Origin of the sequence: Dongia sp. (genome assembly GCF_041909655.1) — a bacterium.
In the GTDB taxonomy this organism is placed as follows: domain Bacteria; phylum Pseudomonadota; class Alphaproteobacteria; order Dongiales; family Dongiaceae; genus Dongia.
Genome location: NZ_JAYRDA010000015.1, coordinates 1 through 57671, shown reverse-complemented (window position 1 = coordinate 57671; position 57671 = coordinate 1). Strand labels below are relative to the sequence as shown.

Below are 57671 nucleotides of genomic sequence, written 5' to 3'. Positions count from 1 at the left end.
GGCCTCACCAGCGAAGAGCTGAACAGCGCCAATTTCGACATGTTGGCCGCCCTCGGCTTCTCGAAGGCCGAATACGATGCCGCCAACACCTTCGTCTGCGGTGCGATGACCCTCGAAGGCGCGCCGTTCCTCAAGGACGAGCATCTCTCGGTCTTCGATTGCGCCAATCCCTGCGGCCGCATCGGCAAGCGTTACCTGTCGGTCGAGAGCCATATCCGCATGATGGCCGCCGCCCAGTCCTTCATCTCGGGCGCCATCTCCAAGACCATCAACATGCCGAACCAGAGCTCGGTCGAGGATTGCAAGGCGGCCTATATGCTGTCCTGGCAATTGGGCGTCAAAGCCAACGCGCTCTATCGCGACGGCTCGAAGCTCTCGCAGCCGCTCTCGGCCTCGCTGCTCTCGGACGAGGACATGGTCGACGAGGTGATCGAAGCCCCGGCCGCGGCGCGGGCACCGATCGTGGCCGAGCGCATCGTCGAACGCATCATCGAGCGTGTCGCCGAACAGGGCCGCAGCCGCCTGCCCGAGCGCCGCAAGGGCTATACTCAGAAGGCGATCGTCGGCGGTCACAAGGTTTACTTGCGGACCGGCGAATACGAGGACGGCAAGCTGGGCGAGATCTTCATCGACATGCACAAGGAAGGTGCCGCCTTCCGCTCGCTGATGAACAACTTCGCCATCGCCATCTCGATCGGCCTGCAATACGGGGTGCCGCTGGAAGAGTTCGTGGAGGCCTTCACCTTCACCCGCTTCGAGCCCAACGGCATGGTCGAGGGCAACGACGCCATCAAGATGGCGACCTCGATCCTCGATTACACCTTCCGGGAACTCGCGGTCTCCTATCTCGGCCGCAACGACCTCGCCCACGTCCAACCCTCGGATCTCTACCCGGATGCGATGGGCGGCGGCGCCGACGAGCAGGCCATCCCGGAGAAGTTCCAGCGCAATGTCGAGGCCGTGAAGAAGATCGCCTCGTCGGGCTTCGTGCGCTCGAACCTCATCGTGCTCAAGAACGCCTCGATGATCTCCGGCAACAACGCGCTTGCCCTCGATCCCACCGAGCTCACCCAGACGGCGGCCCGCATGGGCGGCGGTGACGGCACCACCATCTCGGCGGTGACCGCCAGCGTCACCAGCACCATGTCGGTGGGTGCCGCCGTGGTGAAGGCCGTCGACGGCCGCCTCGACAAGATCCGCGAAGCCAAGATGAAGGGCTATGAAGGCGATGCCTGCGGCGAATGCGGCAACTTCACCTTGGTGCGCAACGGCACCTGCATGAAGTGCACGACGTGCGGGTCGACGAGCGGGTGCTCGTAAGCGATCGAAGAGGTCATCAAGGGCGGCCCACCAGACCGCCCGCTCCCCTGGGAATACTTGGCGACCTCCGCAACTGGCCGCTAGAGACCACCGGGTCCGTGTTCGTCACGGGCCCGGTTTTCTTTTGGTGAACCCTCAGGAATAATCGCCGCCATAAGTTGCACACCTGGAGAGCGGCGCATACAAGGCAGAGAGGTGTTGCAGGCGGGCGAGAAGCTGTTGTGGAAAGGGGCGCCGATGACAGCAACTTTAGGACTGGTCGTCATGTCAATTCCCCGAAACTGAAGCGCAGTTGATTCCTAATCGTTACTCGCACCACCTGCGCCGATGCTTCGGCGCAACCGGAGCAGATATTCAGCACGGTTGAATGGGTCAGGTCCCGAGCGTGCGCGCATTGGCGTGGCACCATTGATCGGTGCATAGTGATCAAAGGCACTTTCCATCGACCCGGCCCCGCTTGTCAGACCCGGGATTTGCTGCTGCACATTCTGAATCTTTGCAGAGGCCAGAGATCCTGCGAGCCGCGCAATTCCGTCGACGATCATTGTCTCCGTCATCACAGCGCCTGATTTAGCCAGCATGGCAAGCAAGCTGTTCAAGCATGCCGCCGGAGCTTCCAGAGAGAAGCTCTCGATTGGCTCACAAACGACCGTTCCAGCCTCGGACAATGCAGCAGCCAAGACCAAAGGAGTCAGGTGCCGGAAGTCTGCTGCCGTGCTGTCCGCGGAGCTATGTCGGGCAGAGGTCAACTTCACGTGACAGTCAATGATCTGCCAGCCGTAAACACCTTCTTTCAGCGCTATCGAGGCGCTTTCCTCGATGGCCCGGTAAAAACTCGTTGGCATCTGCCCGACGTCCATCTCTACGGAAAATAGATTTCCTTCACTGCGCGGTCTGGGCTCGACGCTCAGCCCGATTGTTGCCATGAAAGGGTTTGGCTCCTTCAGCATGACTTCGAGGCCATTCCCACACCCGATCAGTGTCTCGACGCATATGATTGTGGTTTCCTCGAAGACGGCATCAAGACCAAAGTCGGCCAGCAGCGTCGAATGGATGACCTCCTTCTGTACCTCACCATAGAGAGAGACAAAAAGCTGGCCCGTCTCTTCATTCTTTCGGAGGTTGATCAGCGGGTCCTGTTCGGCCATTTGACCAAGAGCGAGCCACAGCGCTGCATTCTCTGACGGACGCCGGGACAAGATCCGCGTTTCTAGAGTCGGTGGGGAAAACAAACTTTCTCTGCTTGCCTGCGAGCCGCTGCCCAGGACATCACCGATGCGGGCTTCATGCAGCCCGCTGACACGGGCGATTTGCCCTGCCCGAAAGCTGGTAGCCGGGCGAGTTTGGCCGGACTCGAAGACATGGATGCCAGTAACGCGGGACAGCCCTTTGGGCAGTTGAACATATTGCCTCGCTTCAACCGTTCCCGATGTCAGGGAGATATAGCATTGCTTCTCCCCGCCCCAGCCGCGTTCGATCTTGAAGACGTCTCCTACCACAGGTCCATTCGGATCAGGTTGGCGCGACGGCATGATTGTGGCGATGGCATCCATGAGGGCCGGAACCCCAACACCTGTAATTGCCGCCCCGCCAAACACGGGCTGAACCATTCCCTTGGCCACCTGGGTTCTCAGCACAAGACGAAGGCGTTCGGCCGTCAGTGTATCGGCGGCGTGTATGTAATCCGCGAGGAGTTCGTCATCAGCCTCACAGAGGACGTTGCATATGGCGATCCGACCACCCTCGGAACGCAAGTCGAGTGCTTCAACCTGCGCTGCTTTGCTGCCAGGGTGAAGCACCGATGACATAGCGATTGGTCGCAAGGACATTTCGGTTTCGATAGCTTCGAACACGCGGTCATACTGCGCGCCCACACGATCGACCTTGTTGACGAAGAATACGAAGGGAACGGCAAGACGCCGCAAAGCTCGAATCAGCACCCGCGTCTGCGCTTGAATACCTTCGACGGCGGAAACGACGACTACGGCCGCATCCAGCAATCCAAGCACCCGCTCGACTTCGGCAATGAAGTCCGGATGGCCTGGCGTATCGATGAGGTTGACGATTGTGCCGCGAATATTGAACGACACAACGGCGGCCTTGATGGTGATGCCGCGCTGCCGTTCGAGTTCTAGACTGTCAGTTTGAGTGTTGCCAGAATCGACACTGCCAAGCTTGTCGATGACGCCCGCGTCAAAGAGTAGGCGCTCAGTAAGGCTGGTTTTGCCCGCATCCACATGGGCCAAAATGCCCAAATTCAAAGTGCGCATGAATTGTCATCTTCTTACCGTTCTGAACGAGGTTTTTGTAAGAAGTGACTCGGGGCATGCGATCCTCTATGCGGGTCAGTGAATGCTCCGTCCATGACGGACGTGCAGCCGAGACGCTACTCGCATTGGCTAAAATTTGTCAAGACCATCCGCGGTGCGTGGATCCATCCAGGGCACGTGTATGTTGTCGGCGGTCCAGGCCGAGAAGTCGACGGCTGTTAGCAATCGGTGAACTGTCCCGCTGCGATGCATTCGAGTAGCCCGAAGCATCAAGATGGCGATCCCTGTCTGGGGATTTCGGCTTGCGCGCCAAAGCGCCTGCGGATGCACATAATCACTACTTGGTGGCAAAGCGCCGCCATTCGCGGATTGCGTCGACCACATCCATCAAATCACCAAGTTCGTCATGCAGGGCAGAACGACAGGCGTATCAACGATTGAGTTCGTTGGCCGTGGCGATGACTTCCGAGACGATCGCATGCACGTCTTCGCGCGTCGTTCGATGATTTACGAAACAGGCACGCAAGGCGAATTGTTCGTGGATCGTGGCGTTGGATAGATAGACTTGGCCGCGGGCGATCAAGCGTCGCAGGATGGCCGCGTTGTCTTTCGTGCGGTGCCGGAAACAAACCGCGCTGAGCGTTACCGGCGCGAGCAGCTCCAGCTCAGGATGCGATCGAATCGACTGCGCCAAGAGCTGAGCGTGGCTCAAGTCACTGGCGATTGCATCACGGAAAGCCGCTCGCCCGTGGTATTGCAACGACATCCAGAGCTTCAGCGCTCGAAAACGCCGCGACAATTCCATTGATTCATCGAAGAACGCGAACGCTTCCACAGGGTCCTCGGCGGTAATTTTCACGTAGTCGCCGCTATGCGAGAAGGTTTTGTGCGCGATCTGCCTGTCGCGATAGAGCAGACAGCCGCATTCGAGCGGCTGATAAAGCCATTTGTGCGCATCAAGCGACAGGGAATCTGCTTGATCCAATCCACGGAACTTCTCGGGAGCGGCAAGGGCCGCCAGCCCACCGTAAGCCCCGTCAACATGGAGCCAGAGAGCCTCACGCCTTGCTATCTCGGCTATCTGCGGAAGCGGATCTATTGCGCCGACATTGACGGTGCCGGCCGTTGCAACGATTGCCAGAGGCGTTCTCCCCGCTTCCCGGTCGAGGGTGATGGCCGCTTCCAGCGCATCCGTCCGCATGCGCAAATCGTCGTCGACGGGAATCAGGCGAAGATTGTCGCGGCCGATACCCAGCAGGGCGATCGCCTTCGGGATCGACATATGGACCTGTTCCGACGCGTAGACCACGCACGGACGCGCGCCCACCTCGTTTGCCGGGAGCTTTGCTTCGCGCGCCATGGCGAGGGCCATCAGGTTTGCAGCCGATCCCCCGCCGCACAGACTCCCCTTCAAACCGGGACATCCGACCGCATCCGCCAGCCAGCCCACAACCGCCTGCTCGATGGTCGCCCCCGCAGGCGCCGAGCGCCAGGAGGTGACGTTCTGATTGAGCACCGCGGCAAGCAAATCCCCAAGCGCCCCAACCGGCTCGCCCGAGCCAAGGACATAGCCGAAGAAACGCCCGCCCGAGGGACGTACATGTGCCGCGATCTTCGTGAAGTCATCCAGGACCATTCTTCCCAGCCCTTTTTCCGACCAGGACCGGGAAAAGAGTTGGGCGGTGATTTCGCCGCTGGTGACGGGATAGCTCGGGAGAGCATCAACCGACGCCCAATATTTCAGGGCCAGCGACATGGCTTCCTGGGTCAGGCGGGAAAGCTCTTCATCGGAGATTTTCAAGCTGTGCATGAGCCTGCCTGTCTCGCTGCGGGCAGTTCACGCTAACATATCTTTTCCACCCATCCCATCGGGTCTGTGCCCATCACAGGCCCGGTTTTCTTTTGGTGAAACTTCAGCAATAATCGCCGCCATAAGTTGCAGAGCTGGAGAGTGGCGCATGCAGGGTCGAGAGGTGTTGCTGCCGGGCGAGAAGCTGTTGTGGAAGGGGGCGCCCGAGCCCGGGTTGAAATTCCGGTCGCGGGACATCTTCCTGACGGCATTCGGACTGGTCTTCTTCAGCTTCTCGGTTTTCTGGATGTACACGGCCCATTACACGATGACGGCGCCGCCCTATTTCACGCTGTTCGGCATTCCTTTCGTTCTGGTGGGCGCCTATCTCTTGATCGGGCGGTATTTCTGGGAAGCCTATAAGCGCGGCCGGACCGCCTATACCTTGACCGACAAGCGCGCCATCATTCGCGTGAACGCCTTCGGGCAGACGCAGAAGACCGTGACGCTGAATGACCTGGCGGAAGTCGAGCTGGAGGAGCGCGCAGACGGCTCCGGGACAATCGCCTTCGGCCGCGACATCACCACCGGCAGCGGCAAGAGCCGCAGCACCAGCTACGCGCCGCGCTTCGAGTTCGTCAAGGATGCGGCACGCGTCTATCAGCTTGTCGAGAAGGCGCGCAACGCGGCCGACGACGCGTAGACAGATGGCAAAAATCGAGGTCAAGATCTGCGGGGTGAAGACAACGGAGGCGCTTCTTGCCGCCGCCAAGGGTGGGGCTGCCTATGTGGGGTTCAACTTCTATCCACCCTCCCCGCGCTATGTTCCGCCCGAGCAGGCGGCAGCACTCGCGAAGCGCATGCCACGCGGCATGAAGAGCGTCGCGGTGACGGTGGATGCCGGTGACGTGCTGTTCGACCAAATCTTTCAGAACTTCACGCCCGATTTCATCCAGCTCCACGGCAAGGAATCCCCGCAGCGCGCGGCGGATCTGAAAGCGAGATGGAAGACGGCCATCATCCGCGCCCTGCCCATCGACACGGCTGAATCCTTTGACGCCGTGAAGGCGCATGAAGATGTCGCCGATTATTATCTCTTCGATGCGGCCCCGCCGCCCGGCGCCGTGCTGCCGGGCGGGAATGCCGCCAGCTTCGACTGGAATCTTTTGCGGGGACGAAGCTTTGCGAAGCCCTGGTTCCTGTCGGGCGGGCTGAATGCGCGGAATGTGAGAGAAGCGATCACGCGGTCCGGGGCTACGCGCGTGGATCTCTCGTCGGGTGTGGAACGTGCGCCGGGAGAGAAGGATCCAGAGATGATCGAAGACATGCTGCGTCTGGTCGCGAGCTTGAGCTCATGACGCATTCCATTCTTCTGGACCTCGACGGCACCATCGTCGATTCCTGTCCCGGTATCCTGGCAAGCTGCCTGGCGGCCCTGCGCGCCCTTGGGCATGAACCGGATGAAACCCTCGACGTCAGGCGATTCATCGGGCCACCGCTGGAAGAAATCATGCAGCACCTGCTGCGATCATATGGCGACGACAGAGTGGGTGAAGCCGTCACGGCCTATCGCCGGCATTACGGCGACAGCGGCTATCTCGGCAGCCTGCCTTACCCGGGGATCGGCAAAGCCCTCGACGAGATGAAGCAAAGCGGGTTGCGGATCTATCTGGCGACATCGAAAAGGGAAACTTTCGCCAGCCGCATCCTGGAGCATCTGAACTTCGCCACCTATTTCGACGGCATCCACGGTTCCGTGCCGAGCGGCGAACTGGATCACAAGCCGGAACTGCTCGCCCATATCGTGGCGAAACACGATCTTTCGCCATCCAGCAGCCTGATGGTCGGAGATCGCCGGCACGATATTGCCGGCGCCCATGCTGTCGGCATGCGCGGTCTCGGCGCACTCTGGGGTTATGGCAGCCGAGACGAGCTTGAAACCGCCGGCGCGGATCGACTGGTGGATACACCTGCCGATCTCGCCCGTATTGCCCGCTCGATGCTCAACGGGAACCCATGAGAGTGCGACGACACTTTCCAACCAGTTCCGGCGGGCAACGCGCGAGATCGATCGTGACTTCCTGTCCGTCTTGGACCGGGCGGCGCAGGGCCTTGGCCGAATTGGGCCGCAGAGTGAGTGACCCGCTTTCGACGAGCGTTTGAACCTCGGCGCGCTGCAAGGAGAGGCCCAGCGCCAGGGCACGATCAAGCCGTATGCCGGCGGCAGGCACCGCGATCGAGACGCGGATTTCCTGGGTGGCTTCCGTGGCCGGCTGAAGGATGCGGCGTTCCAGGAATACCTCCCCCGCCACGCCGCGCCCGAGATCATGGGCATAGCGCGTAGCGAGCGCCGCGTCGTTCTGCATCAGCGCATTGAGCTCGCCGGGTGAGAGCGATTTGACCTTCTGGCGTTCGTGAATGGGATGGTTCCAGGTCTGGTCGCAATTGCTGCAGCGATAGATCAGCCAGACGTCGATCAGCTTCTTCTGCGCGTTGACGCGGAACTTGCCGCTGCTGGCGAAGGGACGCTCGGCCTTGCAGCCTGCACAATGACGTTGGACTTGGGGCGTGGTGGTGGACGCGATGACGAGGTGGAGATGGGCGCTATGCCCGCAAGAAATCCGAGACACGATCCGACAGCCTTCCGATCTGGAAGTGCTGCGGGCGGCAGAAAAAGATTATCGGAATGCGGTCAGGCGGGGTGCGAAACGGGCCGAAGCGGGATCTGGTACGAATGCGTCAGCCAGGCAATCAATTTGCCACAACCGATCCCAGCACACCGCCAACAGCACCAATCTCCCACACCCGGTAAAATCCGGGCGCGGATGAACGCAGCGTTCACTGAGATCGGTCAGATCTTCGGCAAAGTCGGCCTCAAGGCGGTGTTGGCGTAAGCGAAATAACTAAGGCAGGTGGGGCGTGGAGTCAATCCGACCTTGCTCTACTCCTTTGTCATGCCCGCGCTCGTCGGCGAAGGCCGACATGCGTCGGCGGGGCGGACATCCATGCATCGAATTACCGGAAGAATGGATCCCCGCTTTCGCGGGGATGACAACAGGTGGTTAGCAACCTTGCGATGCTACTTGGTTTGCTCGGCATTCAATTCCCTGAACCGTTGCAGGAAAGTCTGGAAGGTCGTTTCAAACGAATCGTCGTCGACGGCGATCATGGCCTCATTGACCATGACTTCAGCAGTACCGTTGCGGAGCAGTGCAATATCGAAGTCAACAAACCCATTGATCCAGCATCGATAGTCAGCAACTGCGTTCGATCCCTCGAGCGCTAGCGCCACACCTGGCAAGGGGTAGTCGTCGCCAGTCTTTCGGAAACTGATCACCGCGCTTTTCAGCGCCATTGAGGATGACTGCCTTTCCAGCCAATCCTGCCATTTGTGAAAGTCAAACATCTGGCTCACCCCTTAAACGAGGCAACCGCCTTCTCCATCGCGTCGAGGAAGATGTCGGCGTGTTCCTGGGTGAAGACCAGCGGGGGGCGGATCTTGAGGACGTTGGCGCCGGGGCCGGTAGCGCTGATGAGAACGCGGCGGCGGCGGAGGTCGTTGACCACGTGGGTGGCGGCGACGGCCAGGGGTTCCTTGGTCTTGCGGTCCTTGACGAATTCCAACCCCAGGAACAATCCGGCGCCACGCACATCGCCGATGATCTCATGTTTTTGGGCGAGCTTGTTGAGGCCATCCAGCATATAGGCGCCGACCTTCCCGGCATTTTCCGCGAGGCCCTCCGCCTCGATCACCTCAAGAACGGCGCGGCCGACAGCGCAGGAAACGGGGTTGCCGCCGAAGGTGTTGAAGTAGCGCGACTTCGCCCCGAATTCGGCCACGATATGCGGCTGCATGATGGCGGCGGCGATGGGATGGCCGTTCCCCATCGGCTTGCCGATCGTCACCATGTCCGGCACCAGATCGTGGCGCGCAAAGCCCCACCATTGCGGGCCGACACGGGCAAAGCCCGGTTGCACTTCGTCGGCAATGAAGATGCCACCGGCAGCACGGATCGCCGCGACGGCTTCCTTCAGGAAACCGGGTTCGCCGGGAAAGACGCCATCGCTGGAGAAGATGCCGTCGACCAGGAGGGCGCAGGGCTGGATGCCTTTCGCTTGCATGTCGGCGATGGCCTGCTTGACGCCGGCGGCGAAGGCGGCGCCCACATCCCCCTCGATGCGATAGGTATCGGGCGCCGGCACCAGGCGGACATGCTCGCCGCGTTCCACGTAATCGCCGAGCGAGGGCGAGAGTTCGGAAATGGCGATGGTGAGGCCGTGATAGGCGAGTTTGGTGACGATGACACCCTTGCCCCTTGTATAGGAGCGGGCGATGCGGATGGCGAGATCGTTGGCCTCGGAGCCGGTGCAGGTGAACATGACGTGCTGCAAAGCGGGCGGGAACTTCGCCAGCAGCTTCTCCGCATAATCGACGATGGTCTCATGCAGGTAGCGGGTATGCGTGTTGAGCACAGCCGCCTGTTTCGAGAGTGCTTCGACAACGTGCGGGTGGCAATGACCGACTGAGGCCACGTTGTTGTAAACATCGAGATAGGCCTTGCCGTCGCGGTCATAGAGCCAGACACCCTCGCCGCGCACGATGTGGAGCGGCTGTTCGTAGAACAGGCGATAGGCGGGGCCCAGCAATTTCTGCCGGCGGCGGATCAGCTCAATATCGCGCGGATCGAGATCGCCCTCGCGGCCGGGCACATATTGATTCACCATTGCCATGATCAGATCTCCTTCAAATTCCGCAGATGCGGCGCAGTTTTTCCTGGGCGTCGCGCCGCGGCAAGGCGGCGAAGGCCTGGAGGCCCGCCCAGGCCCGGGGCGCGTTGCGCAGGATATAATCGCGGTTCTCCGGATAGCGCGCAGCGCGCCAGGAGGTGATCGCCGCGGTGGTCGCCAATCTGGCACCGACGAGATCGTAGAGCAGATCGATCTCGATTTCCTCGAGCGGCGTCACCGCGTGATAGGCCCCGATGAGATCGCCCGCCTCGGAGAGCGGATCGCCCACTTGCGCCAATTGATAGGAGGCGGCAATGGCGAGGTCGTTCACCAGCGGCGTGTGCACCATGTCGCCGAGGTCGAGGATCCCGGCGACGCAAGCATGATCGTCCTCCGCCACCAGCACGTTATGTGGGTTGAAATCTGCATGCACGATCTGGGCGCGGAGTTTTGGGAGAACCGGCGTCACATGCCGATCGAAGTTATCGAGGATGCGCTCGACCAGCGCGCGGCGGGCCGGCTCCTCGATATGCGGCAAAAGATCCCGCATGCGGGCGGCATGTTTGATGTCCCAGAGGAGTTCATGTCCCGCCGCCGGATGAAAAAACCCGCGCAAGGCCAGGCCGAGCCGCGCCAAAGCGGTACCAAGCGCCCGGCGCTGTGCGACGCTGCGCTCGGCCTTGTGGAGCGGCAAACCGGGGAGATAGGTGAAGAGGCGCAGGATCATCCCCTGCCCGCCCGGCCCCGTGATGGTCTCTTCGTGGCTGCCAGTGAGGTTGGGCACGACACGCTGCACGGGCAAATCGGGATCGACCGCCGCGATGTGGAGGAGCGCCCGGGTCTGGAGATTGGTGACCAAGGCCGGCTCGGCCGGGTTGGAAACCTTGAGGACGAATTCGCCCTGCTCCGTCACCAGATGGAAATTGGCATCACGCTCGCTGGTGAGGCGCGCGACGTTGCCGCTGAGGCCGAAATGCCGGGAAGCGAGGGCGATTGCCTCGGATTCGGGGATAACCGGCGGTGGGACGGAGAGGGAATCGTCGCTGGATTGGGTCACGGGCGGGAAAACGCATGGCTGAAGGAATTGAGGGCCCTTTCATAGCATAAATCCACCCCTTGTCGCCTGGCGGAACATGGCGCGGGCAGAGCAATTCGGGGCGCCTTCCGGTCTGGATTGGTGCGCGCCGACCCGCTAGGATCGCCTCCGAAACCGCAACCCATAAAAAACATCGCAAGGAGAAAACCCATGGCTGGCAAAATCGAGTCCAAACTGGCCGAACTCAAGATCGAGCTGCCCAAGGCCGCCGTCCCGGTCGCCAATTACGTGCCGGTCGTGCTGGCCGGCAACACCGCCTATGTCTCGGGCCAGGTCACCGTGCTCAATGGCGAATTCAAGTTCCAGGGCAAGGTCGGCCAGGATTTCACCGCCGAACAGGCGCAGCAGGCGGCGCGGTTGTGCGGCCTCAACATCATCGCGCAGTTAAAGCTGGCCCTGGGCGATCTCGACCGGGTGAAGCGGGTCTGCAAGCTCGGCGTCTTCGTCAATTGCGTCGATGGCTTCAGCGAGCAGCCCAAGGTCGCGAACGGGGTTTCGGATCTGATGGTCGAGGTGTTCGGCGATGCCGGCAAGCATGCCCGGTCGGCCGTGGGCGTCAACGTACTGCCGCTCAATGTCGCCGTGGAAGTCGACGCCATCGTCGAGTTTGCGTGAGGCAAATGGATTCGAGGGTGAGCGGGTAGGCAATGTCTGACCCAGAACTCACCCTCACCGCCCGCATCATCGACCGGATCGAGAAGATCGCGCCCACGGCATGGGATGCCTGCGCCGGGGGCGACAATCCCTTCGTCAGCCATGCCTTCCTGCAGGCGCTGGAGATCTCCGGCTCGGTCGGGCGCGGCACCGGCTGGCTGCCGCAGCATATCGTGCTGGAAGATGCGACCGGCGAGATCCACGCCGCGGCCCCCCTTTATGTGAAAGGCCACAGCCAGGGCGAATATGTCTTCGACCATGGCTGGGCCGAAGCCTATGAGCGCGCAGGGGGAAAGTACTACCCGAAGCTCCAGGTCGCTTCCCCCTTCTCGCCCGTGCCGGGACCGCGCCTGCTGGTGCGCCCCTCGCCGCAGCAACTGAGCATCCGCGAGGCGCTGATCCGCACGCTTACGCAGACCGCCGAGAATTCGGGACTCTCATCGCTCCATGTCACCTTCTGCACCGGTGATGAGGCAGCGGCCCTCGCCGAACATGGCTATCTGCATCGGCTGGGCTGCCAATATCACTGGCACAATCAGGGCTATCGGAGTTTCGACGATTTCCTGGGTGCGCTCTCGTCACGCAAGCGCAAGGCCCTGCGCAAGGAACGCGCACAGGTGGCGGCACAGGGGCTGGATATCCGCGCCCTTTCCGGCGACGACCTCAAATCCGAGCATTGGGATGCCTTCTTCGCCTTCTATATGGATACCGGCGGCAGGAAATGGGGGCGGCCCTATCTTACCCGGGCCTTCTTCGCGGCGTTGCATGAGAGCATGCGCGAGAAGGTCGTGTTGGTGATGGCCTTCCGCAACAATCAGCCCATCGCCGGTGCGCTCAACCTCGTGGGCCGCGATACGCTTTACGGCCGCAATTGGGGCTGTATCGAGGATGTCCCCTATCTCCATTTCGAGTGCTGCTATTACCAGGCAATCGATTACGCGATCGCCCATGGTTTGAAACGGGTCGAAGCCGGCGCGCAGGGCGAGCACAAGATCCAGCGTGGCTATCTGCCGGTCGAGACGCATTCGGCGCATTGGATCGCGGATCCGAATTTCAGCGCCGCCATCGCCGATTACCTCGACCGCGAGCGCCAGGCGCTGGAGCATGAGATGGCGGGGCTCGCCACCCTCTCGCCCTATCGGCACAGCGATGAAGGCTAGATCAGCCATCATCGTTGGCGGCGGCCCGGCTGGGTTGATGGCGGCGGAGGAGTTGCTCAAGGGTGGCGCAAGTGTCGATCTTTATGAGGCTATGCCGTCTCTCGGCCGGAAATTTCTGATGGCCGGCAAGGGCGGGCTCAACATCACCCATGCGGAGCCGATCGAGGTTTTCATCGGGCGCTATGGCGCCGCGGCGCCGCGTGTGAAGGCATGGCTGAACGATTTCGGGCCCAGCGATCTTCGTCGATGGATCAGTGAACTCGGCATCGAAACCTTTGTTGGCAGTTCGGGCCGCGTCTTTCCGGCGGAGATGAAGGCGGCACCCTTGCTACGCGCCTGGTTGCACCGCTTGCGGCAAGCAGGCTTGCGCATCCATGTGCGCCATCGCTGGCTGGGCTGGGATGCAACAGGCGCCCTGCGCTTTGCGACACCCGGCGGCGAGGTCACGGCAAGAGGCGACGTCACCGTTCTGGCATTGGGCGGCGGTTCCTGGCCGCAACTGGGCTCGGACGGCGCCTGGCAATCATTGCTCGCCGCGCGCGGTGTCGAGGTCACACCTTTGCGGCCAGCCAATTGCGGCTTCGAGATCAATTGGAGCAAGGCCTTCCGCGCGAAACATGCGGGTGCCCCGCTGAAGAATGTCGTGGGCCACTTCGCCGGTGCGCGGCGTCCGGGGGAATGCGTCATCACCGAACATGGCATCGAAGGCGGATTGATCTATGCCCTCTCCGCATTCTTGCGCGACGCCATCGCCGACCGAGGCGTGGCGGTGCTGGAACTAGATCTTCTGCCCCAGCATAATGTCGCGCAGATCGAGAAGGAACTCATGCACCCGCGCGGCAGCCGCTCCTTCTCCTCGCACGTGAAATCGCGCCTGCGCCTCGATGGCACCAAGTCGGCCCTTCTCCGCGAATGCCTGCCGCCAGAAGTGATGGCAGACCCGCAGCGCCTGGCCGCCGCGTTGAAAGCCCTGCCCCTGCGCCTCACGGCGCCACGGCCCATCGCGGAAGCGATCAGTTCGGCAGGCGGCGTCAGCTTCGACGCCCTCGACGATCATCTGATGCTGCGCGCCTTGCCCGGCATGTTCTGCGCCGGGGAAATGCTGGATTGGGAGGCCCCCACCGGCGGCTATCTGCTCACCGCCTGTTTTGCCAGCGGCCGGGTTGCCGGCAGATCAGCCTGCGCCTGGCTCAGGCAGACCGCGGATATGTAACCGTCAGGCCGCGGCGACGGGCAGCAGCAGATCCCGTGCCCCGCGCAGATCCGCATGTGCCCAATCGGCTTCGCGCAGATCCGCCATGGTCATAATGGCATCGGTCAGCACGGTACGGTGCAAAATCGTGTTCCGCATGTTGGCCTGCGTGAGATCGCTATCATCCAGACGTGCGCCCGTCAGATCGGCGCCCGCGAGATTGACACGGGCCAGCCGGGCTTTGCTGAAACTGGTCGGCCAGTTCTGGCCGCTGCGCAGCTCCATCGGCCGGGCGATAACATTCGTCAGAATTGCATCGAAAAGAGTGCACCGTTCCAGACAGGCGCCGCGCAAATCGACGCCCGACATCTTGGTTTCGCGCAGATCGGCCATCGATAGATCCGCCATGGCAAGAACCGTTCCCGAGAGATTCGCGCCACGCAGCGAGGATTGCTTCAGCACAGCCGCCGACAGATTCATGTTGGAAAGGTCCTGTCCACCGAGATCGAGACCCGAGAGGTCCGCGCGCTTTCCCTTGGCGCCATTGCTGACGATCCATTCCCGGTGCAGGCGCAGAGCATTGCCGATGATCCCGTCGATGCCATCCAGCCTGCGCAGGACATCGGCACCGCTGAGATTGGCCATGGAGAGGTCGACTTCGTCCAGCAGCGCCCCAAGCAAGCTGGCGGAGGAGAGATTGGTGCCCCTGAGCGTGGCACGGGTAAGGATGCAGCCATCGAGGCGGGCCCCGGACAGATTGGCTTCGGAAAGATCGGCCCCTTCGAGATTGCAGCCGGTGAGGTCAGAGCCGCTGAGGTCCGCGCGCACGAACACGGCACCGCGCAAATCGGTGTCGCGCAAATCGGCCTGTATGACGAAGGCATTTGACAATTTCGCCCGGCTGAGATCGGCGCGCATCATCGTCGCCTCCGATAACTCCGTGGCATTCTGGCTTGCCGTCATCGGCAGCAGATCGCCATTCTTGCTGCGCATCAGGTAACCGTCGCGCAAATCGGCCTCGACCAAAAGTGCCCGTGCCATGCAGGCACCGCGCATGGAAGCACCACGGAGATCGACGCGCGTCATATTGGCGTAGGCCAGAGTCGCGCGGCGCAAATCGGCCCCGAACAGGCAGGCACCTCGAAGATCGGCCCCCGAAAGATCGGCGCCCATCAACTTCGCTCCGGTGAGATCGGCCTCGGCGAGCAAGGCATCGCGCAATACCGCATGCGAGAGATCATGAAACTTCAGATTTGCGCGCACGCCGCCGCGCTGTCCTTGCAGAAGCCGCTTGTGCAATTCGAACACGCGCTCAAGCTCGGTGGCGCCAATTTTTATGTAGTCAATATCAAGACCATCCAAGGTCGCGTGTTTTGTCGTCATCGAATCAAACTAACTCTGTTGTGTGCGGTCGTCGGAGCGCCGGACCCTAGTCATGGTTTGTTAATTTTTTACCCACACAAAATCGCGAAAATCGCGCATGCTAGGATGGCTATCTTAAGAAAGACGCGCTGAATTTTATGTGCCTTTGGGATGATCCCTGCACCCGCTCTTCGCATCTTGTTTTCACTAACATAATCGGCACGGCCACGGATTCATGCCATGCGGGGGATGACATGTGGCCATGTGCAAGAGACGTTTGAGAGTGCGAAGATGTCGCAGGATCGCCGTGGTGATTTGAACTGCATTTGATCGGGTTCGGTGACGCCCGTCACCATTGGCCGCAACATCTGTGACAAGGATGTGATCGGGTCGAACGCAAAGCCATCGCGGCGGCGACCTCCTTCCAGCGACCGGCGCCATCGCGGCGACCGGTGCTTGCGGAGGAAGCGACCATGATCAAGCATCTTCTCATGCGCAGTGTTGCAACCGGGACCCTGCTGGCATTTTCCAGCATCGCTGCGTCCGCCGACAACACGCCAGGTTCTGAATCCATGTCCGACCCGGAGATCACCGCCGCCGAGAACGAACAGGCAGCCGCCCTCGGCACCTATGACACGATCGTCGTGATCCCGGACAATCTCGACTGGGCCACGGCCCTGCCGACACAGCTTTCCATTCCCTTCCATGTCGAGGCGAAGACCTCGAAGAAGAAATTCACTGTGGCGGAATCCTATCTCATCGTCGGCCTCGCGCCGATCACCTCGGCTGGTGTCACGGGTGCCTGCTGTGGTGACATGGAGGTTTCAGATTTCAGCCCATATAATTATGCCGCGTGGGTGCAGCATCCAAGTTCCACTCATCATGTCGACAAGGATGCCTGGTGGACCCAGCCCAATGTCGACAACAGCATCGGCATTTCGGCACGCAATGCCTGCCGCAACCTGCGCCAGGAATTATCGCAGCAGGGCTTGAGCTCCGACGAGATCTTCGCCGAGGACCGGCATACGGTCCTGCCCTACGAGTTCCGCTATGTGGCCGCGGTCGCCTATACCACGGCCACCGGCGAGAACAGGTATTTCTGGAAGCAAAGCCAGCCGAGCTATCGCAATTTCAATGTCGTCTGCCAGAAACGCACGGGCATCGAGATTACACGCAACCCGGATCTTCAGCCGGCCGGCAATAACGGCATCAGCGTCGGTTTCCAGGTGAGCCAGGTGGCACTCGCGACAACGGTGAAGGACCATGTCGGCCATTGCCCGGCGGAACTGCATCTCAACCCGACCATCGAGACCAACGGGCCGGGCGTGGTGAAGTACCGCTTCCGCGACCATCTCGGCGTCGCATCTCCGGTCTATCAGGCGAGCTTCGCCAAGGCCGATATCAAGTTCCTCGACCATGTCGTCGAGATCGACCGCAAGGATCCGCAGCAGGGTGGTCTTGTGGCAGCACAGGGATCTGGCGGCGAACTCGGCCTCAAAGCGCCCGGCGATCCCAACCTCATCCAGGGCTATTACCAACTCGAGATCGTGGCGCCGCACAAGAAGATCTCGAACATCGCCGATTATTCGGTCGCGTGTACAATCCCGACAGCCACCGACGATCTCGCGCCGGCCCCCGACATCGTCAACCCGGTGATCGTCGAGGGTGTCACCGCAACCCTGCTCCTCGCCGACCTGGTGGTCGAAGACGTGCAGCCGGTCCCCGCCTTGCCCAACAAGCTTTTCGTCAAGGTGACCAATCTCGGCCAGTTGGCCTCGACGCCGACCAATCTCAAGGCGCTGCGCGCGGCGCCCGGCGCGGCAAGTGTGCGGGGGACGCTGATTCCCGCCATCGCCGGGGGCCAGTCCCAGGTCGTTCAGGTCGAACTGGGAGGCGCGCTCGAAACCGCGACCTCGCTGCAATTGCGGATCGACGACCCCAACCGTATCCGCGAGATGAATGAAGACAACAACGCCTTCCAGGTAAAATAGGCTTCAACGGCCCCTTCCCCCGCGGGAAGGGGCCCACTTTCCAAAGCCCGGCCAGATCCCATATCGCATTGGTAACCGTATCCCCCCATTCTGAAACGTTAGGGAAATCCGCCCGCCGGAGATTGTGAGGGCATACCTCGCATTTCCAAAGGAGACTTTCCCTTGTCATACCCCGCGATTTCTTCGGGAAAAAAGTACGTCACGTTTTTCGGCCGCATCGTCATTCTGGGCTTCGGCAGTATCGGCCAAGGCACATTGCCGCTCATCCTCCGGCATATCGATTGCGACCCGGTCAAAATTACAATCGTCACCGCCGATGAACGCGGCCGCGCCGAGGCCGAAGCCATGGGAATTGAATTCACCGTTCAACCTTTGACACGGGAAAACTATATCGAAATTCTCACCCCGCTGCTGGATGCTGGCGATTTTCTGTGCAACCTGTCCGTCGATGTCTCAAGCCTGGCATTGATGGAATTCTGTCATCGCCGGGGCGTTCTTTATCTCGACACCTGCATCGAACCCTGGTGCGGCGGCTATACGGATAACGCGCTCTCGCCGTCCGAGCGTTCGAACTATGCCTTGCGCGAGAGCGTCTTGGAGTTCCGGCGCAGGACCGGGGATGAAGGCCCCACTGCCGTCGTGACCCATGGCGCCAATCCCGGCCTGGTTTCCCATTTCGTGAAACAGGCGCTCCTCGATATCGCCCACGACACCGGCGTCGAGGCATCGCCGACGGGACGGAGCGGTTGGGCGGCACTCGCCGATCATCTCAACGTCAATGTGATTCATATCGCGGAACGGGACACCCAGGTTTCCAACCTGCCCAAGCAACCGGGGGAATTCGTCAATACCTGGTCGGTGGACGGATTCTTCAGCGAGGGGTCCCAACCGGCGGAACTCGGCTGGGGCAGCCATGAACGCCACTTCCCCACCGATGCCGGCCGACACAGCTTCGGCTGCGGTGCCGCGATCTATCTCAATCGCCAGGGCGCCGGCACCCGAATCCGCAGTTGGACGCCGCTTGAGGGGCCTTATCACGGATTTCTGGTCACGCATGGAGAATCGATCTCGATCGCCGATTACCTGACCCTGCGCAAGGGCCAGAATATCCTTTATCGGCCAACCGTCCACTATGCCTATCATCCCTGCGACGATGCGGTCCTGTCGTTGCACGAACTGGCCGGCAAGAACTGGAACCTGCAGCGCGAGAAGCGGATCTTGATGGACGAGATCACAGAAGGCGTCGACGAGCTCGGCGTTCTGCTGATGGGGCATGCCAAGGGCATCTATTGGTATGGCTCGGTTCTGTCGATCGAGGAAGCGCGCAAGCTGGCACCCTATCAGAACGCTACCAGCCTGCAGGTCACCATGCCGGTCGTGGCCGGCATGATCTGGGCGATGGAGAATCCCAATCGCGGATTGGTGGAACCCGACGAGATGGACCATGCGCGCATCCTCGAGATCACGCGGCCCTATCTCGGCAAGCTCGTCGGAACCTATGGTGACTGGACGCCGCTTCAGGGGCGCAATCCCCTGTTCCCGGAAGATGTCGACATGTCGGATCCTTGGCAGTTCAAGAACTTCCGCGTCGCCTGACAGCCCAGTCGGGCCGCGCCGGATCAGAAGGGCTCGACAAGCGCGGTGAAGGTGTAGCCGATTCCGCGCTCGGTCCTGATGATCTTCGGCGCGGCCGGGTCGGGTTCGAGCTTGCGCCGCAAACGCAGCACCTGCACATCGATACTGCGGTCGAAAATGTCTTCGTGGATGCGGGTGCTCTGCAGCAGGCATTCCCGGCTTAACGGCCGCTGCGGTGCGCCGAGGAAGGCCAGCAGCAAAGCGAATTCGCCTTTGGTGAGCGCCACCACTTCGCCGGCCGGATTGAGAAGCCGCCGGTCCCGCCGCTCCAACTGCCAGCCATTGAATCGGTAGCCGCCGCGCTGCGGGTCGCGCCCCCGCGCCAGCCGCCCGAATTCCTGCCGCCGCAGCACGGCCCGGACGCGGGCCAGCAATTCGCGCAGGCCGAATGGCTTGGTCAGATAATCGTCGGCGCCGAGTTCCAATCCGACCACCCGATCGACTTCATCGCTGCTATGGCCCGTCATGATGATGACCGGAACATCCGAATACGACCGGATCTCGCGCAGGACATCCAGGCCGTCATCCCGGCCAAGATGGATATCGAGCACGATCAAGCAGGGTGCCGGGCCCAAAAAATAGCGCGACATCTCCTGCCGGCTGGCGGCCCCGCGCACGGGAATGTTGTTCTCCTCGAAATAGCACGCAATCATCCGACGCATGACCGGATCGTCATCGACGACCAGGATATATCCGGCTTTCGGATGGACGGCCTTCGTAGGGGTGGACTCAACAGCATCATGGCCGTGAGGCATAACAAGCTCCGGTTTTGATGATGAGGCAAAGAACATTTCAAAATCTCCCGCAAGCGAGGCCGGGCCTTGGGCTCAGATACCGTAGGCGGCCTTGATCATGTCCGCAGCGCGCTCACCGATGACGACACAGGGCGCCATGGTGTTTCCGCTGGTGATTCTGGGCATGATCGAGGCATCGGCGATGCGCAGGTTCTCAATCCCGTGGACCTTGAGCCGAGCATCGACCACCGACATGGGATCGCGCCCCATTTTGGCGGTGCCACATTGATGCCAGTAAGTGACGGCCGCATTGCGGGCGAAGTTGCGCATGTCCTGATCATTCAGCTTGCCCGGCAGCGCCTCGCGGCTGACCAGCCCGCCGAAGGCGCTTTGGGCGCCGAGTTCCCGGCACAACGCGATATTGGCAAGCGCACAGTCGAGATCGTCCGGATGCGAAAGCGTGTTTGCCTCGATCAGGATCGGGTCATCGGGATTGGGGCCGGAGAGATGAAGGGAGCCGCGGCTTTTGGGATGTGCCAGCCCGGCAAACATCGTCCAGCCATGCGCGGGAATTCCCAAGGCCGCGGTTTCGGCACTCGGCGCCGGAAATTCGAGCTGACAATGGAACATGTCGGGGACATCCAGATGCGCCGCGCTCGACCAATACAACGTGGCCTCCGAGCCGCCATGGCCGATCTGCTGCGGCTTCTCATATTCGAAGATGCACCCAAACGAGACATGATCCTGGTGATTCCGGCCGATACCGGGCAGATGCTGGATCAGCGGGATGCCATGGCGCCCGAGTTCCGCCTCGGGTCCGATGCCGGATTGCATGAGCAGCTTGGGCGTGTTGACGGCACCCAGCGACAGAATGACTTCGTGGGCCGCCATGTACCGGCGCGGCTTTCCATCCGTGACCACCTCCACTCCCGCAACCGAATTTCCCGCGATGATCAGCTTGCTCACCAGGGCATGGGTCAGGATTGTGAGATTGGGCTGCGTGCGCAGCGGCTGGACATAGGAGCGAAAGATCGAGGCGCGCTGTCCATCGCGCACGATTAGATCGTTGATCGCCGCACCGCCACGCCCTTCCATCATCTCGCCATTGGGACTGTCGAAACGTGGCAGGCCCATGGCTTGCGCTGCCTCGACCATGGCGCGGGCGACGGGCTGCGGATCGACTGCCGATTGCACGAAGACCGGGCCGCCGGCACCGCGCCGCAAGGGATCGCTCGCACCCTGCCAATTCTCGACACGGCGATAAATTCCAAGAACGGCCTCGTAGCCCCAGGCGGGATCGCCCGCTTCCGCGGCGAAATGCTCCCAATCGTTCTTGTGGCCGCGTGCCCAGACCATGACGTTGATGCTGGAACCGCCGCCCAGCACCTTGCCCATACTGAGGGGAATGGCACGGCCGTTGAGATAGGGGTTGGGCTGTGCCGTGAACCCCCAATCGCGTTCCGAGCCGAGATTGGCCGGCCACGATCCCGGATTCATCACTTCCGGCACGTCGTCGCTGCCGCCCGCCTCAAGCAGCAGGACCCGGACCGCCGGATTCTCGGCCAAACGCGCTGCGACGACCGAACCTGCCGGGCCGGCGCCGCAGACAATGAAATCATAAGTATCGCGCTTGTCCACATTGCCCACTTGCGGGGCGTTATTGGGATCAATTGCTTGAGAGGAGGGATTATTATTGGGATTGGCGGTCATTATTGGATCATCCTGTGGATTATTTATGATTTACCCGGAGCGGTCGTCAGGCCCGCTGCGTCGCTCTGGTACAATGGCTTACGTATCGAATCTATCAAATATATCAAATAGGATTGATTTTTTTTAGATGCGCTCTAAACTCATAAAATCTTTGGAGATAAGCACACACTCCTATGGGCAAAACAGCCCAATAGACTCAAGGCGGTCAGAGCGCGATTTCGAGGCGAGGCTGGTGCGGCGTACAGCTATACTGTCGGTGGCTCGATATTCTTGATTGGTAAAGAATGAAAGACGACATTCTGACGACTTCCGAGACAGCCAAGTTATTGGGGGTGTCGGTACGCACGGCTCAGCTGCTGATCGAAGGCGGCGCGCTGACGTCGTGGAAGACGCCCGGCGGCCATCGGCGCGTCTATCGCGCCGACGTTCTGACCTTCATGGCCCGGAAGAGCACGCAGCTGCTCGACCTTTCCTCGGCGCGCCTCGTTCTGCTGGCATCCGCGGAACGACTGACGATGCTCGAGACGGTTCTTGCCGCGATCGGCGGCTGCTCGGTGGAGAGCTATACAGACCCCGTCGCGGCATCCTTCGCGATGGGTGCGCGCGCTCCGGCTGTGGTCATTGCCGATATGACGGAAGAAACCGGCAATCGATTGTCCTTTCTGGAATATGCCGCGCTCAATCCAGCACTCCGGCAAACGAAGCTTGTTGCGTTGGGGGGCCTTTCCTCCGAGGGGTCGGATCTCCTGTCATCCCGCTTGCACGCCCGCGTCATGGATCCGCAGGAGCTTGCCAATATTGTACGGGCGGCATTGCAGGACGTTACCAAATCGGAAGACATCTTTTCAGCGGCCCCCGCCTTTCCCGTCGCGGTGAATGAGGGACAGCGCCTCGCCGCCGTGGAGCGATCCGGCCTGCTGGCAATGGGGCGCGAGGAAATCTTCGACCAGTTGACCTGGCTGGCAAGCTACAGCCTCAAGGCGCCGATCGCCTTGATCTCGATGCTGACCGCCACGCACCAGTTGTTCAAATCGCGCCACGGTCTCGCACTCACGAAGACGCCGAGAAGCTGGGCTTTCTGCAATTACACCATCTTGCAGAGGGGCGTGTTCACCATCGGCGATCTGTCGGGAGATGCACGGTTTGCCGGCAATCCGGCCGTGAAGGATGCGCCGCATTTCCGCTTTTATGCCGGCGCGCCGGTCATCGATCCGGACGGATTTGCGCTGGCGTCGCTCTGCATCATCGATACCGAACCGCGCGTTCTGGACAAGGATCAGACGCAGACCCTGCAATTGCTGGCGAAATTCGCCTCGAGCGAAGTCGGCGCGCGCGCCTTCCAGGAGACGAGGCCGCTCATCAACGCCTAGGCGTTCGACCCGGTCTTGCTTGCGTCTCTGACGACATCCAGAAAGGCACGCAGGGCCGGCGGCACGGCCCGGTGCCCCGGATAATAGACCGCCAGCGCTTCCGCGCCCGGCATCCAGGACACGAGAACCGCGCGCAACTGTCCCGCGGCGAGAGCCGCCGCCGCGGCCGGACCTGCGACATAGGCAATGCCCAATCCCTTGACGGCCGCTTCCACCATCAATTCCTCGTCGTCGAGAAGGATGGAGGCGGTGGTGTCGATCGTCAGTTCCTGGCCGGCCCGTGCGAACTCCCAGCGGTAGAGCTTGCCGCTCGGCAGGCGATGGCCGATGCAGCGGTGGCGTTTCAGATCCTCAGGCGTTTTCGGAACACCGGCGCGATCGAGATAAGCGGGCGACGCCACACAGATGAAGCGTACCGGCGCGCCCAGCGGGACGGCGATCATATCCTTCGGAATGGAATCGGCGAGGCGCATGCCGGCATCGAAGCCGGCTGAAACAATGTCGATCAGCAGCCCCTGGACGACGACATCCACAATCACGTCGGGAAAGCGCTCCGACATCAGGGGAAGAACGTCGCGGACGAGAAGTGCCGCCGCCAGGCGCGGGGCGTTGATGCGGACGGTGCCGGCTACCTTGCCGCGGAAGGCGGCGACGCTATCCAGGGCCTCGTCCAGCGAGGCCAGGGCCGATTGAAGGTGGCCGAGCAATTGGAACCCGGCCTCGGTCGGCGAAACGCTGCGGGTCGTGCGATTGAGCAGCCGCACCCCCATGCGTTCCTCGAGAGCGCGCATCGCATGACTCAGGGTGGAGGGCGCCGTGCCGAGCTCGTCCGCCGCGCGGCGAAAGCTGCGGTGGGTGGCAACGGCCACGAAGGCGTTGAGATCGTTGAGCGACGGTCGAGACATTGCTGGTAATTTTGCATCAACCTGTACGGATTTCAATGCCTAGTCATCGCAATCGCAGAACCCTATCTCGAGGGCTGTACTTGTCCCCCGAAAGGAAACCGTGATGTCTCAAGCCGTTAAATCACCCAAGCGCGACGCCGTCTTCCCCGCCGACCGCCATGCCCTCTACGATCTGCATCAATATTCGGCGGCGATCCGCTCAGGCGACATGCTCTTCGTCTCCGGCCAGGTCGGCAGCCGTGCGGACGGCTCGCCCGAACCGGTCTTCGCCGACCAGGTGCGCCGGGCGTTTGCCAATTTGAAGGCCGTGCTGGCGGCCGCCGGGCTCAGCTTCGACGATGTGGTGGATGTGACCAGCTTCCACACCGATCCCGAAAAACAATTCGAGACCATGCTTGCCATCCGCGCCGAGGAAATCGGCGAGGCGCCCTATCCCACCTGGACGGCAGTGGGCGTCACCTGGCTCGCGGGCTTCGATTTTGAAATCAAGGCTATCGCGCGGATTCCTGAATAGCTCGCTAGGCCGCCTCATGCCCGGCCTGCCGGGTCTTGTCAGCGCGGATGAGCCAATAGAGGAGCGCTATGGCGATGAAGACCGCCATGTTGATGATTGAGGACAGGGCATAGAGCTCGGGCTTCACGCCATAGCGCAGGGCGCCCCAGGCCACGGACGGCATGGTCGGCGTCGCCCCCAGGAGATAGAAGGAAATGTCGAGACCATTGAGAGAGAGCACGAAGGCGCAGATCAGGCTGCTGAGAATTCCGGACCATGTCAGCGGCAGCATCACCTCGAAAAAGGAGCGGAGCGGTGAGGCGCCACAGACCAGCGCCGCCTCATTCATCCGCCAATCATACTTGTAGAACAGCGATGCCATGATCAAGAAACAGAAGCTGAAACAATGCACGGCATTGGCGATGATGGCCGCCATCATGTTTCCGGCGACGCCAAAGACGAGATAATAGAGCGACATGCTGGCGATCCCGAGCAGGATCTCGGAGACGAACAACGGTGCAGCAAAGAAGATCGCATAGACCAGAGCGCGCCGGCCAGCAAAGCGCAGAATGCCGATTGTGGCGACGAATGCCAGCACCGTTGCCAGAATAGCCGTCGAGGTCGCGATGGTTAGACTGTTCAAGAAGGCGCTTTGATAGATGGTATTGGTATAGAGCCGGACGTAACTCGAAAAATTGAACTCCGGCGGATAGGGAAAGTTCGGCCGCGACGACATCGATGCGAACAGAATATGCATGATCGGAAGATAGAGGAAGACATAGGCAACGATCAGAATCGCGGCGAGCGACCATTTTGCCAGAAAGTCGCGATCCATCCGCATCATTGTCTACCCATGCCGGTGAACCCGGTCCGGCGCAGATTGACGCCAAGGCTGAGCACCACAAGGGCAATGACCGAAAATACAAACAGCACCACACCCATCGCTGCCCCCAGCGCCCAAGTACCGGATTCACCGAATTGCTGTGCCATCGACATGCCATAGAGCGTGCCGTCCGGCCCACCCAGGAAGCGCGGCACCAGAGAGGCCGACAGGGTAGGAATGAAACTCAGCAGGAAACCGATGATGGTGCCGGACAGGTTGAGCGGCCAGACGATCTCCATGAAAACGCGCATGCGCCCTGCCCCACACGCACTGGCGGCGCTGGTCAGCCGGAAGTCAAAATTGAGCAGCGACAGATAGATCGTCGTCACGACAAGCGGCAGATAAAGATAGACAAAGGCGATGAAGGACGCCGCGTTGGAATACATGATGAAGCGCAGCGGAGCCATCCCCATGCGAATGAAAGCACCGTTTACAAGACCCGCCGGCCCGAGAATTCCCTGAAGCGCGATCAGCCGCAACACTTCGCCCGACAGGAATGGAATAACCAGCAGCAGCGACAGGATGAGTTTATAGCGGCCGCCATACCGGACGATGAAATAGGCAATTGGCCAGGAGACCAGCACCAGAAAGACCGATACACCCAGCGCCATCAGCAGGGAGCGGAAGAAGAAAGTAACATAGGCCGTTTCGGTCGCCAGCGTTGCATAGTTAAGCAGCGACCATTCGCGAATGATTTTGTAGTTTTCAGTCTGCCAGAAACTGAGCACCACCAGCGCAATCAGCGGCACAACGAAAAACAGGATCAGAAACAGCACCGGAATATTGAGGAAAAGTCGCTGCCTGGCATAGGGACCAAACATCACCTACTCCGCCGCAAACACATGGCATTGCCCCGCATCCCAGGAAAGGGAGAGAGACGCACCCAGGGGCAAAGGATCGACGCGTTTCGGTTGGACGGCGATAATGCGTTCCCGGCCGCCGGTTTCAAGAATGTATTCAAGGAACGGACCGCGCAAGACAACATCGCCGACGACGCAAGGAATGCCCGCCCGCCCTTCCGCCGCCGGGTGGAGGTCAAACCGCTCGTTCTTGACGAATATCTCGACCGCCATGCCCGGCCGGTGCAGGCCCGTCGCCGCGTTGGCAACGGCATAATCATGATCAGCCAGCTTTATGAAGCCGCCGGTCGGATCAACCACGCCGGCAAATTTCGTCGATTTGCCGACAAAGCGCGCGACGAAAGGCGTTTGCGGCCGATCATATATCGCCTGCCGCTCACCATAGGCTTCCAGCCTGCCACGATGGATGACCGCGACGCGGTCGCTCATGCTGAGTGCTTCTTCCTGGTTATGGGTGACGTAAACGAAAGGAATGCCCAGCTGCTTCTGATAGCGGCGGATTTCCACCTCCATCTCCTGCCGCAGCTCTCGGTCGAGATTGGCGAGCGGCTCGTCGAGCAGCAGAAGCGTGGGATGTGCCACGAGACCGCGCCCGAGTGCCACGCGCTGCTGCTGTCCACCGGAGAGCTGGTTCGGGTAGCGATCCATCAACCCATTCAGGGAAAGCACGCCCTCAACCCAGGCCAGCCGGTCGGCAATCTTCTGCGGCGTTTCCTTGGTCATGCGCAAGGGGAAGGCGAGGTTCTCCCGAACCGTCCGGTGTGGGAAAAGCAGAAACTCCTGGAATACCATGCCGATACCGCGCTTGTGGGGCGGCAGTTCGGTCACATCTTCGCCCTTGATATAGATGCGGCCGGTGGTCGGCCGGTCGAGACCAGCGATCAGGCGCAGCAGCGTGCTCTTGCCCGAACCACTGGGGCCAAGGATCGCGATGAATTCATGCTTTTCAATATCAATGCTGAGATCATCGAGCGCGCGGACGGGTCCGTATCGGCGCGAGACCTGGTCAATGCGGATATAGGGACCCTCGGAAGTCATCAATCATCGCCCTAAAAATGCCATGGCACGCCTGTCGGAAAGGATGCACCTCTCCGACAGGCCTTTCCTGCAAACTAAACGTTCATGTAGCGGTTGCTCAAGCTGCCTGAACGTTGGACCAGATGCGTTCCCATTTTTCGGGCGATGATGGTTGGTCGAACATGAAAAGGTCGGCAATCTCGCTGGAGCGGTCCATCAGATAGAGCTTGCGCTCCTCTTCCGAGGAGATCGCGCGCAGATCGATTGTGGCCGAGCAGCCGGCAACCTCGCCGATCCGCTTCATGATGGCGGGAGAAATCATTTCGTTGATGAAGCTGTTGCAGAGATCGAGATGCGCGCCATCCGCAACACCGGAAGTCACCAACCAGGTATCCACCCAGCCCAGTCCGCCCTCCTTCATCTTCAGGGCGTGGCGGAAGTCACCGATCGGCGCGCCATCCTTGCTGGTCAGGAGCTGACGAAACACCTGAGCGAACTCGGTCGCCGCCACAACGGCACCGCTTTGCAGCAACTGGAAGAGGGTCGGATTATCCTGGTAGCGCGTGAGCAAAAGACCCTTTTGCTCGATCAGAAGTTTCTGCACGCCATCCAGTTCCGCATCGGTGAGAACATAGGGATTGAATGGCTTGCCATCGGGGCGCTCGCTATTCCGCGTCCCCATCTGCTCGGTTACCAGCAGGGCGACAAGGGCGATATTCTCCTCAAACCGGGCGCTGGTCGCCAGGCGACCGCTGAGATCGGCGTTGAACATGCATTGGATCGTTTCGGTCTTTTCCGGCGCCACTACATTGGCATCATAGGTGATGCCATAGGCACCCCAGCAGAACGGATAGCCGATCTTTGCACCGGAGACCGGGTCGGACAGGACCTTGAATTTTTCGGCATGGAATTCCGGCAGGTAATTGCCTGAATTACTGAGCGCCGCATAATCCACCGCGCGGATCAGTCCTTCGCGGAAATAAAGCTGGGGCCAGAAGCCATCCGCCTGGACCAGGTCGAACTCCTTGGCGCCGCCGACCCGAAGCTTGTTATAAGCCTCGGAATTGCCATCGAAGAAGGTGCCGACGAATTTGACGTTATTCTCTTCCTCGAACTTGGTAATCACGTCGGGAAGCACATAGGCCTCCCACATCAATGCCCGCAGCTGGGTGGGTGCCGCCCAGGACGGACGAACAAACGGCATGGATATCGCCGCCGCGGCCGTACCGGCGAGCATGGAGCGTCGCGTCACTTTCCGATTGAACATGTCAGATCTCCCTGTTTCTAGTTGGGCGTAAATCGCCTGTTGTTTTCAGTTATGCAATTCCATCAGCCTCGATCGATCCCAACACCTCATCCAGTATATCCAAGGCATGCGACATCTGTTCATGAGTGCAGTCGAGCGGCGGCTTCACTTTGATGAGATTGCCAAGGCCGGCGTAACGACTTTCTCCGAACAGCACGCCCTTCGCCGCGCCGCGTCGATATACTTCGGACGCCGCCTTGCGGGCGGGTTCCTTGGTCTGCCGGTCCTTGACCAATTCGACGGAGACAAAGAGGCCAGGCCCGCGCACATGGCCAATCAGCTTGCGGCGCTCCGACATTTCCGCCAAACGCTGGGTTGCGTAAGCTCCATGTTCACGCGCCTTGTCACAAAGGCCGTCAGAAATGATTGCATCAACGGTGGCGACAGCCGCCGCCATGGCGACCGGAAACTGGCCGAAGGTAAGCGCGTCCTCGCCCGATTCAAAACCCTGCAGACGGTCGCTGGCGAAGATACCCGCCAGCGGAAAACCACCACCGACACCTTTCCCGAAGGTCATGATGTCCGGGACGATGCCGTACAGATCAGCAGCAAACATTTTGCCGGTGCGGCCGAAGCAGCTTTGGATCTCGTCCCAGATCAGGACGATGTCGTGACGATCACAGATGTCGCGAACGCCTTTCAGGAAGGAGAGCGGCAGTTCGATATGGCCACCATTTCCCATGATGGGTTCCAGCATGATGGCAGCAACGCCGCCATCGACACCCTTGGCGATCGTCTCCTCCAGCAGATACAGGCAGAGCTTCGATTCAGCCTCGACATCCATGCCGAGGCGCGGGCGATAGGGGTCGGGATGCGGCACGCGCACGAAACGTGGCTGGATCGGCAGGAAGGGGTTGTCGGGATGCGGCCAACTCGCCGCCATGGTGGTGATGGATCGGCCATGATAAGCGTCTTGCAACACAATGAGGTTGTGCCGCCCCGGTTTGTTCTTGAAGGCAAGCTTGATCGCCATCTCGACTGCAAGGCTGCCATGAAGGCAATAGCCGATGCGGTTGAGGTCGCCCGGCGCAATCTGGCGCAATTTCGCGGTCAGTTCCAGAAGCGGCAGCGTGTTGAAGTTCGGGCGTGCATGGGTGATTTCCTGCATCTGGGCGATGGCTGCCTTCACCACCCGCGGGTCGTTCGCGCCGAGATTGTTGGACCAGGCCTGGGACGTACAATCAAGGTATTCGCGGCCCTGATCATCCCAAACCAGGGAACCCCGCGCGCGCACCAGGGTGATCTTTCCCTCATCGCCCTCGAGCGGGTCATGAATCAATGACCTCTTACCTAGAGCATGTATATTTTTATCAGTGATTGCAGCTACTTGCCCGGTATTCATCGACGCATTTCCTCTGACATTTGTGCATCGATTATTCAGGGAAGCGCATTGACAACAAGGACGATTACCTGAAGGATTAATTCATGTCTCTTATGAATATCCAGTTCAGGCACGTCCGGTGCTTCATCGCCGTGGCAACGGAGAAGAGTTTTGCGCGGGCTGCCACCCGGCTCGGCGTATCGCAGCCGGCCCTGTCACAGACCATCCTGCAGTTGGAAGAGACACTGGGATTCGCGGTTTTTCAGCGCACGACGCGGAATGTCAGCCTGACGGCCTATGGCGAAACGCTGCTGGCAAAGGCCAAGCACCTCGCCCAGGAGATGGACGGCTTTCATGCCAGCATCAAATCGCTGCAGCAATCCATGCATAACGAGTTGCGCGTCGGCTACCTGATCGGTACCGGCGTTGAGCTGTTGCCGGGTATCGCAGAAGAGTTCGAGCGGCGCCGGTCGCAGGCCTCGCTGCAATTCATCGAGTTTGACTTCCACAATCCCGATGCCGGCTTGCTCGGCAATTCGGTCGATTGCGGCATTATCCGACCGCCGACCGAGCTCAGCGAGGACATCAGGACCGTCGAATTGTTCCGTGAAAAGTGCGTGGTTTGCCTGGCGCCGGACCATCCGTTGGCGCAGCGCGAGAAGGTTCTGCTCGCGGATATCCTGGACGAGCCGATCATCGCCGCCCCAGGCAACGGCATTTGGCGGGATTACTGGCTGGCGACGCAATACCGCAACGGCAACCCACCCAGGGTCGTGTTTGAAACCGCCACTGTCGATGCAGAGCTGCGTGCCGTGGCGACCCGGAAGGGAATCAGCATCACCGCGGAGAGCACGGCAAAGTACTATGCCAGGCCCGGTGTCGTGTTCCGGGTCATTGAGGACATGGAAGAATGTGCCATCGCGATCGGCTATCGCGATTCCGCCAATGCGCTGGTGGCGGATTTAATCGCCACCGCCAAGGATGTGGCGGGGCGCTATCTGCAAACATTGGACAAGAGACACCCGGCCTGACGGCCGGGTGTCTGAAGCAAACGTTCCGAGGTCAGAACGGAATATCGTCGTCGAGGTCGCCGCCGCGGGCACCGCCGCCGCCGCCGGATGAGCCGCCGCCGAAGCCGCCGCCAGAGCTGCCGCCGCCATATCCACCACCACTGCCGCCGCCGTAATCGCCGCCGTTATCGGCCATGCCGCCGCCACCGCCTTCGCCCTTGCCGTCGAGCATGGTGAGTTCGCCGCGGAAACGCTGCAGCACGACTTCGGTGGTGTATTTCTCGGCACCCGATTGGTCGGTCCATTTGCGGGTCTGCAACTGGCCTTCGATATAGAGCTTGGAGCCCTTCTTCAGGAAGCGCTCGGCCACGTCGACCAGGCGTTCGTTGAAGATCACGACGCGGTGCCATTCGGTCTTTTCGCGGCGCTCGCCCGAGCTCTTGTCGCGCCAGCTTTCCGAGGTCGCGACCGAAAGATTGGCCACCTTGGTGCCGTCCTGGGTCGAGCGGATTTCCGGGTCGCGTCCCAAATTGCCGACGAGAATAACCTTGTTGACGCTGCCCGCCATGAATGTAGCCCCCTGCTCAAAAACCGATGCGTGAATGCGCTCGTATAGCGCGTCGCCGGCTCCTTTCCTAGCACCGAGATCAGAAGAACAAAAGGGGTATTACACCCGCGCGATCACGGTTATGATGCGCCCTTGCTGCGGTACAGCATGGCCGCCGATTCTGCCTCTTTTGCCCCAGGTCCCCATGGCTAACCAGTTGACTGGTAACAAGATTTCCGTGCGCGGCGCGCGCGAGCACAATCTCAAGAACGTCGATGTCGACATCCCCCGCGACAGCCTTGTCGTGATCACCGGCCTTTCCGGCTCCGGGAAGTCGTCTTTGGCCTTCGACACGATCTATGCCGAAGGGCAAAGGCGCTATGTCGAGAGCCTCTCGGCCTATGCCCGGCAGTTCCTGGAATTGATGCAGAAGCCGGACGTCGATTCGATCGACGGCCTCTCGCCCGCGATCTCGATCGAGCAGAAAACCACCTCGAAGAATCCGCGCTCGACCGTGGGCACGGTGACCGAGATCTACGATTACATGCGCCTGCTCTTCGCGCGCATCGGCATCCCCTATTCGCCGGCGACGGGTCTGCCCATCGAGAGTCAGACGATCAGCCAAATGGTCGACCGGATCATGGCCCTGCCCGAAGGCACGCGCCTGTTGCTCCTCGCCCCCATCGCACGCGGCCGCAAGGGCGAGTACCGGAAGGAATTCCAGGATTTGCAGAAGCGCGGCTTCCAGCGCGTGCGGGTCGACGGCAAGATCCATGAGATCGCCGAGGTGCCCAATCTCAACAAGAAGCTGAAACACGATATCGAGGTGGTGGTCGACCGCATCGCCGTGAAACCCGGTCTTGAGACGCGCCTGGCCGGCAGCGTCGAGACGGCTTTGGGCCTGGCCGACGGTTTGCTCTTCGCCGATTACGCCGACAAGCCGGGCGAGCGGATTCTGTTCTCCTCGCGCTTCGCCTGCCCCGTCTCGGGTTTCACGATCGACGAAATCGAGCCGCGCCTCTTTTCGTTCAACAACCCCTTCGGCGCCTGCCCCGTCTGCGATGGATTGGGATCGAAACTCTATTTCGATCCCGAGATGGTGGTGCCGGACAGTTCGAAGACCCTGCGCGATGGCGCCATCGCGCCCTGGGCAAGCTCGACCTCCTCCTATTACACCCAGGCGCTGGAGAGCCTTGCCAAGCATTTCAAGTTCTCGCTGGGGACCGCCTGGAAGGATCTGCCGAAGAAGACCCGCGACATGATCCTGTTCGGCTCGGGCGAGGAATCCGTCACCATGTCCTTCGATGACGGCACGCGCTCCTACAAGACGACGCGGCCATTCGAGGGTGTCATCACCAATATGGAGCGCCGCTTCCGCGAGACGGACAGCGCCTGGGTGCGCGAGGAATTGGGCCGCTTCCAATCCACCAGCCCCTGCGAGGCCTGCGAGGGGAAGCGCCTGAAGCCGGAAGCGCTCGCGGTCAAGATCGACAAGAAGCACATCGCCGAGGTCGCTGACATGTCGATCCTGCAGGCGGCGGATTGGTTCGGGGGCCTGGCGAAAAAGCTCACCAAGAAACAGAACGACATCGCCTATCGCATCTTGAAGGAAATCAACGAGCGGCTGGGCTTCCTCAATTCCGTGGGCCTCGAATACCTCACCCTCTCCCGCGCTTCGGCGACGTTGTCTGGCGGCGAGAGCCAGCGCATCCGCCTCGCCTCCCAGATCGGCTCGGGCCTGACCGGCGTGCTCTATGTGCTGGACGAACCCTCGATCGGCCTCCATCAGCGCGACAACGACCGATTGCTCGCAACGTTGAAGCGCCTCCGCGATCTCGGCAACACCGTGCTTGTGGTCGAGCATGACGAGGATGCGATCCGCAACGCCGATTACCTGATCGATATGGGTCCCGCCGCCGGCATCCATGGCGGCACGGTGGTGGCGCAGGGAACGCCGGCCGAGGTGATGAAGACGGACAGCCTCACCGCGCAATATCTCAACGGCAAACGTTCGATTCCGATCCCGTCGGAGCGGCGCAAGGGTGCTGGCAAGCAGGCGAAGCTCCGCATCGTCGGCGCCAAGCACAACAATCTCAAGAACATCAGCGTCGATATTCCGCTGGGCACCATGACCTGTGTCACCGGCGTCTCGGGCGGCGGCAAATCGACCCTCATCATCGAGACGCTCTATAACGCGCTCGCCAAACGCCTCCATGACGCGCGCACGCATCCGGGCGAGCATGACCGCATCGAGGGCATCGAGTTCCTCGACAAGGTGATCGATATCGACCAATCGCCGATCGGCCGCACGCCGCGCTCGAACCCGGCCACCTATACCGGCGCCTTCACGCCGATCCGCGACTGGTTCGCCGGATTGCCCGAGGCGCAGGCGCGCGGCTACAAGCCCGGCCGCTTCTCGTTCAACGTCAAGGGCGGGCGCTGTGAATCCTGCGAGGGCGACGGCGTCATCAAGATCGAGATGCATTTCCTGCCCGACGTCTATGTGCAATGCGACCAATGCAAGGGCACGCGCTATAACCGCGAAACCCTGGAAGTGCATTTCAAGAACAAATCCATCGCCGATGTGCTCGAGATGACGGTCGAGGAAGGTGTCGATTTCTTCAAGGCGGTGCCTGCGATCCGCGACAAGCTCGCCATGCTCAATCAGGTGGGCCTCGGCTATGTCCATATCGGCCAGGCTGCGACCACACTCTCGGGCGGCGAAGCGCAGCGCGTGAAACTCGCCAAGGAACTCTCGCGCCGCGCCACCGGCCGCACGCTCTATATCCTCGACGAGCCCACGACGGGCCTCCATTTCGAGGATGTGCGAAAGCTGTTGGAAGTGCTGCAGCACCTGGTCGACCAGGGCAACACCATCGTCGTGATCGAGCACAATCTCGAGGTCATCAAGGTGGCCGACTGGATCATCGATCTCGGCCCCGAAGGCGGCGACAAAGGCGGCCGCATCGTCGCCGAAGGCACGCCGGAAGATGTCGCCGATACGCCGGGGAGCTATACGGGGCGGTATCTGGCGCCGTATTTGAGCAAGCGCGAGAAGAAAAAGACGGCGAAGGGGTAGAGACAGCAAAGAGGCGGAGACCATGAGCAAGACCAAAGCCTGGCTGAGCATCTTTGGCGGCATGGGATTCATAGCGTTGGGTCTTTACCTCGGCTTGTCCAAAGATGATGGTCTGATCCTGACTGCGGTTCTTTTCTTTGTGGGCACCACAATTGGCGCCATATCAAAACTCGTCGCGCACAAGCTGCACGAACAGCCGGTTTCTTATGATTCAGATAAAGGCGTGATTCTTCGCCGCAATCGTATCTATCCCCTGCTGAGTTTTGTGTCTCTCAGCGTTCTCGGTACAGCGATTGTGTATGGTTTTATTGCCATAGATCCCAACCATGTACTTAGCCGGGGTCTGACTGGCGGCGAACTGAAGTTTATCCTTTTGCTGATCCTGCCCTTTGTCGTCTATGGCGCATGGTTCTATTTGAGCGAACTCTGTCGCGCCGATAGCGATATTGTTTTGAATCGCTATGGCATCAATGACCAACGAACGCCCTACAAGTCAGTTACCTGGGCGGAAATTACCAATGTTGAACTCGATGGTGACGCCCCTCAACAGCGTATCATTCTGACGTTACGTCACCCGACACAACATCCACGTCCTTGGTGGCGACGTTTGCTAGATTTGTTTCGCAACAGGATCACGCCTGTTCCCTTATGTATATACACGGGCGGAATGATCGGAAGCCCTCAATCTCTTTTCGAGGAAATTCGAACACGAGCGCGACCCAAGTTAGACGAGAGAGTTTGATTTGGAGATAAGACGATTCTAGGAAGAGTGATGCCGATTCTGACACCCGATACCATCAACCGATTGGAGGCAGGCGTGCCGCCGGCTCTGGCATTGCTGGCGGGGATGGAGTTGGAAGTCTTCACGGCTCTGGCAAAGGGGCCACGCACGCCGGACGTGCTCGCCGCCGATTTGGGCGTCGATAGCGAGCGGTTGTCGCGCCTCCTCTACGCGCTGGCCCTCACCAATCTCGTCACCTATGAGAACGGCAATTTTGCCAATTCACCCGAGGCGGCCACGTTCCTGGTCAAGGGGAGTCCGCGCTATATCGGCGGTGGCCATGAACTGACGCGGGAAATTTGGGAAGCGGATCTCAAGACGGCGGAATCGATCCGGCGCGGTGCACCCGCCGCCTTGCACGATTTCGCCGAGATGGATGAAGCGAGCCTCACCGCCTTTTTGCGCGGCATGATCCCCTTCGCGACGGCAACCGGCCGCGCCCTCGGCAGGCAATTCGATTTCTCAGGCGTCCGCAGCATCGTCGATGTCGGCGGCGGGTCGGGCGCCGCTTTGGCCGGCCTTATGGAACAGCACGCCGCAATGCGCGGGACGCTGTTCGAACTGCCAAGCGTCGCCAAGGCCGCAGCCGTACTGCTGGATGATTTTCCGTGCCGGGACCGGATCGACATCGCGACCGGCGACATCACCACCGAGCCGCTCAAAGGCCAGCATGACGCTGCCTTGCTGCGCGCCCTCGTCCAGGTCCTGGCGCCGGAAGATGCGGCAAAGGCCATCCGGCATGCTGTCGCGGGATTGCGACCGGGCGGGCATATCTATATCACCGGGAGCGGCATCTTGAACGACGACCGCTTGACGCCGCCTGCCGGCGTCTATCTCAACGTGACGCTGATGAACTTCTATCCTTCGGGCCGGTCATATACCAATTCGGAGCATGTCGCCTGGCTGAAGGCCGCCGGCTGCACCGATCCGGTCCAGACGACGCTCCGTGGCGGCTCGGAAGTGATCCGCGCGACCAAGACGTAACGACATTGGAAGGGGGAACGATGTACAAACTCTACTGGAGTGCCGGGAGTGCTGCCATGGCACCGCAGGCGATCATTCTGGAATCGGGGGCCAAGGCCGAGTTCATTCATCTCGATGACGGGAAGCGCGAGCAGAAGAGCCCGGAGTATCTGAAGCTCAACCCGCATGGCCGCATTCCGACCCTGGTCTTCGACGAGGGCCAGGTGATGTATGAGAGTGCCGCCATCTGCCAGTTCCTGACAGAGCGGCATCCGGAATTGACGCTCGCCCCGGCGGTTGGATCGCCTGACCGGGCGCGCTACCTGCAATGGATGGCGTACCTGACCAATACGGTGCAGGAAGCGATCATGCATTGGTGGCATGGCGAGAATTTCGTTGATGGTGCGGCCGAACAGGCAAAGGTGAAGGCAAAGGCGGAAGAGCGCCTGGCCAAGATGTGGACCTTCCTCGACAACGAGATCGCGACCAAGGGCCCTCATCTTTGTGGGGCGCCCTTCTATGCCTGTGATTATTTCCTGGTGATGCTGGTACGCTGGTCACGCAAGATGGCCAAGCCCGGCCATCAATACCCGCATTTGAATGCTCTCATCCGCGAAACGCTGCAGCGTCCAGCCTATGCGCAGATGCTGAAGCTGCAGGGGATCGAGCAGGCGGTCTGAACGGACATCATCCCCCGCGCTCAGCGCGGAGGATGAATCGTTGCGGCCTGGGTGTCAGATACCGCCCATGCACATGTATTTGATCTCGAGGTAATCCTCGATCCCGTATTTCGAGCCCTCGCGGCCATTGCCGGATTCCTTGACGCCGCCGAAGGGCGCCACTTCGCTCGAGATGATGCCGGTATTGATGCCGACGATGCCGTATTCGACCGCCTCGGCCACACGCCAGACGCGACCCAAGTCGCGGGCGTAGAAATAGGAGGCAAGGCCGAATTCGGTGTCGTTGGCCATCTTGATCACCTCTTCTTCCGTCTTGAAGCGGAAGAGCGGCGCCAGCGGACCGAAGGTCTCTTCCTTCGCCACCGCCATCTGCGGGGTGACGTCGGTGAGGATAGTGGGCTCGAAGAAACTGCCGCCCAGGGCATGACGCTTGCCGCCCGCCATGATCTTGGCGCCCTTGCCGACGGCATCGGCGATATGTTCCTCGACCTTGGCCACCGCCTTCATGTCGATGAGCGGACCCTGCTGGGTCTCGCCCTTCAAGCCGTCGCCGATCTTCATCTTGGCAACCGCAGCCTTCAGCTTCTCGGCAAAGGCGTCATAGACAGCATCCTGCACATAGATGCGGTTGGCGCAGACGCAGGTCTGACCCGTGTTGCGGAACTTCGACATCATGGCCCCCTCGACCGCAGCGTCGAGATCGGCATCGTCGAACACGATGAAGGGCGCGTTGCCACCCAGTTCCATCGAGGTCTTCTTCATCGTGTCGGCGCATTGCTTCATGAGAAGCTTGCCGATCTCGGTCGAGCCGGTGAAAGTCAGCTTGCGCACGATCGGGTTGCTGGTCATCTCGCCGCCGATCGCCGAGGCCGAGCCGGTCACGACGTTGAGGACACCGGCCGGAATGCCGGCGCGTTCGGCGAGGACGGCAATCGCCAGCGTCGAGAAGGGCGTCTGCGTGGCCGGCTTCATCACGACCGGGCAGCCGGCCGCCATGGCGGGCGCTGCCTTGCGGGTGCCCATGGCGTTGGGGAAGTTCCAGGGCGTGATCGCCGCCACGACGCCGACCGGTTCCTTGGTGACGACGATGCGCTTGTCGCCCTGATGCGGCGGGATAATGTCGCCATAGATGCGCTTGGCTTCTTCGGCGAACCATTCGATATAGGAGGCGCCATAGGCGATCTCGCCCTTGGCTTCGGCGAGCGGCTTGCCCTGCTCGGCGGTGAGGATGATGGCGAGATCTTCCTGTGCCGCCATCATCAGATTGAACCAGTTGCGCAGCAGGTTGGCGCGCTCCTTGGCGGTCTTCTTGCGCCAGGCGGGCCAAGCCTTGTTGGCGGCTTCGATCGCGCGCTTGGTTTCGGCCGCCCCCATGTTGGGAATGGTGCCGATCACCTCGCCGGTCGCCGGATTGGTGACGTCGATGGTCTTGCCGGAATCCGCATCGACCCACTTGCCGTCGATATAGCATTGCTGGCGGAGGAGCGCCGGATCCTTGAGCGAAAGAGTGGCGGTCGGCGCTTTCATGGCGGCTGAAGTCATGGCGATCATCCTTGGGAATGGGCGTTGGATTGGGCCGGAATAATTCGGCGGGAGTATACGCGCCGCCCCGGGGCTTTAAAAGTACTCCCTGGGTGGTAGTGATGTGGCGGATAGCCACGTCGGAACAAGGGGATAGAGCCTGGTCGACGAAGAGTTTCAGCGCCCCGGCGCGGGCATCGCCGCGGCGGCCGTGAAGCCCGATTGGATGGCGCCCTCGATGGTCGAGGGCCAGCCGGTATCGGTCCAGTCGCCGGCGAGATAGAGGTTCTCCCAGCGCGTCTTCGGCCCGGGCCGACGCCGGAGCTGGTCCGGCGTCGCCGCGAAGGTCGCACGCTTTTCCTTCACCACGCGCCAGACCGGCATCGCGACACTGCCGAGATCGAGCGACCGCACGATGTCGCTCCAGAGAGCCGCGGCGAGGTCTTCGGCCGGGCGGTCGATGATCGCTTCGGCGGCGGAGCTGGTGGTGGAGAGAATGCCGGGCTTGGCGAAGATCCATTCCGCCATGCCACCGATGACACCCGTGAAGGGCGCCGTGCCCGCCGGCGGATCGATCCGGAAATGCGCGTTGACGATGCCACGAAAGGCATCGGGAGCGGCGAGATCGGGCACGAGGTCTGTGGCGACGGGTGCGGTTACCGCCAGCACCACGCAATCGCCAGCGTTCACGGTGACCGCCGCCTTGCCGAAATCGAGGCCAGCGACGCGGCCGCCCTCGAACGTGACCGAACGCAGGCGATGGCCGTACTGGATGCTGCTCTGATGGGCGGCGAGGTTACCCAGCGCCGGATCGACGAGACTCTCCGACAATCCTTCGCGCGGCAGCAGCGGGTGCAAAGCCGCCCCGCCCTGGCCGAACGTGTCGCGGAACAGGCGGCCGAGCAGTTTCGCCGAGGCCTCCTCGGGCGCGGTGTTGAGGGCCGCCACGCAGAGCGGCGCCCAGAGCCGGCGATAGGCGACTTTACGTGTATTGAGAATGTCGGTGACGACGGCGCTCTCCCCGGCCCGCGCCAGGCGCTCGGCATCGAGATAATCGAGGAGCGAGGTCCCCTTCACGCGCCGCGCGGGGACGAACAGCCACCAGGGCACGCGCCCCTCGGTCGGCCGCACCTGCCAGCTCTCACCGGTTGCGAGATCGACGAAGGGATAGATCGCCTTGTCGACGGTCTCGAAAGTCGCCTGCGCGCCGATCTCGGAAATATAGGCCATGGCGGCGAGATTGCCGGAGACCACCAGATGATTGCCGTTATCGATACGGCAGCCGAGCTCGGCATCGACATAAGAGCGGCAGCGGCCGCCAGCCTGTTGCGCGGCTTCATAGAGAGAGACGCGCCAGCCGGCCCGCGCCAGGCGGATTGCGGCGGCAAGCCCGGCAAGGCCGGCGCCGATGACATGCGCCGTGGCGGCGTTATGCGGTGTGACGGAACTCATCGATCAGAAGAACCCGTAGCGCAAGGCCAGCCAGATCTTGCGCCATTTCGGCACCTTGACCGGGGTCGTGAAATCGCGCCAATCCCAGGCGATGAGTTTTTCCAGGATGGCACCATAGACCGCGCCCATGATGCGCGCCGGGCGCATCGGCCCCTTGGCGCATTGGCGCATGGCCGCATCGGCGCGGGCGAAATGATCCTGCGCCACGCGAGAAAGATCGCGGCACACGGCGCGAAGGCTGGGATGCGCTAGAACCTTGGTCGGCTCCACGGTCTCGATGCCGTTCTTTACCAGGAGATCGCGCGGCAGATAGAGACGGTTGCGCTCCGCATCCTCGGCCACGTCGCGGAGGATGTTGGTGAGCTGCAGGGCACGACCGAGATGATAGGCGACCTCGTCGGCGATCGCTTCCGTCGCACCGAAGGCACGCACCGAGAGGCGCCCCACGGCCGAGGCCACCCGGTCGCAATAGAGATCGAGCTTCGCCATGTCCGGCGCCTGGATCTCTTCCGTCGCATCCATTTCCATGCCGTCGATCACGGCGAGGAAGTCTTCGCGGCGCAGCTTGAAATCGCGCATCGGTGCCAGCAAGGCCTGGGCGATGGGATGCTTGGGCGATCCCGCATAGAGCCGGTCGATCTCGACACGCCATTCGGCAAGGCCTGCCTGCTTCTCGGCCTGGGGCGCCTCCTCGTCGGCGATGTCATCGACCTCGCGGCAGAAGGCATAGATCGCGAACATGGCCTCACGCCGTGCTTCGGGCAGCAGGCGCATGGCAGCGTAGAAAGAGGTGCCGGAGGCGCGGACCTTTTCGGCAATGGCAGCAGTCTGTTCGTTCATTTCGGTCTCGCCACCATCGCCCAGAGAAAGCCTTCGATCATTGCCGTCAGGAAGAACCATTTGGTCGGTTTCACGCGGCCCGCCAGCGGATCCTTGCGCCGCAATTGCGCGATCATCTTGTCTGCCAGCCGCACGATGGTCGCCGATTCCGCGCGCAGGCGGAAATCCTTGAGCCTACCCGGCAGCAATCGCGCCTCGACCATCAGTTCGTCGGTCTTGTCGAGCAGCGCGTCGAGGCATTGCCGCAGGCCGGGCGTGGATGCCTTGGCGGTGAGATGCGCAATCTCGGATCCGAAGCGCGCGAGATGATCCTGCGGTACATAGATCCGGTCCATCTCGAGATAATCGACACCGCAATCCTGCAAATGGTTGATCACCTGCAAAGCGGCGCAGAGTGCATCCGAGGGTCCGCGCGCGGCTTCCGGCTCGCCATGCAGGTCCAGCAATTGTCGCCCGACCGGCGCCGCCGAATAGCGGCAATAGGTCATCAGCTCGTCCCAATCTGCGTAACGCTGCTTGGTCGCATCCATGCGGAAGGCGATCAACAATTCGCAGGAATTGGTCGGCGCCACTTTGGTCGCGGCGAGCGAGCGCCGAAGCCTGACGGCTTCCTCCACTTCCGCGCGGGCAGGATCGCGCAGCACAGCCTCCATGAGATCGAGGCGTGCCACCTTGTCGGCCGGCAAGAGCGCGCCGTTATCGGCGATGTCGTCGCCCATGCGCGCGAAGCGATAGAAGGCATGGATATGCGGCCTGAGATCGGCGCGGATCAGAAAGGAGCCCACCGGAAAATTCTCGGTCGCCGCCGATTTGCCCGAGGGCGTTGCGATGTTATCGGCGATCTCGCTCACGAGGCACCCTTGCGCAGATGTTCGGCCTGGGCCCTGCCCTTCCATTGCCCGCCCTGCCCACGCCAATAGCGCCAGGCCGAGGCGATCGTAGCCAGCGTGTAGAACAGCGCCACCAGAGGCAGAAACGGGGCCCAAAGCGCGGCGCGCTGATAATTGGCGAGCGTCGGCAGATAGGCAAAGGCCATCATCGCCCAGGCCATGATGCCGAGCGGCTGGATGCCGGGATCAGAGCTGAGCACAATGAAGGGTGGCAGCAGATAGGTGAAGACCATGCCGAGCACCGAGCCCAGCAGCAGCAGGTTGGAGTGATGAAGCTGGGTGAAGGCCGAACGGGCAACGAGGTTCCAGATATCCGACCACAGCGGATAGCCGCGCAGGCTTTCAACCGGACCGGCAAGGCCCAGCCAGATCGGACCGGTCTGCTTGATCGCCCGCCCCAGCGCGCAATCGTCGATCAGCGCGCCCCGGATCGCCGCGATGCCGCCGATCGATTTCAGCGCCTTCAGGCGCACCAGCATGCAGCCGCCGGCGGCTGCACCCAGCTTGTGTTTCGGGTCGCGCACCCAGGCAAAGGGATAGAGCTTCTGGAAGAAGAAGATATAGGCGGGAATGAGCGCCTTCTCGGCGAAGGTCTCTGTCTTCAGGCGCGCCATCATCGAGACGAGGTTGAAGCCGCCCTCTTCCGCCCGCGCCACCAATTGCGCGAGACTGTCCGCGCCATGCCGGATATCGGCATCGGTGAGGAGAACATAGCGCGCGGCGGGCGCCAGCTTCTGCGCCTCGGCCAACCCCTGGTTCACGGCCCAGAGCTTGCCGGTCCAGCCCGCGGCGAGCTTCTTGCCTGAAACGAGATGGAAACGATGCGGCGAACCGGCAGCGCGCGCGGCGGCGGCCGCTTCCCGCGCCTCGGCGGCGGTGCCATCTTCGCTGTTGTCGTCGACCAGGATCAGCGTGAAGCTGCCGGCATAATTCTGCCGCATGAGGGCGGTGACGACATCGCCCACCACGCCGGCTTCGTTGCGGGCCGGGATGACGGCGACGATCTCGGGCTGCCGACCAGCGCCGATAGCCACGGCTGCCGCCGGCCGCTCCAGCCAGAAGCGACCGCGGAACAGCAGCAGATAGAGCCAGATGCCGGCGGGAATCCCGGCGAGGACGATGAAAGTCTCGAACATATCGGTTCCTATAGCCGGAAGCCGGATGCCACGCCACCCCTACGTCAGCCTCCGCGGCACGCCCACACGCAAGTCTATCCCGGAACCTTATCTGATTGATTCAAAAGGCACAGCACGAACATTCCTAGAGAAAAAATCCGCCCCGGCGCGAAGGTCACTTGCACCATTCGGTCAAGAAGCAAATGATTACGCATGGGGAGAATGGTCACCGGGGAGAGGGGTGGCCCGAACGACCGGTTCGCGGCAGCGGCAGGTTCCGCACCGCATCGGCGGGAGGTCAGGCATGCCAAGCAACCCCGTGATGCAGCATGGCCAGCGCGTAGCGCAGATTGGCCGGCTGTCGACGACGCTGGAGGAATCCAGCGCGGCCAACGAAACCGCCATGGCGCCGGGTCTCGGCCTGGAAATTTCGCCCGATGCGATGTTCTGTCTGACCACCGGCGGGATTGTCTGCGAGGTCAATGATCGCGCCGCCAACTTGTTAGGCTACCACGCTCAATTGATGAGCGGCGCGCATGTCGGCGCCTTTATCAGCCGGGGCGCCGAGGCCGATTCCAACAGCGCCGATGCCGGCAGCGCAGATTCCGGCCTCGGCGATCTGCTGCAGGCCCTGCTGGCTGGAGACGGCCGCGCCATCGAAGCCACCGCCCATACCCTCTCCGGTCAAAACTTGCCGATCGAGATCACCACCCTCCGTCACCGCCAGAATGGGCAGGATTATTTGGTCTGCGCGATGCGGGACATTTCGCACCGCAAGCAGCATGAACATGTCCTGGCCGAAGCGAAGGAAATCGCCGAGCGCGCCAATGTCGCCAAGCTGGAATTCCTGAGCCAGCTCTCGCACGAATTGCGCACGCCGCTCGCCGCCATCATCGGCTTTGGCGAGGTGATGCGCGACGAGATGTTCGGCCCCCTGGGCGTGCGGCTTTATCAGACCTATGCCGCCGATATCTGCCAGAGCGGGCGGCAGCTCACCGATGTGGTCGAGCGCATCATCGACGTGGCCCGGCTGGAAGGGCGCATGGCGACCGCCCATGCGCGCACCGCCGATCTCGGCGAGATGATCGAGTTGGTGATCGAACGCGCCGCCCCCGAGGCGACGAAGCAGAACGTGCGGCTGCACAACAATATCCGGCGCGGCAGCATGCCGGTCATCCTGGATGACGAGGCGCTCGCCAAGATGATCGGCCATGTGGTGGACAATGCCGTCACCTATAACCGGTTCGGCGGCAAGGTCGAGATCGCCGCGGCGGCCGATCAAAGCAAGGACGGCAATCTCATCCATCTCACCGTCACAGATACCGGCCCCGGCATGCTGCCGGACAAACTGGCAGAGTTGCGCCGCTCGATCGATGGAACGAAGGCAGAAGCCAGCGGCGGGCTGGAAGTCTGCGCCGCGTTCCTGCATCTCATCGGTGGCAAGCTCGATATCTGCAGCGCGCCCAATCTGGGAACGACGGTGACACTCACCTTCCCGCGCCGCTGCGATGGGCGCTGGCGGCCCTAAAGAAAAACCCCGCTGCCGAGGCAGCGGGGTTTCCCAACTCTAAAACCTGTCGGCCAATCAGGCCACTTCGGCCGAGGGCGACTGGTCGGTCAGCGCCGGCTTCTCTCCGGCGGCATCCTGGAGCACCTTGTCGCGGGCAGCCGCGACCTGCTTCAGGCGGGCCATCACCGAGCCGGTACCGGCCGGGATCAGACGACCGACGATGACGTTCTCCTTCAAGCCGATCAGGCTGTCGACACGACCCGAAACCGCCGCCTCGGTGAGGACGCGGGTGGTTTCCTGGAACGACGCCGCCGAGATGAAGGAACGCGTCTGCAGGCTGGCCTTGGTGATGCCGAGCAGGACCGGACGGGCGGAGGCCAGACGGCCACCTTCCTTCAGCACCTTCTCGTTCTCGTATTCCATCTCCGAGCGATCGACCTGCTCGCCGGCGAGGAAGGTGGTGTCGCCCGGATCGTTGATCTCGACCTTCTGCAGCATCTGGCGAACGATCACCTCGATGTGCTTGTCGTTGATCTTCACGCCCTGGAGACGATAGACCTCCTGGATCTCGTTGATGAGATAGGAAGCCAGGGCTTCGACACCCAACACATTGAGGATGTCGTGCGGGACGGGGTTACCGTCCATCAGCAGATCGCCCTTCTGGACGTAATCGCCTTCCTGCACCGAGATGTGCTTGCCCTTCGGGATCAGATATTCCATCGATTCCGCGCTGGCATCCTCGGGCACCACGACGATGCGGCGCTTGGCCTTGTAATCCTTGCCGAACTCGACGCGGCCAGCGATGTCGCTGATGATCGCGTAATCCTTCGGCTTGCGCGCTTCGAACAGTTCGGCGACACGCGGCAGACCGCCGGTGATGTCGCGCGTCTTCGAGCTCTCGCGCGGGATACGGGCCAGCACGTCACCGGCGCGGACATGCGCGCCGTTCTCGACCGAGAGAATGGCATCCACCGACATGAAGTAGCGCGCTTCGACGCCGTTCGGCAGGGTGATGACATTGCCCTTGTCGTCGCGCAACGTGATGCGGGGACGCAGATCGGCCGCGCGCGGCTGCTGCTTCCAGTCGACGACGACGCGGCTCGAGATGCCGGTCGTGTCGTCGACCACTTCGCGCATCGACAGGCCTTCGACCAGGTCGATGTAGTTAACGATACCTTCCTTTTCGGTGAGGATCGGCAGCGTGTAGGGATCCCATTCGGCCAGCTTCTGGCCCTTGGTCACCTTGACGCCATGATCCTGGAGGAGCTTGGCACCGTAGGGAACGCGGTGACGCGCGCGCTCGCGGCCCTGATCGTCGACGAGGACGATTTCGCAATTGCGGCCCATGACGACGGGAAGGCCGTCGCTGTTCATGACGATATTGCGGTTCTTCACCTGCACTTCGCCATTATAGGTCGCTTCAATCGCCGATTGCTCGGCACCACGCTGTGCCGCGCCACCGATGTGGAACGTACGCATGGTGAGCTGCGTGCCCGGCTCGCCGATCGACTGCGCCGCGATGACGCCAATCGCTTCGCCGATATTGACCGGGGTACCGCGGGCGAGATCGCGACCGTAGCAGGCCGCGCAGACGCTGGTCTTGGTATCGCAGGTCAGCACCGAACGGATCTTCACCGTATCGACGCCGGCACGTTCGATCTCGTCGGCCATCGGCTCGTCGATGAGCACGCCGCGCGCCGCGATCATGCGGCCCGAGAGCGGGTCTTTGACGTCGGCGGCGACAGTGCGGCCGAGGATGCGTTCGGAGAGCGCCGAGATGACTTCGCCACCTTCGACCACCGCCTTCACGGTGAGGCCGTTTTCGGTGCCGCAATCGAGCTCGGTGATGATGGCATCCTGCGCCACGTCGACGAGGCGACGGGTGAGGTAACCCGAGTTCGCGGTCTTCAAGGCGGTGTCGGCGAGACCCTTGCGGGCGCCGTGGGTCGAGTTGAAGTACTCGAGCACCGAGAGACCTTCCTTGAAGTTCGAGATGATCGGCGTCTCGATGATTTCACCCGACGGCTTGGCCATCAGGCCGCGCATGCCGGCGAGCTGCTTGATCTGGGCGGCGGAGCCACGGGCGCCGGAATGCGCCATCATGAACACCGAGTTGATGCCCTTGCCGGTGGATTCCTTGGACATGACTTTCATCATTTCCTCGGCCACGCGCTCGGTGCAGTTCGACCAGACGTCGACGACCTTGTTATACTTTTCGCCCTGGGTGATGAGACCGTCCAGATATTGCTGTTCGTATTCCTTCACCTTGGTCTGAGCTTCGCTGACCAGGGCCTTCTTGGCTTCGGGGATGATCATGTCATCTTTGCCGAAGGACATGCCGGCCTTGCAGGCCTGGGCGAAGCCCATGCCCATGATGCGGTCGGCGAAAATCACCGTCTCCTTCTGACCGCAATGGCGGTAGACGGAATCGATGACGTTGGTGATTTCCTTCTTCGTCAACACGCGGTTGATGAGCGCGAAGGGCAGGTTCGGATGGCGCGGCAGCACTTCCGAAAGCAGCATGCGGCCCGGCGTGGTCTGCACCAGCCTGGTCACCGGCGCGCCGGTTTCGTCGACGGTCTTCAGACGCGCCTTGATCGGGGTGTGCAAGGTGATGACCTTGGCTTCGATCGCGTGCTGGATTTCGCCGATATTGGCAAACGCCATGCCTTCGCCCGGCTCGCCCTTGCCTTCCATGGTGAGGTAGTAGAGGCCGAGCACGATGTCCTGCGACGGCACAATGATCGGCTTGCCGTTCGCGGGGCTGAGGATGTTGTTGGTCGACATCATCAGCACGCGGGCTTCAAGCTGCGATTCCAGCGAGAGCGGCACGTGGACCGCCATCTGGTCGCCGTCGAAATCGGCGTTGAACGCGGTACAGACCAGCGGATGCAGCTGGATGGCCTTGCCTTCGATCAGCACCGGCTCGAAAGCCTGGATGCCGAGACGGTGCAGGGTCGGCGCGCGGTTGAGCATCACCGGATGTTCGCGGATGACCTCTTCCAGGATGTCCCAGACCTCGGGACGTTCCTTTTCAACCATGCGCTTGGCGGCCTTGATGGTCGAGGCCATGCCATAGAGTTCGAGCTTCGAATAGATGAACGGCTTGAACAGCTCGAGCGCCATCTTCTTCGGCAGGCCGCATTGATGCAGCTTCAGTTCCGGACCGACGACGATGACCGAACGGCCGGAATAATCGACGCGCTTGCCGAGGAGGTTCTGACGGAAGCGGCCCTGCTTGCCCTTCAGCATGTCGGAGAGCGACTTCAGCGGACGCTTGTTGGCGCCGGTGATGACGCGGCCGCGACGGCCGTTATCAAAGAGCGCGTCGACGGCTTCCTGCAGCATGCGCTTTTCGTTGCGGACGATAATGTCCGGCGCCTTCAACTCGATGAGGCGCTTCAAGCGGTTGTTGCGGTTGATGACGCGGCGATAGAGATCATTGAGATCCGACGTGGCGAAGCGGCCGCCATCGAGCGGAACGAGCGGGCGCAGTTCCGGCGGAATGACCGGAATGACGTCCATGATCATCCATTCGGGCTTGGAACCCGATTCCAGGAAGGCGTCGACCAGCTTCAACCGCTTGACCAGCTTCTTGCGCTTGGCCTCGGACGAGGTCTCGCGCAGATCGGTCTTCATCGTGTTGCGCTCTTCCTCGAGATCGATCGTGGAGAGCATGCCCTTGAGGGCTTCGGCGCCGATGCCGGCCTGGAACGCGTCCTGGCCGTATTCATCCTGGGCGTCGAGATATTGTTCTTCAGAGAGTAGTTGGTGCTGCTTGAGCGGGGTGAGACCCGGCTCGATCACCACGTAGTTCTCGAAATAGAGGATGCGCTCGAGATCCTTCAGGGTCATGTCGAGCAGCAGGCCGATGCGCGAGGGCAGCGACTTCAGGAACCAGATATGCGCCACCGGCGAGGCCAGTTCGATATGGCCCATGCGCTCGCGACGGACCTTCGACAAGGTCACTTCGACGCCGCACTTTTCGCAGACGATGCCGCGATACTTCATGCGCTTGTACTTGCCGCACAAGCATTCGTAATCCTTGATCGGACCGAAAATGCGGGCGCAGAACAGGCCGTCGCGCTCCGGCTTGAAGGTCCGGTAGTTGATGGTCTCGGGCTTCTTGATCTCGCCGAACGACCAGGAGCGGATGCGCTCGGGGCTGGCGATCGAGATGCGGATGTTGTCGAAGGTCTGCGGACCCTGGGGTTGTCCGAAAACGCTCATGAGTTCTTGGTTCATTACCATCTCCTTCCGCTGTATTCCCGGCGGGTGCGACCCGCCGGGAAATCACAGCCATCCGATATTTAGTAGTCGGTCTGCGTCAGTTCGACGTTGAGGCCGAGCGAGCGGAGTTCCTTCACGAGGACGTTGAAGCTCTCCGGGATGCCGGACTCGAAGTTGTCGTCGCCGCGCACGATCGCTTCGTAGGTCTTGGTACGACCCGAAACGTCGTCCGACTTCACCGTCAGCATTTCCTGCAGGGTGTAGGCGGCGCCATAGGCTTCGAGGGCCCAGACTTCCATTTCGCCGAAACGCTGGCCACCGAACTGCGCCTTGCCGCCCAGCGGCTGCTGGGTCACGAGGCTGTACGGACCGATGGAACGCGCGTGGATCTTGTCGTCGACCAGGTGATGGAGCTTCAGCATATAGATGTAGCCAACCGTCACCTTGCGCTCGAACGGCTCGCCCGTGCGGCCGTCGATCAGCACGACCTGGCCGGAGCTGTTGAGCCCCGCCTTGGTCAGCATCTCGACGATGTCGTCCTCACGTGCGCCGTCGAAGACCGGGGTCGCGATATGCACGCCACCGCGCATATTGCCGGCGAGTTCCACGAGCTGGTCGTCGGGCATGTCCATGATCTCGGCCTTGTAGGTCCGCTCACCATAGATTTCCTTCACCGACCTCCGCAGTTCGGCATATTTGCCGTTGCTGCGGACCTGGTCGACCATCTCGCCGATCTGGCGGCCAAGATTGGCGCAAGCCCAGCCGAGATGGGTCTCGAGGATCTGACCCACGTTCATGCGCGAAGGCACGCCGAGCGGGTTCAAGACGATGTCGACCGGACGGCCGTCTTCGAGATAGGGCATGTCTTCGCAAGGAACGATGCGCGAGACGACACCCTTGTTGCCGTGACGGCCGGCCATCTTGTCGCCCGGCTGCAGCTTGCGCTTCACCGCGACGAACACCTTCACCATCTTCATGACGCCCGGCGACAGCTCGTCGCCGCGCTGCAGCTTCTCGACCTTGTTCTCGAAGCGCTTCTCGAGGGTCGCGATGCCCTCGTTGAACTGCTTCTTCAGGCCTTCGATCTCGGCCATGCGCTTGTCGTTCTTGATGCCGATCTGGCGCCACTGGCCCGGCGTGAACTCCGAGAGCACCTTGTCGGTGATCTTGGTGTCGGCCTTCAGGGTCTTCGGACCGCCGGCGGCAAGCTGGCCGACCAGCATTTCCTTCAGGCGGCTGTAGAAGTTGCGCTCGAGGATCGCCTTTTCGTCGTCGCGATCCTTGGCGAGACGTTCGATTTCGGCACGCTCGATCGAGAGCGCACGTTCGTCCTTGTCGACGCCGCGGCGCGAGAAGACGCGCACTTCGACCACCGTGCCGGAAACGCCCGGCGGCAAGCGGTTCGAGGTGTCGCGCACATCCGAGGCCTTTTCGCCGAAGATCGCGCGCAGCAGCTTCTCTTCCGGCGTCATCGGGCTTTCGCCCTTTGGCGTCACCTTGCCGACCAGAATGTCGCCCGGTTTCACCTCGGCGCCGACATAAACGATGCCGGCTTCGTCGAGGTTTTTGAGGGCCTCTTCACCGACATTGGGAATGTCGCGGGTGATTTCTTCCTGGCCGAGCTTGGTGTCACGGGCGACGCATTCGAACTCCTCGATATGGATCGAGGTGAAGACGTCGTCCGAAACGATGCGCTCGGAGATGAGGATCGAATCTTCAAAGTTGTAGCCGTTCCACGGCATGAACGCGCAGAGCACGTTGCGGCCGAGAGCCAACTCACCGAGTTCGGTCGAAGGACCGTCGGCGATGATGTCGCCCTTCTCCACCACATCGCCCACCTTCACCAGCGGTCGCTGGTTGATGCAGGTGTTCTGGTTGGAGCGCTGGAACTTCAGCAGGTTGTAGATGTCGACGCCCGGCGCCGCGATATCGGTTTCATCCGTGGCGCGGATGACGATACGCGTGGCGTCGATCTGGTCGATGATGCCGCCGCGGCGGGCGCCGATGGCAACGCCGGAATCGCGTGCCACGGTGCCTTCCATGCCGGTACCGACCAGCGGCGATTCAGCACGCAGCAACGGCACCGCCTGACGCTGCATGTTCGAGCCCATGAGCGCGCGGTTGGCGTCATCGTTCTCGAGGAACGGAATGAGCGCCGCGGCCACGGAGACGAGCTGCTTCGGGCTGACGTCGATGAAATGGATGTCCTCGCGACGCGCCATGATGAAATCGCCACCACGACGGCACGAGATGAGATCCTCGACCAGCTTGTTCTTGGCGTCGAGCTGGGCATTGGCCTGGGCGATCGTGTACTTGCCCTCTTCCATCGCCGAGAGATAGATCACCTCGTCGGTGACGATGCCCTTGTCGACACGGCGATACGGGCTTTCGATGAAGCCGTACTGGTTGACGCGGGCGAAGGTCGCCAGGGAGTTGATGAGACCGATATTCGGACCTTCCGGCGTTTCAATCGGGCAGATACGGCCGTAATGGGTCGGATGCACGTCGCGCACTTCGAAGCCGGCGCGCTCGCGGGTGAGACCGCCCGGCCCGAGGGCCGAGAGACGCCGCTTGTGCGTGATTTCGGAGAGCGGATTGGTCTGATCCATGAACTGACTGAGCTGCGACGAGCCGAAGAACTCGCGCACGGCAGCCGCCGCGGGCTTCGCGTTGATGAGGTCATGCGGCATGACCGTGTCGATCTCGACCGAGCTCATGCGCTCGCGGATCGCACGTTCCATGCGCAGCAGGCCCAGGCGGTACTGGTTTTCCAGCAGCTCGCCCACCGACCGGACGCGGCGGTTGCCGAGATGGTCGATGTCGTCGATTTCGCCGCGGCCGTCCTTGAGGTCATGCATGACCGCGAGGATGGCGAGGATGTCCTCCTTGCGGAGCACGCGCACGGTATCGTTGGCGCCGGCCGGATCGAAGGAATCCGTCGGCAGCACCGAGAGACGCGAGTTCATTTTCACGCGGCCGACCGAGGAAAGGTCGTAGCGCTCGAGGTCGAAGAACAGGCCGTTGAACAGGGCTTCGGCCGTGTCGAGTGTCGGCGGCTCGCCGGGACGCATGACACGGTAGATGTCAATCAGCGCTTCTTCGCGGCTGGAGTTCTTGTCCGCCTTCAGCGTGTTGCGGATATAGGGGCCGACATTGGCGTGGTCGATGTTGAGCGTCACCAATTCCTTGACGCCGCTCTCGTCGAGCTGGGTCATCAGGGCTTCGCTGATCTCGTCGCCTGCTTCGAGCAGGATCTCGCCGGTATCTTCGTTGACCATGTCGAGGGCCGCGAAACGACCGATCATCTCTTCCGGCTGAACGAGCTGTTCCTTGAGGCCGGCTTCCACCAGCTTCTTGGCCAAGCGCGGCGTCATCTTGGTGCCGGCTTCCGCCGCCACTTTGCCGGTCTTGGCATCGACCAGATCGGCCACCAGCTTGGCGCCCTTCAGGCGCTCCATGTCGAAGGCTGTGGTCCAGCCCTTCTTGGTCTTGGTGAAGACGACCTGCTTGTAGAAGAAGCCCAGGATTTCCTCGGCCGACATGCCGCCGAAACGGCGCTCGTCATCGGTGAGGGCTTCGCCCTTCTTCTTCTTCGCGGCAGTGGTCTTGTTCCAGAGGGCGAGCAGCAACGTCGTCGCCGGCAGCTTGCGGCGGCGATCGATGCGCACATAGACCAGATCCTTGGCGTCGAATTCGAAATCGAGCCAGGAGCCGCGATAGGGAATGACACGCGCGGCGAAGAGATACTTGCCGCTGCTGTGGGTCTTGCCCTTGTCGTGATCGAAGAACACGCCGGGCGAACGGTGCATCTGCGAGACGACCACGCGCTCGGTGCCGGAAACGACGAAGGTGCCGCTATGCGTCATCAAGGGCATGTCGCCCATGTAGACGTCCTGCTCCTTGATGTCGCGGATCGAGCGGGCGCCGGTTTCCTCGTCATGATCCCAGACGACGAGACGCAAGGTCACCTTGAGCGGCGCGGCGAAAGTCATCCCGCGCTGCTGGCATTCCTCGACGTCGTATTTCGGCTCTTCAAGCTCGTAGCGAACGAACTGCAGTTCGGCCTTCTCGGAGAAGTCCTTGATCGGGAAAACCGACCGGAAGACTTCTTGAAGGCCGGAATTCTGACGCTGTTCCGCAACCACGCCGACTTGCAGGAATTGATCGTAGGAGCTTTTCTGCACCTCGATCAGGTTCGGCATGGTGGTGACCTCGGCGATACGGCCAAAGGTCTTGCGGATGCGCTTGCGGCCGGTGAACGACTTCGACATTGACATCCCTCGTCTCAAACAGTGGGGCGGGCGATCACAAACAAACGGGCGATCTCGAAAATTCTGTGCCGTCCAATTCGGCGACGGCGACCGCAACGAGTTAAAATTCGACAGGCGCCACTCGCAAAAAACGCCCTTAAATCGGCATATCCCTGGAGGCGCGGAAGCGCCGGACCTTGCGGCCGGCGCTCCCCACCCCAGAAATAGGCAAACGAGCTTACTTCAGCTCGACCTTCGCACCGGCAGCCTCAAGCTTCTTCTTGAGGTCTTCGGCTTCGGCCTTGCCAACGCCTTCCTTAACCGGCTTCGGCGCACCTTCGACGAGGTCCTTGGCTTCCTTCAGGCCGAGACCGGTGATGGCGCGCACTTCCTTGATCACGTTGATCTTGTTAGCGCCACCGTCCACCAGGACGACGTTGAATTCAGTCTTTTCCTCGGCGGCCGGGGCGGCAGCGCCACCACCAGCAGCAGCGACGGCAACCGGCGCCGCGGCGGAAACGCCCCAAGCTTCTTCGAGCTTCTTCGACAGCTCGGCAGCTTCGAGCACGGTGAGCTTCGAGAGCTCGTCAACCAGCTTTTGCAAATCAGCCATTTTTATCTCCTAAAGGCTTCAGTCTTGTTGGGTTCGAACTTCAGATAGTCAGTCGCGCGGATCGGCCAATTCAGGCCTCACTCCTTGCGGGCATATGCACCAAGCACACGAGCGAGCTGGCCAGCCGGCGCTGCGGTGATCACGGCCAGACGCGTGGCCGGGGTCTGCAGCATGCCGACGAGCTTTGCACGCAACTCGTCGAGCGACGGCAGGGTGGCCAAGGCCTTGATCCCGTCGGCGCCCAAAGTCTGGGAGCCCATCGAGCCCCCGACGATGCTGAGCTTGTCGTTGCTTTTGGCATACAGCACGGCGACCTTTGCGGCCGCGATCGGGTCCGCCGAATAGGCGAGCGCGGTCGGGCCCTTGAGGATTTTCCCCAGGTCTTCGTGCTTGGTACCCGTGAGAGCGAGTTTTGCCAGCCGATTCTTGGCGACTTTGAAGCCGGCTCCGGCCGCCCGCATCTTGCGACGCAGGTCGGACACCTCGGCAACGCTCAGGCCGTTCTGATGGGTAACAACCACCAGATTTGCGGCGTTGAGCGATTCCTGGAGTTCCGTGACCAGCTTCTCTTTGCCAGATCGGTCCACGTTTCGTCTCCGATACTATGACCCCTTGCCACCCGAGAGCGGCATGGGACCGGTTACAATTGGACCTTCCGACCCATCTCATCTGCCCTCCGAAGAAGGCGCCCAAGACAGAACCGGAAGCTCCGGTTGACCTGTCCCAGAAGTTCGACCCGAACGGACATCTGCCTCATCGGCATCTGCCTTGAATTCGGTTCGCCTCTGTCTATTGCAGGCGAAAGGCGGAGCGGCCTCCCATTAGTCCCCTACGCCCAGGGGACCTGCAGTCTCGGACAGGGAGACGGATGTTTCCATCCGTCCATCCGACCGCCCGCTGCCCGAAGGCAGCGCGCGTCCGGAAATTCGCTTAGCCGGCGACCACCAGGGTGGCCACATCCAGCTTCATGCCAGGACCCATGGTCGAAGCCAGCGACACCTTCTTGATGTAGGTGCCTTTGGCGCCCGCGGGCTTGGCCTTGTTGATCGCACTGACGAACGCCTTGACGTTCTCAACCAGGTTGGCTTCCGAGAAGCTGACCTTGCCGACGCCGGCATGGACGATACCGGCCTTCTCGGCGCGGAACTCCACCTGACCGCCCTTGGCCGCTTTCACGGCTTCGGCGACGTCGTTGGTGACGGTGCCGAGCTTCGGATTCGGCATCAGGCCACGGGGGCCAAGGACCTTACCCAGCTTGCCGACGGTCACCATCATGTCGGGCGTCGCAATGACGCGGTCGAAATCCATCTTGCCGGACTGAACCAACTCGGCCAGATCGTCCGCACCGACCAGATCCGCACCGGCCTTCTTCGCCGCCTCGGCCTTGTCGCCCTTGGCGAACACGGCCACGCGCACGGTCTTGCCGGTGCCATGCGGCAGCGAGACAACGCCGCGCACGTTCTGATCGGCATGCTTCGGATCGATGCCGAGGTTCATCGCGATCTCGACGGTTTCGTCGAATTTCGTCTTGGCGCGCGCCTTCAGTTCCTTCACCGCTTCTTCGAGCGAGTAGAACTTCAGACGATCGACGCCGTCGTAAGCCTTGGTGATGCGCTTGCCGGCCATGATCAATCCTCCACAACCTGCAGACCCATCGAACGGGCCGAACCGCGGATCATTTCCGCCGCCGCATCGATGTCGTGCGCATTGAGATCGGCCATCTTCTGCTTGGCGATCTCGCGGCACTGGGTCATCGTCACCTTGCCCACGAAACCACGACCGGTGGTCTGCGACCCCTTGTCGATCTTCGCGGCCTTCTTCAGGAAGTAGCTGGCCGGCGGCGTCTTGGTGACGAACGTAAAGGAACGGTCGCTATACGCGGTGATAACCACCGGGATCGGCATACCTGCTTCCATCTGCTGCGTGGCGGCGTTGAACTCCTTGCAGAACTGCATGATGTTCAGGCCACGCTGACCAAGTGCTGGACCCACGGGCGGCGACGGATTCGCCTTGCCGGCCGGGATCTGCAGCTTGATATAGCCTTCGATCTTCTTTGCCATGATCAAACCTCGTTTATGGAACCAACAACCTGGTTCCGGGGGTTTTGCGGTCCGGCCCTGGCTGGCCTCCCGCAGCTAGTTCCGGCGATACCGTCACCGGGCGGATACCAAACCGAAAGGGTCGTTAGACCTTCTCGACCTGGGAATACTCAAGCTCGACCGGCGTCGCGCGACCGAAGATCGAAACCGCCACCTTGAGGCGACCCTTTTCTTCGTCGACTTCCTCGACATGGCCGGTGAAGGAGGTGAACGGCCCGTCATTGACGCGAACCTGTTCGCCCACTTCGAAGATGATCGCGCGCTTGGGCCGTTCGATCCCTTCCTGCACCTGATGCAGGATGCGCTGCGCCTCGGCTTCCGAAATCGGGCTCGGCTTGCCCTTGCCGCCGAGGAAACCGGTCACCTTCGGCGTATTCATGATCAAGTGCCATGACTCGTCAGTGAGTTCCATGCGCACCAGGACATAGCCCGGGAAGAACTTGCGCTCGGCATTCACCTTCGAACCGCGCCTGACTTCGACCACTTCTTCGGTCGGCACCAGCACGTCGGTCAGCAATTCCTCCATGCCCTTCTGCTTGGCCTGCTCGCGGATCGATTCAGCGATCTTGCGCTCAAAGCCCGAATAGACATGGACCACGTACCAGCGATGCGCCATTGCGCTCAGCCCCCCAATCCCAAAACGGTCGTAATGCTCCAGCCCAGGATTGTGTCGACCACAAAGAAGAACAGCGAAGCGACCACCACCATGATGAACACCATGGTCGTCGTTACCGTCGTTTCCTTGCGGGTCGGCCAGGTAACCTTCTGAACCTCCTGGCGAACCTGCCGTAGAAACTCGATCGGACTTGCTTTCGCCATCGTTCTTGAACCTGACAATCAGCTTCTAACTTCGTGGTGCCGGGATGCCCGCCTTTAGGAACGCCGCGCGATGGATTGCGGCATGCGTTCTGAGGCTGGCAGGGGCAGCAGGGATCGAACCCGCAACCTTCGGTTTTGGAGACCGACGCTCTACCAGTTGAGCTATACCCCTAACGCACCAACTCCTTTAACTGGGCAATCTCTCAAGCCACTCAACCCGGTCTTTTTCAACGCCGATCCGGCGACCGCTTGTGGCAGCCGCCGGTCCAGCATTTCCAGGCCATTCCAGTGACGGTCCAAGCCGTCGCCGGAACTTGAACAGCCCCTTACTCGACGATCTTGGCGACGACGCCGGCGCCGACGGTACGGCCACCTTCGCGGATGGCGAAGCGCAGGCCTTCATCCATCGCGATCGGCGCGATCAGGTTGACGACCATGGCGATGTTGTCGCCCGGCATCACCATCTCGGTGCCTTCCGGCAGTTCCACCGTGCCGGTCACGTCCGTGGTGCGGAAGTAGAACTGCGGCCGGTAGTTGGAGAAGAACGGCGTGTGACGGCCACCCTCTTCCTTCGTCAGAATGTAGGCTTCCGCCTTGAACTTGGTATGCGGGGTGATCGAGCCGGGCTTGGCCAGGACCTGGCCGCGCTCGACTTCCTCGCGCTTGGTGCCGCGCAGCAGCGCACCGATATTGTCGCCCGCCTCGCCGCTGTCCAGCAGCTTGCGGAACATTTCCACACCGGTCACCGTCGTCTTCACCGTCGGCTTCAGGCCGACGATCTCGACTTCCTCGCCCACCTTCACGATGCCGCGCTCGACACGGCCGGTCACAACCGTGCCGCGGCCTGAGATCGAGAACACGTCTTCGATCGGCATCAGGAACGGACGGTCCTTCGGGCGCTCCGGCTGCGGGATGCTGGCATCCACCGCTTCCATCAGCTTCAGGATCGCGTCATGGCCGAGTTCCGGCTGCTTGTTTTCCAGCGCGCAGAGCGCCGAGCCACGGATGATCGGAATGGTATCGCCCGGGAATTCGTACTTCGACAGCAGCTCGCGCACTTCCAGCTCGACCAGGTCCAAGAGCTCGGCGTCGTCCACCATGTCGCACTTGTTCATGAACACCACCAGCGCCGGCACGCCGACCTGGCGCGCCAGGAGGATGTGCTCGCGGGTCTGCGGCATCGGGCCGTCGGCCGCACTGACCACCAGGATCGCACCGTCCATCTGCGCCGCACCCGTGATCATGTTCTTCACGTAATCCGCATGGCCCGGGCAATCGACATGGGCGTAGTGGCGGTTCTTCGTCTCGTACTCAACGTGAGCCGTCGAGATCGTGATGCCGCGCGCACGCTCTTCCGGCGCCTTGTCGATCTGGTCGTAGGCCGTGAACGTCGCACCGCCCGTTTCCGCCAGAACCTTCGTGATCGCCGCCGTCAGCGACGTCTTGCCGTGGTCAACGTGGCCAATCGTGCCAATG

The 57671-nt window shown here is 61.5% G+C and carries 47 protein-coding genes and 1 tRNA gene (1 of these 48 running past the window's edge); 17 read left to right on the top strand and 31 right to left on the bottom strand.

What is annotated here, in order from left to right; all coding sequences use genetic code 11:
- A protein-coding gene (locus ACE3PR_RS20060) for a vitamin B12-dependent ribonucleotide reductase (RefSeq protein ID WP_374375759.1) crosses the window boundary here: on the top strand, window positions 1-1320 show its end. Its footprint begins 2379 nt before the window's first position; only the last 1320 of its 3699 coding nucleotides appear in the window; the start codon falls outside the window, past its left edge; it ends in the stop codon at window positions 1318-1320.
- 299 nt (window positions 1321-1619) lie between these two features.
- Here the strand turns inward: ACE3PR_RS20060 and ACE3PR_RS20055 are convergent, their stop codons facing one another.
- Complete coding sequence (locus ACE3PR_RS20055; protein WP_374375756.1) at window positions 1620-3590, bottom strand: GTP-binding protein; 1971 nt, start codon at window positions 3588-3590, stop codon at window positions 1620-1622.
- A 430-nt stretch (window positions 3591-4020) separates the two neighbouring features.
- Entirely contained in the window at window positions 4021-5400 is a 1380-nt protein-coding gene (locus tag ACE3PR_RS20050) for an aspartate aminotransferase family protein (RefSeq protein WP_374375753.1), read from the bottom strand.
- A gap of 148 nt (window positions 5401-5548) precedes the next feature.
- Between ACE3PR_RS20050 and ACE3PR_RS20045 the strand changes: the two genes are divergently transcribed.
- Genes ACE3PR_RS20045 through ACE3PR_RS20035 form a run of 3 tightly spaced genes read left to right on the top strand, consistent with a single transcriptional unit; the run spans window position 5549 to window position 7399 of the window.
- Window positions 5549-6082, top strand: coding sequence for a PH domain-containing protein (locus tag ACE3PR_RS20045; protein WP_374375750.1), 534 nt, complete (start codon window positions 5549-5551; stop codon window positions 6080-6082).
- Window positions 6083-6086: 4 nt separating this feature from the next.
- Complete coding sequence (locus tag ACE3PR_RS20040) at window positions 6087-6737, top strand: phosphoribosylanthranilate isomerase (RefSeq protein WP_374375747.1); 651 nt, start codon at window positions 6087-6089, stop codon at window positions 6735-6737.
- Window positions 6734-7399, top strand: a complete 666-nt coding sequence (locus ACE3PR_RS20035; protein WP_374375744.1) for an HAD hydrolase-like protein — start codon at window positions 6734-6736, stop codon at window positions 7397-7399. Before ACE3PR_RS20040 ends, ACE3PR_RS20035 begins: the two co-directional genes overlap by 4 nt.
- On the opposite strand, the gene ACE3PR_RS20030 is transcribed toward ACE3PR_RS20035, so the two are convergent.
- The 4 genes from ACE3PR_RS20030 to ACE3PR_RS20015 form a co-directional block, all read right to left on the bottom strand.
- Complete coding sequence (locus ACE3PR_RS20030; RefSeq protein ID WP_374375741.1) at window positions 7383-8009, bottom strand: DUF1062 domain-containing protein; 627 nt, start codon at window positions 8007-8009, stop codon at window positions 7383-7385. The two genes, ACE3PR_RS20035 and ACE3PR_RS20030, sit on opposite strands and share 17 nt — an antisense overlap.
- A gap of 449 nt (window positions 8010-8458) precedes the next feature.
- Window positions 8459-8785 (bottom strand): hypothetical protein, encoded by a 327-nt coding sequence (locus tag ACE3PR_RS20025; RefSeq protein ID WP_374375738.1) that lies wholly within the window; start codon window positions 8783-8785, stop codon window positions 8459-8461.
- 5 nt (window positions 8786-8790) lie between these two features.
- Window positions 8791-10110 carry an aspartate aminotransferase family protein gene (locus tag ACE3PR_RS20020; RefSeq protein ID WP_374375735.1) on the bottom strand — a complete coding sequence of 440 codons (1320 nt, stop codon included), beginning with the start codon at window positions 10108-10110 and terminating at the stop codon, window positions 8791-8793.
- A gap of 13 nt (window positions 10111-10123) precedes the next feature.
- The gene (locus ACE3PR_RS20015) at window positions 10124-11164 is read right to left on the bottom strand and encodes a phosphotransferase (protein ID WP_374375733.1); all 1041 of its coding nucleotides are present in this window, start codon (window positions 11162-11164) and stop codon (window positions 10124-10126) included.
- A gap of 189 nt (window positions 11165-11353) precedes the next feature.
- Between ACE3PR_RS20015 and ACE3PR_RS20010 the strand changes: the two genes are divergently transcribed.
- The 3 genes from ACE3PR_RS20010 to ACE3PR_RS20000 are packed head-to-tail and all read left to right on the top strand — an operon-like array spanning window position 11354 to window position 14230.
- Complete coding sequence (locus ACE3PR_RS20010; protein WP_374375730.1) at window positions 11354-11818, top strand: RidA family protein; 465 nt, start codon at window positions 11354-11356, stop codon at window positions 11816-11818.
- Between the two features lie 32 nt (window positions 11819-11850).
- Window positions 11851-13017, top strand: coding sequence for a GNAT family N-acetyltransferase (locus tag ACE3PR_RS20005; RefSeq protein WP_374375727.1), 1167 nt, complete (start codon window positions 11851-11853; stop codon window positions 13015-13017).
- Window positions 13007-14230, top strand: a complete 1224-nt coding sequence (locus tag ACE3PR_RS20000) for a TIGR03862 family flavoprotein (protein WP_374375724.1) — start codon at window positions 13007-13009, stop codon at window positions 14228-14230. Before ACE3PR_RS20005 ends, ACE3PR_RS20000 begins: the two co-directional genes overlap by 11 nt.
- A gap of 3 nt (window positions 14231-14233) precedes the next feature.
- Here ACE3PR_RS20000 and ACE3PR_RS19995 read toward each other — a convergent pair whose 3' ends face one another.
- Entirely contained in the window at window positions 14234-15592 is a 1359-nt protein-coding gene (locus ACE3PR_RS19995) for a pentapeptide repeat-containing protein (RefSeq protein ID WP_374375721.1), read from the bottom strand.
- Between the two features lie 452 nt (window positions 15593-16044).
- Here ACE3PR_RS19995 and ACE3PR_RS19990 point away from each other — a divergent pair, with 452 nt between their 5' ends.
- Together ACE3PR_RS19990 and ACE3PR_RS19985 are read left to right on the top strand one after the other, a co-directional pair.
- Window positions 16045-17562: a CARDB domain-containing protein gene (locus tag ACE3PR_RS19990; protein ID WP_374375718.1), complete on the top strand. Its 1518-nt coding sequence runs from the start codon at window positions 16045-16047 to the stop codon at window positions 17560-17562.
- 162 nt (window positions 17563-17724) lie between these two features.
- The gene (locus ACE3PR_RS19985; RefSeq protein ID WP_374375715.1) at window positions 17725-19158 is read left to right on the top strand and encodes a homospermidine synthase; all 1434 of its coding nucleotides are present in this window, start codon (window positions 17725-17727) and stop codon (window positions 19156-19158) included.
- Window positions 19159-19181: 23 nt separating this feature from the next.
- Here the strand turns inward: ACE3PR_RS19985 and ACE3PR_RS19980 are convergent, their stop codons facing one another.
- Both ACE3PR_RS19980 and ACE3PR_RS19975 read right to left on the bottom strand, forming a co-directional pair.
- Entirely contained in the window at window positions 19182-19952 is a 771-nt protein-coding gene (locus tag ACE3PR_RS19980; RefSeq protein WP_374375712.1) for a response regulator, read from the bottom strand.
- A 72-nt stretch (window positions 19953-20024) separates the two neighbouring features.
- The gene (locus tag ACE3PR_RS19975; RefSeq protein ID WP_374375709.1) at window positions 20025-21641 is read right to left on the bottom strand and encodes a GMC family oxidoreductase; all 1617 of its coding nucleotides are present in this window, start codon (window positions 21639-21641) and stop codon (window positions 20025-20027) included.
- 284 nt (window positions 21642-21925) lie between these two features.
- On the opposite strand from ACE3PR_RS19975, the gene ACE3PR_RS19970 reads away from it, so the two are divergent.
- Window positions 21926-23011: an excisionase family DNA-binding protein gene (locus ACE3PR_RS19970; protein WP_374375706.1), complete on the top strand. Its 1086-nt coding sequence runs from the start codon at window positions 21926-21928 to the stop codon at window positions 23009-23011.
- Here the strand turns inward: ACE3PR_RS19970 and ACE3PR_RS19965 are convergent.
- Window positions 23008-23916 (bottom strand): LysR family transcriptional regulator, encoded by a 909-nt coding sequence (locus ACE3PR_RS19965; RefSeq protein WP_374375703.1) that lies wholly within the window; start codon window positions 23914-23916, stop codon window positions 23008-23010. The two genes, ACE3PR_RS19970 and ACE3PR_RS19965, sit on opposite strands and share 4 nt — an antisense overlap.
- 103 nt (window positions 23917-24019) lie before the next feature.
- Between ACE3PR_RS19965 and ACE3PR_RS19960 the strand changes: the two genes are divergently transcribed.
- Window positions 24020-24430: a RidA family protein gene (locus ACE3PR_RS19960; RefSeq protein ID WP_374375701.1), complete on the top strand. Its 411-nt coding sequence runs from the start codon at window positions 24020-24022 to the stop codon at window positions 24428-24430.
- A gap of 4 nt (window positions 24431-24434) precedes the next feature.
- Here the strand turns inward: ACE3PR_RS19960 and ACE3PR_RS19955 are convergent, their stop codons facing one another.
- The 5 genes from ACE3PR_RS19955 to ACE3PR_RS19935 form a co-directional block, all read right to left on the bottom strand.
- Entirely contained in the window at window positions 24435-25253 is an 819-nt protein-coding gene (locus ACE3PR_RS19955) for an ABC transporter permease (RefSeq protein WP_374375699.1), read from the bottom strand.
- Window positions 25250-26113 (bottom strand): ABC transporter permease, encoded by an 864-nt coding sequence (locus tag ACE3PR_RS19950; RefSeq protein ID WP_374375697.1) that lies wholly within the window; start codon window positions 26111-26113, stop codon window positions 25250-25252. Before ACE3PR_RS19950 ends, ACE3PR_RS19955 begins: the two co-directional genes overlap by 4 nt.
- 3 nt (window positions 26114-26116) lie before the next feature.
- Entirely contained in the window at window positions 26117-27190 is a 1074-nt protein-coding gene (locus ACE3PR_RS19945; protein WP_374375695.1) for an ABC transporter ATP-binding protein, read from the bottom strand.
- A gap of 97 nt (window positions 27191-27287) precedes the next feature.
- Entirely contained in the window at window positions 27288-28436 is a 1149-nt protein-coding gene (locus ACE3PR_RS19940; protein WP_374375693.1) for a PotD/PotF family extracellular solute-binding protein, read from the bottom strand.
- A gap of 49 nt (window positions 28437-28485) precedes the next feature.
- Window positions 28486-29754, bottom strand: coding sequence for an aspartate aminotransferase family protein (locus tag ACE3PR_RS19935; RefSeq protein ID WP_374375691.1), 1269 nt, complete (start codon window positions 29752-29754; stop codon window positions 28486-28488).
- A gap of 146 nt (window positions 29755-29900) precedes the next feature.
- Here ACE3PR_RS19935 and ACE3PR_RS19930 point away from each other — a divergent pair, with 146 nt between their 5' ends.
- The gene (locus tag ACE3PR_RS19930) at window positions 29901-30827 is read left to right on the top strand and encodes a LysR substrate-binding domain-containing protein (RefSeq protein WP_374375689.1); all 927 of its coding nucleotides are present in this window, start codon (window positions 29901-29903) and stop codon (window positions 30825-30827) included.
- A 31-nt stretch (window positions 30828-30858) separates the two neighbouring features.
- Here the strand turns inward: ACE3PR_RS19930 and ACE3PR_RS19925 are convergent, their stop codons facing one another.
- On the bottom strand, window positions 30859-31374 hold the full coding sequence (locus tag ACE3PR_RS19925) for a single-stranded DNA-binding protein (RefSeq protein WP_374375687.1): 516 nt from the start codon (window positions 31372-31374) through the stop codon (window positions 30859-30861).
- 196 nt (window positions 31375-31570) lie between these two features.
- Between ACE3PR_RS19925 and uvrA the strand changes: the two genes are divergently transcribed.
- The 4 genes from uvrA to ACE3PR_RS19905 are packed head-to-tail and all read left to right on the top strand — an operon-like array spanning window position 31571 to window position 36856.
- Window positions 31571-34432 (top strand): excinuclease ABC subunit UvrA, encoded by a 2862-nt coding sequence (gene uvrA, locus ACE3PR_RS19920; protein ID WP_374375685.1) that lies wholly within the window; start codon window positions 31571-31573, stop codon window positions 34430-34432.
- A 22-nt stretch (window positions 34433-34454) separates the two neighbouring features.
- On the top strand, window positions 34455-35174 hold the full coding sequence (locus ACE3PR_RS19915; protein ID WP_374375682.1) for a hypothetical protein: 720 nt from the start codon (window positions 34455-34457) through the stop codon (window positions 35172-35174).
- 30 nt (window positions 35175-35204) lie between these two features.
- Window positions 35205-36197: a methyltransferase gene (locus ACE3PR_RS19910; protein ID WP_374375680.1), complete on the top strand. Its 993-nt coding sequence runs from the start codon at window positions 35205-35207 to the stop codon at window positions 36195-36197.
- Window positions 36198-36217: 20 nt separating this feature from the next.
- Window positions 36218-36856 carry a glutathione S-transferase family protein gene (locus ACE3PR_RS19905; protein WP_374375678.1) on the top strand — a complete coding sequence of 213 codons (639 nt, stop codon included), beginning with the start codon at window positions 36218-36220 and terminating at the stop codon, window positions 36854-36856.
- A 54-nt stretch (window positions 36857-36910) separates the two neighbouring features.
- On the opposite strand, the gene gabD is transcribed toward ACE3PR_RS19905, so the two are convergent.
- The 5 genes from gabD to ACE3PR_RS19880 all read right to left on the bottom strand — a co-directional run bounded on the left by gabD (window position 36911) and on the right by ACE3PR_RS19880 (window position 42695).
- Window positions 36911-38398, bottom strand: coding sequence for an NADP-dependent succinate-semialdehyde dehydrogenase (gene gabD, locus ACE3PR_RS19900; RefSeq protein ID WP_374375676.1), 1488 nt, complete (start codon window positions 38396-38398; stop codon window positions 36911-36913).
- Window positions 38399-38554: 156 nt separating this feature from the next.
- A complete protein-coding gene (hpnE, locus tag ACE3PR_RS19895; protein WP_374375673.1) occupies window positions 38555-39829 on the bottom strand; it encodes a hydroxysqualene dehydroxylase HpnE in 1275 nt (424 codons plus the stop codon).
- Between the two features lie 3 nt (window positions 39830-39832).
- The gene (gene hpnD, locus ACE3PR_RS19890; protein WP_374375671.1) at window positions 39833-40669 is read right to left on the bottom strand and encodes a presqualene diphosphate synthase HpnD; all 837 of its coding nucleotides are present in this window, start codon (window positions 40667-40669) and stop codon (window positions 39833-39835) included.
- Entirely contained in the window at window positions 40666-41520 is an 855-nt protein-coding gene (gene hpnC / locus ACE3PR_RS19885) for a squalene synthase HpnC (protein WP_374375669.1), read from the bottom strand. The genes hpnD and hpnC overlap by 4 nt, the downstream gene beginning before the upstream one ends.
- Window positions 41517-42695 carry a glycosyltransferase gene (locus ACE3PR_RS19880; protein ID WP_374375666.1) on the bottom strand — a complete coding sequence of 393 codons (1179 nt, stop codon included), beginning with the start codon at window positions 42693-42695 and terminating at the stop codon, window positions 41517-41519. Before ACE3PR_RS19880 ends, hpnC begins: the two co-directional genes overlap by 4 nt.
- A 283-nt stretch (window positions 42696-42978) precedes the next feature.
- Here ACE3PR_RS19880 and ACE3PR_RS19875 point away from each other — a divergent pair, with 283 nt between their 5' ends.
- A complete protein-coding gene (locus tag ACE3PR_RS19875; RefSeq protein ID WP_374375664.1) occupies window positions 42979-44202 on the top strand; it encodes a PAS domain-containing sensor histidine kinase in 1224 nt (407 codons plus the stop codon).
- A gap of 57 nt (window positions 44203-44259) precedes the next feature.
- Here the strand turns inward: ACE3PR_RS19875 and rpoC are convergent, their stop codons facing one another.
- From rpoC to tuf, 10 genes are all read right to left on the bottom strand, one after another.
- The gene (gene rpoC / locus ACE3PR_RS19870; RefSeq protein ID WP_374375661.1) at window positions 44260-48429 is read right to left on the bottom strand and encodes a DNA-directed RNA polymerase subunit beta'; all 4170 of its coding nucleotides are present in this window, start codon (window positions 48427-48429) and stop codon (window positions 44260-44262) included.
- Between the two features lie 65 nt (window positions 48430-48494).
- Window positions 48495-52685: a DNA-directed RNA polymerase subunit beta gene (rpoB, locus tag ACE3PR_RS19865; protein ID WP_374375660.1), complete on the bottom strand. Its 4191-nt coding sequence runs from the start codon at window positions 52683-52685 to the stop codon at window positions 48495-48497.
- A 217-nt stretch (window positions 52686-52902) separates the two neighbouring features.
- Entirely contained in the window at window positions 52903-53277 is a 375-nt protein-coding gene (rplL, locus tag ACE3PR_RS19860; protein WP_133615311.1) for a 50S ribosomal protein L7/L12, read from the bottom strand.
- A gap of 77 nt (window positions 53278-53354) precedes the next feature.
- Complete coding sequence (rplJ, locus tag ACE3PR_RS19855) at window positions 53355-53864, bottom strand: 50S ribosomal protein L10 (protein ID WP_374375657.1); 510 nt, start codon at window positions 53862-53864, stop codon at window positions 53355-53357.
- 343 nt (window positions 53865-54207) lie between these two features.
- A complete protein-coding gene (rplA, locus tag ACE3PR_RS19850) occupies window positions 54208-54909 on the bottom strand; it encodes a 50S ribosomal protein L1 (protein ID WP_374375655.1) in 702 nt (233 codons plus the stop codon).
- Entirely contained in the window at window positions 54906-55337 is a 432-nt protein-coding gene (rplK, locus tag ACE3PR_RS19845) for a 50S ribosomal protein L11 (protein WP_374375653.1), read from the bottom strand. The genes rplA and rplK overlap by 4 nt, the downstream gene beginning before the upstream one ends.
- Window positions 55338-55461: 124 nt before the next feature.
- Window positions 55462-55992, bottom strand: a complete 531-nt coding sequence (gene nusG / locus ACE3PR_RS19840) for a transcription termination/antitermination protein NusG (protein ID WP_374375649.1) — start codon at window positions 55990-55992, stop codon at window positions 55462-55464.
- 5 nt (window positions 55993-55997) lie between these two features.
- Complete coding sequence (gene secE, locus ACE3PR_RS19835; protein WP_374375647.1) at window positions 55998-56195, bottom strand: preprotein translocase subunit SecE; 198 nt, start codon at window positions 56193-56195, stop codon at window positions 55998-56000.
- Window positions 56196-56291: 96 nt separating this feature from the next.
- Window positions 56292-56367, bottom strand: a tRNA-Trp gene (locus tag ACE3PR_RS19830).
- A gap of 154 nt (window positions 56368-56521) precedes the next feature.
- Complete coding sequence (gene tuf / locus ACE3PR_RS19825; protein WP_374375645.1) at window positions 56522-57670, bottom strand: elongation factor Tu; 1149 nt, start codon at window positions 57668-57670, stop codon at window positions 56522-56524.
- Window position 57671: the final 1 nt, after the last annotated feature.

Excerpts from the sequence above, each read along its gene's own strand:
- ACE3PR_RS20040 (WP_374375747.1), top strand. The coding sequence starts at position 6,087 with ATGGCAAAAATCGAGGTCAAGATCTGCGGGGTGAAGACAACGGAGGCG.
- ACE3PR_RS20050 (WP_374375753.1), bottom strand. The coding sequence starts at position 5,400 with ATGCACAGCTTGAAAATCTCCGATGAAGAGCTTTCCCGCCTGACCCAG.
- hpnE (WP_374375673.1), bottom strand. The coding sequence starts at position 39,829 with ATGAGTTCCGTCACACCGCATAACGCCGCCACGGCGCATGTCATCGGC.
- ACE3PR_RS19955 (WP_374375699.1), bottom strand. The coding sequence starts at position 25,253 with ATGATGCGGATGGATCGCGACTTTCTGGCAAAATGGTCGCTCGCCGCG.
- ACE3PR_RS20000 (WP_374375724.1), top strand. The coding sequence starts at position 13,007 with ATGAAGGCTAGATCAGCCATCATCGTTGGCGGCGGCCCGGCTGGGTTG.
- ACE3PR_RS20055 (WP_374375756.1), bottom strand. The coding sequence starts at position 3,590 with ATGCGCACTTTGAATTTGGGCATTTTGGCCCATGTGGATGCGGGCAAA.
- ACE3PR_RS19995 (WP_374375721.1), bottom strand. The coding sequence starts at position 15,592 with ATGACGACAAAACACGCGACCTTGGATGGTCTTGATATTGACTACATA.
- ACE3PR_RS19970 (WP_374375706.1), top strand. The coding sequence starts at position 21,926 with ATGAAAGACGACATTCTGACGACTTCCGAGACAGCCAAGTTATTGGGG.
- ACE3PR_RS20020 (WP_374375735.1), bottom strand. The coding sequence starts at position 10,110 with ATGGCAATGGTGAATCAATATGTGCCCGGCCGCGAGGGCGATCTCGAT.
- ACE3PR_RS19950 (WP_374375697.1), bottom strand. The coding sequence starts at position 26,113 with ATGTTTGGTCCCTATGCCAGGCAGCGACTTTTCCTCAATATTCCGGTG.
- ACE3PR_RS19910 (WP_374375680.1), top strand. The coding sequence starts at position 35,205 with ATGCCGATTCTGACACCCGATACCATCAACCGATTGGAGGCAGGCGTG.
- ACE3PR_RS19965 (WP_374375703.1), bottom strand. The coding sequence starts at position 23,916 with ATGTCTCGACCGTCGCTCAACGATCTCAACGCCTTCGTGGCCGTTGCC.
- ACE3PR_RS20005 (WP_374375727.1), top strand. The coding sequence starts at position 11,851 with ATGTCTGACCCAGAACTCACCCTCACCGCCCGCATCATCGACCGGATC.
- nusG (WP_374375649.1), bottom strand. The coding sequence starts at position 55,992 with ATGGCGCATCGCTGGTACGTGGTCCATGTCTATTCGGGCTTTGAGCGC.
- rplL (WP_133615311.1), bottom strand. The coding sequence starts at position 53,277 with ATGGCTGATTTGCAAAAGCTGGTTGACGAGCTCTCGAAGCTCACCGTG.
- ACE3PR_RS19940 (WP_374375693.1), bottom strand. The coding sequence starts at position 28,436 with ATGTTCAATCGGAAAGTGACGCGACGCTCCATGCTCGCCGGTACGGCC.
- ACE3PR_RS19875 (WP_374375664.1), top strand. The coding sequence starts at position 42,979 with ATGCCAAGCAACCCCGTGATGCAGCATGGCCAGCGCGTAGCGCAGATT.
- ACE3PR_RS19975 (WP_374375709.1), bottom strand. The coding sequence starts at position 21,641 with ATGACCGCCAATCCCAATAATAATCCCTCCTCTCAAGCAATTGATCCC.
- rpoB (WP_374375660.1), bottom strand. The coding sequence starts at position 52,685 with ATGTCGAAGTCGTTCACCGGCCGCAAGCGCATCCGCAAGACCTTTGGC.
- ACE3PR_RS20035 (WP_374375744.1), top strand. The coding sequence starts at position 6,734 with ATGACGCATTCCATTCTTCTGGACCTCGACGGCACCATCGTCGATTCC.
- ACE3PR_RS19930 (WP_374375689.1), top strand. The coding sequence starts at position 29,901 with ATGTCTCTTATGAATATCCAGTTCAGGCACGTCCGGTGCTTCATCGCC.
- ACE3PR_RS19905 (WP_374375678.1), top strand. The coding sequence starts at position 36,218 with ATGTACAAACTCTACTGGAGTGCCGGGAGTGCTGCCATGGCACCGCAG.
- ACE3PR_RS19925 (WP_374375687.1), bottom strand. The coding sequence starts at position 31,374 with ATGGCGGGCAGCGTCAACAAGGTTATTCTCGTCGGCAATTTGGGACGC.
- rpoC (WP_374375661.1), bottom strand. The coding sequence starts at position 48,429 with ATGAACCAAGAACTCATGAGCGTTTTCGGACAACCCCAGGGTCCGCAG.
- ACE3PR_RS19980 (WP_374375712.1), bottom strand. The coding sequence starts at position 19,952 with ATGCCTCACGGCCATGATGCTGTTGAGTCCACCCCTACGAAGGCCGTC.
- ACE3PR_RS19915 (WP_374375682.1), top strand. The coding sequence starts at position 34,455 with ATGAGCAAGACCAAAGCCTGGCTGAGCATCTTTGGCGGCATGGGATTC.
- ACE3PR_RS20010 (WP_374375730.1), top strand. The coding sequence starts at position 11,354 with ATGGCTGGCAAAATCGAGTCCAAACTGGCCGAACTCAAGATCGAGCTG.
- hpnD (WP_374375671.1), bottom strand. The coding sequence starts at position 40,669 with ATGAACGAACAGACTGCTGCCATTGCCGAAAAGGTCCGCGCCTCCGGC.
- secE (WP_374375647.1), bottom strand. The coding sequence starts at position 56,195 with ATGGCGAAAGCAAGTCCGATCGAGTTTCTACGGCAGGTTCGCCAGGAG.
- ACE3PR_RS19960 (WP_374375701.1), top strand. The coding sequence starts at position 24,020 with ATGTCTCAAGCCGTTAAATCACCCAAGCGCGACGCCGTCTTCCCCGCC.
- ACE3PR_RS19990 (WP_374375718.1), top strand. The coding sequence starts at position 16,045 with ATGATCAAGCATCTTCTCATGCGCAGTGTTGCAACCGGGACCCTGCTG.
- ACE3PR_RS20025 (WP_374375738.1), bottom strand. The coding sequence starts at position 8,785 with ATGTTTGACTTTCACAAATGGCAGGATTGGCTGGAAAGGCAGTCATCC.
- ACE3PR_RS19880 (WP_374375666.1), bottom strand. The coding sequence starts at position 42,695 with ATGTTCGAGACTTTCATCGTCCTCGCCGGGATTCCCGCCGGCATCTGG.
- ACE3PR_RS19945 (WP_374375695.1), bottom strand. The coding sequence starts at position 27,190 with ATGACTTCCGAGGGTCCCTATATCCGCATTGACCAGGTCTCGCGCCGA.
- ACE3PR_RS20045 (WP_374375750.1), top strand. The coding sequence starts at position 5,549 with ATGCAGGGTCGAGAGGTGTTGCTGCCGGGCGAGAAGCTGTTGTGGAAG.
- gabD (WP_374375676.1), bottom strand. The coding sequence starts at position 38,398 with ATGACTTCAGCCGCCATGAAAGCGCCGACCGCCACTCTTTCGCTCAAG.
- rplK (WP_374375653.1), bottom strand. The coding sequence starts at position 55,337 with ATGGCAAAGAAGATCGAAGGCTATATCAAGCTGCAGATCCCGGCCGGC.